This window comes from uncultured Tateyamaria sp. (assembly GCF_947503705.1).
Lineage (GTDB): Bacteria > Pseudomonadota > Alphaproteobacteria > Rhodobacterales > Rhodobacteraceae > Tateyamaria.
In genome coordinates, this window is record NZ_CANNES010000008.1 from 112,113 (window position 1) to 167,776 (window position 55,664).

Annotated in this window: 55 protein-coding genes, 1 tRNA gene and 1 pseudogene (2 of these 57 cut by a window edge); 37 read left to right on the forward strand and 20 right to left on the reverse strand. The window is 61.6% G+C overall.

What is annotated here, in order from left to right:
- From Q1A44_RS16775 to Q1A44_RS16815, 9 genes are all read left to right on the forward strand, one after another.
- Window positions 1–469 carry the 3' portion of a hypothetical protein gene (locus tag Q1A44_RS16775; RefSeq protein ID WP_299627570.1) on the forward strand. 308 nt of this gene lie to the left of the window's left edge, so only the last 469 of its 777 coding nucleotides appear in the window; its start codon lies beyond the left edge, outside the window; the stop codon is at window positions 467–469.
- Window positions 470–657: 188 nt separating this feature from the next.
- Window positions 658–1,368 carry a 50S ribosomal protein L21 gene (locus Q1A44_RS16780; protein WP_299627572.1) on the forward strand — a complete coding sequence of 237 codons (711 nt, stop codon included), beginning with the start codon at window positions 658–660 and terminating at the stop codon, window positions 1,366–1,368.
- Between the two features lie 12 nt (window positions 1,369–1,380).
- Window positions 1,381–1,650, forward strand: coding sequence for a 50S ribosomal protein L27 (rpmA, locus tag Q1A44_RS16785; RefSeq protein ID WP_025046312.1), 270 nt, complete (start codon window positions 1,381–1,383; stop codon window positions 1,648–1,650).
- Window positions 1,651–1,733: 83 nt separating this feature from the next.
- On the forward strand, window positions 1,734–2,285 hold the full coding sequence (locus tag Q1A44_RS16790; RefSeq protein ID WP_299627574.1) for a GNAT family protein: 552 nt from the start codon (window positions 1,734–1,736) through the stop codon (window positions 2,283–2,285).
- Window positions 2,282–2,884: a LysE family translocator gene (locus Q1A44_RS16795; RefSeq protein ID WP_299627576.1), complete on the forward strand. Its 603-nt coding sequence runs from the start codon at window positions 2,282–2,284 to the stop codon at window positions 2,882–2,884. Before Q1A44_RS16790 ends, Q1A44_RS16795 begins: the two co-directional genes overlap by 4 nt.
- A 2-nt stretch (window positions 2,885–2,886) precedes the next feature.
- Window positions 2,887–3,435, forward strand: a complete 549-nt coding sequence (locus Q1A44_RS16800; protein ID WP_299627578.1) for a GNAT family N-acetyltransferase — start codon at window positions 2,887–2,889, stop codon at window positions 3,433–3,435.
- A gap of 99 nt (window positions 3,436–3,534) precedes the next feature.
- Complete coding sequence (gene obgE, locus Q1A44_RS16805) at window positions 3,535–4,569, forward strand: GTPase ObgE (protein ID WP_299627580.1); 1,035 nt, start codon at window positions 3,535–3,537, stop codon at window positions 4,567–4,569.
- Entirely contained in the window at window positions 4,557–5,684 is a 1,128-nt protein-coding gene (gene proB / locus Q1A44_RS16810; RefSeq protein WP_299627582.1) for a glutamate 5-kinase, read from the forward strand. Before obgE ends, proB begins: the two co-directional genes overlap by 13 nt.
- A 76-nt stretch (window positions 5,685–5,760) precedes the next feature.
- Complete coding sequence (locus Q1A44_RS16815) at window positions 5,761–7,026, forward strand: glutamate-5-semialdehyde dehydrogenase (protein WP_299627584.1); 1,266 nt, start codon at window positions 5,761–5,763, stop codon at window positions 7,024–7,026.
- Here the strand turns inward: Q1A44_RS16815 and Q1A44_RS16820 are convergent.
- Window positions 7,023–7,895 carry a hypothetical protein gene (locus Q1A44_RS16820; protein WP_299627586.1) on the reverse strand — a complete coding sequence of 291 codons (873 nt, stop codon included), beginning with the start codon at window positions 7,893–7,895 and terminating at the stop codon, window positions 7,023–7,025. The genes Q1A44_RS16815 and Q1A44_RS16820 overlap by 4 nt on opposite strands.
- A 253-nt stretch (window positions 7,896–8,148) precedes the next feature.
- On the opposite strand from Q1A44_RS16820, the gene Q1A44_RS16825 reads away from it, so the two are divergent.
- The 11 genes from Q1A44_RS16825 (at window position 8,149) to Q1A44_RS16875 (ending at window position 20,291) form a co-directional block, all read left to right on the forward strand.
- On the forward strand, window positions 8,149–9,843 hold the full coding sequence (locus Q1A44_RS16825; protein ID WP_299627588.1) for a BCCT family transporter: 1,695 nt from the start codon (window positions 8,149–8,151) through the stop codon (window positions 9,841–9,843).
- A gap of 104 nt (window positions 9,844–9,947) precedes the next feature.
- Window positions 9,948–10,334: a nuclear transport factor 2 family protein gene (locus Q1A44_RS16830; RefSeq protein WP_299627590.1), complete on the forward strand. Its 387-nt coding sequence runs from the start codon at window positions 9,948–9,950 to the stop codon at window positions 10,332–10,334.
- Window positions 10,335–10,403: 69 nt separating this feature from the next.
- On the forward strand, window positions 10,404–11,627 hold the full coding sequence (locus Q1A44_RS16835) for an aminotransferase class V-fold PLP-dependent enzyme (RefSeq protein WP_299627758.1): 1,224 nt from the start codon (window positions 10,404–10,406) through the stop codon (window positions 11,625–11,627).
- Window positions 11,628–11,704: 77 nt separating this feature from the next.
- The gene (locus Q1A44_RS16840; protein ID WP_299627592.1) at window positions 11,705–13,120 is read left to right on the forward strand and encodes a deoxyribodipyrimidine photo-lyase; all 1,416 of its coding nucleotides are present in this window, start codon (window positions 11,705–11,707) and stop codon (window positions 13,118–13,120) included.
- A 78-nt stretch (window positions 13,121–13,198) separates the two neighbouring features.
- Complete coding sequence (locus Q1A44_RS16845) at window positions 13,199–14,407, forward strand: cyclopropane-fatty-acyl-phospholipid synthase family protein (RefSeq protein WP_299627594.1); 1,209 nt, start codon at window positions 13,199–13,201, stop codon at window positions 14,405–14,407.
- 30 nt (window positions 14,408–14,437) lie between these two features.
- Window positions 14,438–14,878 carry a TrgA family protein gene (locus Q1A44_RS16850; protein ID WP_299627596.1) on the forward strand — a complete coding sequence of 147 codons (441 nt, stop codon included), beginning with the start codon at window positions 14,438–14,440 and terminating at the stop codon, window positions 14,876–14,878.
- A 4-nt stretch (window positions 14,879–14,882) separates the two neighbouring features.
- The gene (locus Q1A44_RS16855) at window positions 14,883–15,998 is read left to right on the forward strand and encodes an NUDIX domain-containing protein (protein ID WP_299627598.1); all 1,116 of its coding nucleotides are present in this window, start codon (window positions 14,883–14,885) and stop codon (window positions 15,996–15,998) included.
- A gap of 55 nt (window positions 15,999–16,053) precedes the next feature.
- The gene (locus tag Q1A44_RS16860; RefSeq protein WP_299627600.1) at window positions 16,054–17,088 is read left to right on the forward strand and encodes a cysteine synthase A; all 1,035 of its coding nucleotides are present in this window, start codon (window positions 16,054–16,056) and stop codon (window positions 17,086–17,088) included.
- Entirely contained in the window at window positions 17,088–19,403 is a 2,316-nt protein-coding gene (locus tag Q1A44_RS16865) for a DUF3772 domain-containing protein (RefSeq protein ID WP_299627602.1), read from the forward strand. The genes Q1A44_RS16860 and Q1A44_RS16865 overlap by 1 nt, the downstream gene beginning before the upstream one ends.
- Window positions 19,400–20,119: an alanyl-tRNA editing protein gene (locus tag Q1A44_RS16870; protein WP_299627604.1), complete on the forward strand. Its 720-nt coding sequence runs from the start codon at window positions 19,400–19,402 to the stop codon at window positions 20,117–20,119. The genes Q1A44_RS16865 and Q1A44_RS16870 overlap by 4 nt, the downstream gene beginning before the upstream one ends.
- A gap of 82 nt (window positions 20,120–20,201) precedes the next feature.
- Window positions 20,202–20,291 (forward strand) — tRNA-Ser (locus Q1A44_RS16875).
- A gap of 300 nt (window positions 20,292–20,591) precedes the next feature.
- On the opposite strand, the gene Q1A44_RS16880 is transcribed toward Q1A44_RS16875, so the two are convergent.
- The 16 genes from Q1A44_RS16880 to Q1A44_RS16955 form a co-directional block, all read right to left on the reverse strand.
- A complete protein-coding gene (locus tag Q1A44_RS16880) occupies window positions 20,592–21,524 on the reverse strand; it encodes a hypothetical protein (RefSeq protein ID WP_299627606.1) in 933 nt (310 codons plus the stop codon).
- Window positions 21,524–23,323 (reverse strand): AAA family ATPase, encoded by a 1,800-nt coding sequence (locus tag Q1A44_RS16885; protein WP_299627608.1) that lies wholly within the window; start codon window positions 23,321–23,323, stop codon window positions 21,524–21,526. The genes Q1A44_RS16880 and Q1A44_RS16885 overlap by 1 nt, the downstream gene beginning before the upstream one ends.
- A 9-nt stretch (window positions 23,324–23,332) precedes the next feature.
- Complete coding sequence (locus Q1A44_RS16890) at window positions 23,333–24,517, reverse strand: restriction endonuclease subunit S (RefSeq protein WP_299627610.1); 1,185 nt, start codon at window positions 24,515–24,517, stop codon at window positions 23,333–23,335.
- Complete coding sequence (locus Q1A44_RS16895; protein ID WP_299627612.1) at window positions 24,514–26,040, reverse strand: class I SAM-dependent DNA methyltransferase; 1,527 nt, start codon at window positions 26,038–26,040, stop codon at window positions 24,514–24,516. Before Q1A44_RS16895 ends, Q1A44_RS16890 begins: the two co-directional genes overlap by 4 nt.
- The gene (locus Q1A44_RS16900) at window positions 26,037–29,435 is read right to left on the reverse strand and encodes a DEAD/DEAH box helicase family protein (protein WP_299627614.1); all 3,399 of its coding nucleotides are present in this window, start codon (window positions 29,433–29,435) and stop codon (window positions 26,037–26,039) included. The genes Q1A44_RS16895 and Q1A44_RS16900 overlap by 4 nt, the downstream gene beginning before the upstream one ends.
- Window positions 29,432–30,289 carry a WYL domain-containing protein gene (locus Q1A44_RS16905; RefSeq protein WP_299627616.1) on the reverse strand — a complete coding sequence of 286 codons (858 nt, stop codon included), beginning with the start codon at window positions 30,287–30,289 and terminating at the stop codon, window positions 29,432–29,434. Before Q1A44_RS16905 ends, Q1A44_RS16900 begins: the two co-directional genes overlap by 4 nt.
- A 117-nt stretch (window positions 30,290–30,406) precedes the next feature.
- Window positions 30,407–30,805, reverse strand: a complete 399-nt coding sequence (locus Q1A44_RS16910) for a hypothetical protein (protein ID WP_299627618.1) — start codon at window positions 30,803–30,805, stop codon at window positions 30,407–30,409.
- Window positions 30,802–32,112 (reverse strand): recombinase family protein, encoded by a 1,311-nt coding sequence (locus tag Q1A44_RS16915; RefSeq protein WP_299627620.1) that lies wholly within the window; start codon window positions 32,110–32,112, stop codon window positions 30,802–30,804. Before Q1A44_RS16915 ends, Q1A44_RS16910 begins: the two co-directional genes overlap by 4 nt.
- Window positions 32,109–32,561, reverse strand: a complete 453-nt coding sequence (locus Q1A44_RS16920) for a DUF2924 domain-containing protein (protein ID WP_299627622.1) — start codon at window positions 32,559–32,561, stop codon at window positions 32,109–32,111. Before Q1A44_RS16920 ends, Q1A44_RS16915 begins: the two co-directional genes overlap by 4 nt.
- A gap of 196 nt (window positions 32,562–32,757) precedes the next feature.
- Window positions 32,758–34,440, reverse strand: a complete 1,683-nt coding sequence (locus Q1A44_RS16925) for a DEAD/DEAH box helicase (RefSeq protein ID WP_299627624.1) — start codon at window positions 34,438–34,440, stop codon at window positions 32,758–32,760.
- 11 nt (window positions 34,441–34,451) lie between these two features.
- The gene (locus tag Q1A44_RS16930) at window positions 34,452–35,078 is read right to left on the reverse strand and encodes a hypothetical protein (RefSeq protein ID WP_299627626.1); all 627 of its coding nucleotides are present in this window, start codon (window positions 35,076–35,078) and stop codon (window positions 34,452–34,454) included.
- 4 nt (window positions 35,079–35,082) lie between these two features.
- Complete coding sequence (locus Q1A44_RS16935) at window positions 35,083–35,979, reverse strand: ATP-binding protein (protein WP_299627628.1); 897 nt, start codon at window positions 35,977–35,979, stop codon at window positions 35,083–35,085.
- A complete protein-coding gene (locus Q1A44_RS16940) occupies window positions 35,976–36,266 on the reverse strand; it encodes a hypothetical protein (RefSeq protein ID WP_299627630.1) in 291 nt (96 codons plus the stop codon). Before Q1A44_RS16940 ends, Q1A44_RS16935 begins: the two co-directional genes overlap by 4 nt.
- Before the next feature lie 153 nt (window positions 36,267–36,419).
- A complete protein-coding gene (locus Q1A44_RS16945; RefSeq protein WP_299627632.1) occupies window positions 36,420–37,025 on the reverse strand; it encodes a sigma-70 family RNA polymerase sigma factor in 606 nt (201 codons plus the stop codon).
- A 160-nt stretch (window positions 37,026–37,185) separates the two neighbouring features.
- Window positions 37,186–38,289 (reverse strand): hypothetical protein, encoded by a 1,104-nt coding sequence (locus Q1A44_RS16950; RefSeq protein ID WP_299627634.1) that lies wholly within the window; start codon window positions 38,287–38,289, stop codon window positions 37,186–37,188.
- On the reverse strand, window positions 38,255–39,457 hold the full coding sequence (locus Q1A44_RS16955; protein WP_299627635.1) for a hypothetical protein: 1,203 nt from the start codon (window positions 39,455–39,457) through the stop codon (window positions 38,255–38,257). Before Q1A44_RS16955 ends, Q1A44_RS16950 begins: the two co-directional genes overlap by 35 nt.
- A 229-nt stretch (window positions 39,458–39,686) precedes the next feature.
- Between Q1A44_RS16955 and Q1A44_RS16960 the strand changes: the two genes are divergently transcribed.
- The 9 genes and pseudogenes from Q1A44_RS16960 to Q1A44_RS17000 all read left to right on the forward strand — a co-directional run bounded on the left by Q1A44_RS16960 (window position 39,687) and on the right by Q1A44_RS17000 (window position 47,090).
- Window positions 39,687–39,896, forward strand: a complete 210-nt coding sequence (locus Q1A44_RS16960) for a DUF6511 domain-containing protein (RefSeq protein ID WP_299627636.1) — start codon at window positions 39,687–39,689, stop codon at window positions 39,894–39,896.
- On the forward strand, window positions 39,896–40,642 hold the full coding sequence (locus tag Q1A44_RS16965; protein ID WP_299627638.1) for a PD-(D/E)XK nuclease family protein: 747 nt from the start codon (window positions 39,896–39,898) through the stop codon (window positions 40,640–40,642). The genes Q1A44_RS16960 and Q1A44_RS16965 overlap by 1 nt, the downstream gene beginning before the upstream one ends.
- A complete protein-coding gene (locus tag Q1A44_RS16970; protein WP_299627640.1) occupies window positions 40,639–42,996 on the forward strand; it encodes a phage/plasmid primase, P4 family in 2,358 nt (785 codons plus the stop codon). Before Q1A44_RS16965 ends, Q1A44_RS16970 begins: the two co-directional genes overlap by 4 nt.
- Window positions 42,997–43,152: 156 nt before the next feature.
- Window positions 43,153–43,623, forward strand: a complete 471-nt coding sequence (locus Q1A44_RS16975; RefSeq protein ID WP_299627761.1) for a hypothetical protein — start codon at window positions 43,153–43,155, stop codon at window positions 43,621–43,623.
- Complete coding sequence (locus Q1A44_RS16980) at window positions 43,620–44,084, forward strand: DUF6362 family protein (RefSeq protein ID WP_299627642.1); 465 nt, start codon at window positions 43,620–43,622, stop codon at window positions 44,082–44,084. The genes Q1A44_RS16975 and Q1A44_RS16980 overlap by 4 nt, the downstream gene beginning before the upstream one ends.
- A 335-nt stretch (window positions 44,085–44,419) precedes the next feature.
- Window positions 44,420–45,673, forward strand: coding sequence for a site-specific DNA-methyltransferase (locus Q1A44_RS16985; RefSeq protein ID WP_299627644.1), 1,254 nt, complete (start codon window positions 44,420–44,422; stop codon window positions 45,671–45,673).
- A gap of 4 nt (window positions 45,674–45,677) precedes the next feature.
- Window positions 45,678–46,181, forward strand: a pseudogene (locus Q1A44_RS16990) (DNA cytosine methyltransferase); the annotation flags it as partial.
- 202 nt (window positions 46,182–46,383) lie between these two features.
- Window positions 46,384–46,869 carry a hypothetical protein gene (locus tag Q1A44_RS16995; protein ID WP_299627765.1) on the forward strand — a complete coding sequence of 162 codons (486 nt, stop codon included), beginning with the start codon at window positions 46,384–46,386 and terminating at the stop codon, window positions 46,867–46,869.
- Entirely contained in the window at window positions 46,866–47,090 is a 225-nt protein-coding gene (locus tag Q1A44_RS17000; protein ID WP_299627646.1) for a hypothetical protein, read from the forward strand. Before Q1A44_RS16995 ends, Q1A44_RS17000 begins: the two co-directional genes overlap by 4 nt.
- A 52-nt stretch (window positions 47,091–47,142) precedes the next feature.
- Here Q1A44_RS17000 and Q1A44_RS17005 read toward each other — a convergent pair whose 3' ends face one another.
- The 3 genes from Q1A44_RS17005 to Q1A44_RS17015 all read right to left on the reverse strand — a co-directional run bounded on the left by Q1A44_RS17005 (window position 47,143) and on the right by Q1A44_RS17015 (window position 48,215).
- A complete protein-coding gene (locus tag Q1A44_RS17005) occupies window positions 47,143–47,661 on the reverse strand; it encodes a DUF3489 domain-containing protein (RefSeq protein WP_299627648.1) in 519 nt (172 codons plus the stop codon).
- Window positions 47,662–47,751: 90 nt separating this feature from the next.
- Complete coding sequence (locus Q1A44_RS17010; protein ID WP_299627650.1) at window positions 47,752–47,940, reverse strand: hypothetical protein; 189 nt, start codon at window positions 47,938–47,940, stop codon at window positions 47,752–47,754.
- A 5-nt stretch (window positions 47,941–47,945) separates the two neighbouring features.
- On the reverse strand, window positions 47,946–48,215 hold the full coding sequence (locus tag Q1A44_RS17015) for a hypothetical protein (protein WP_299627652.1): 270 nt from the start codon (window positions 48,213–48,215) through the stop codon (window positions 47,946–47,948).
- A 111-nt stretch (window positions 48,216–48,326) separates the two neighbouring features.
- On the opposite strand from Q1A44_RS17015, the gene Q1A44_RS17020 reads away from it, so the two are divergent.
- The 8 genes from Q1A44_RS17020 to Q1A44_RS17055 all read left to right on the forward strand — a co-directional run.
- A complete protein-coding gene (locus Q1A44_RS17020) occupies window positions 48,327–48,887 on the forward strand; it encodes a hypothetical protein (RefSeq protein WP_299627654.1) in 561 nt (186 codons plus the stop codon).
- Window positions 48,835–50,832, forward strand: a complete 1,998-nt coding sequence (locus tag Q1A44_RS17025; protein WP_299627655.1) for a phage terminase large subunit family protein — start codon at window positions 48,835–48,837, stop codon at window positions 50,830–50,832. The genes Q1A44_RS17020 and Q1A44_RS17025 overlap by 53 nt, the downstream gene beginning before the upstream one ends.
- 2 nt (window positions 50,833–50,834) lie before the next feature.
- Window positions 50,835–51,044, forward strand: coding sequence for a hypothetical protein (locus Q1A44_RS17030; RefSeq protein WP_299627657.1), 210 nt, complete (start codon window positions 50,835–50,837; stop codon window positions 51,042–51,044).
- On the forward strand, window positions 51,044–52,600 hold the full coding sequence (locus tag Q1A44_RS17035; protein ID WP_299627659.1) for a phage portal protein: 1,557 nt from the start codon (window positions 51,044–51,046) through the stop codon (window positions 52,598–52,600). Before Q1A44_RS17030 ends, Q1A44_RS17035 begins: the two co-directional genes overlap by 1 nt.
- A gap of 5 nt (window positions 52,601–52,605) precedes the next feature.
- Window positions 52,606–54,669 carry a prohead protease/major capsid protein fusion protein gene (locus tag Q1A44_RS17040; protein ID WP_299627661.1) on the forward strand — a complete coding sequence of 688 codons (2,064 nt, stop codon included), beginning with the start codon at window positions 52,606–52,608 and terminating at the stop codon, window positions 54,667–54,669.
- A 77-nt stretch (window positions 54,670–54,746) separates the two neighbouring features.
- Window positions 54,747–55,082 carry a DUF2190 family protein gene (locus Q1A44_RS17045; protein WP_299627663.1) on the forward strand — a complete coding sequence of 112 codons (336 nt, stop codon included), beginning with the start codon at window positions 54,747–54,749 and terminating at the stop codon, window positions 55,080–55,082.
- Window positions 55,082–55,393 (forward strand): hypothetical protein, encoded by a 312-nt coding sequence (locus Q1A44_RS17050; RefSeq protein ID WP_299627665.1) that lies wholly within the window; start codon window positions 55,082–55,084, stop codon window positions 55,391–55,393. The genes Q1A44_RS17045 and Q1A44_RS17050 overlap by 1 nt, the downstream gene beginning before the upstream one ends.
- A gap of 5 nt (window positions 55,394–55,398) precedes the next feature.
- Window positions 55,399–55,664: the start of a DUF6441 family protein gene (locus tag Q1A44_RS17055; RefSeq protein WP_299627667.1), read on the forward strand. It continues 364 nt past the right edge of the window; the window shows 266 of its 630 coding nt (coding positions 1–266); its start codon is at window positions 55,399–55,401; its stop codon lies beyond the right edge, outside the window.

A 55,664-nucleotide genomic window follows, 5' to 3' on the forward strand; every position in this document is an offset into this window, starting at 1 on the left:
TCTGGGTCAGCGCATCGTCACCCTAGAGGTGCAGGGCCGACAGGCGATGTTGGATGCGGATGTGCAGGATATGGTCAAGGCCGCAGGCGATAATGCGGGGGCGGCTGTGACCGATTTTCTGGCGGCCCGCAATCTGGTTGAGCGCAATACCGAAGCGGCAGTCGTATCGCAGGTCGCCTTTTTCGACGGGCTGGCCGAGACGATCACCCAATCCTTCCCGCCGCCTGACATCGAAGGGCAGCGTGCGATGATCGCCGCCGACACCGAGCGCTGGTTGAAAGGCTATTACGCGCTGGTCCAATCCGCCCTGAATGCCGACGAGATCGAAACCTATACCGCCTTTTGGGCGACAGAGGTGGGCACGACGCTGGATGACGCGGTGTTCGAGGTGTTTGGTCAAAGCTATGAGGCGATTTCATATGGGCTGGGCCAAGCGGTGGGCCGCCTGGTGCCACCCAATGAACTCTAGCCCGCATTGACGCTTGACTTGGGCGGCTGATCTGCACATAAGCCCGCATCTGGCCAGCGCATGCTGGCTTGTTTTGTTTAAACTTACGTCCCCGAGAGGGGCGCGCAGTTCGAGGCGGGGCCTGATCGCAGTCCCCGAAACGCCGGAGGATCCGGGGCCACAGGACGCGGCAAATAAAGGAACGACATATGTTCGCGGTTATGAAAACCGGCGGCAAACAGTACAAAGTTCAATCGGGCGATATGCTCCGCGTTGAAAAACTGGCCGCAAATGCAGGTGACACTGTCCAATTCAACGAAATTCTGATGATCGGTGGCGACGCCCCCGTTGTCGGCTCTCCCGTGGTTGCCGATGCAGGCGTGCAGGCCGAAGTGGTCGAGCAGCTCAAGGGCCCCAAGACCATCAACTTTGTCAAACGCCGCCGGAAGCATTCGTCCAAGCGGACCAAAGGCCACCGTCAGCAACTGACCCTGGTGCGCGTGACCGACATTCTTGCATCTGGTGCCTCCGCCTCTGGCATCATGGCGGCTGAAAACGGTGCGGGCTTTGCCTTTGCCGCTGCGGCCACCGAGGCCGCCAAGCCAAAAGCCAAGAAAGCCAAAGCGCCAAAGGCCGAAGCCGCAGCTGAAACGCCTGCCGCCGAGGAAGCGCCCAAGCCCAAGGCCAAGAAGGCCGCGCCCAAGAAAGCTGAAGCCACTGGTGCTGACGATTTGAAAGAATTGTCCGGTGTTGGCCCCGCGCTTGAGAAGAAATTGCACGAAAACGGTGTGACCACCTTTGCGCAAATCGCAGCATGGACCCCCGAAGACGTTGCTGATATGGACGAGAAACTGTCTTTCAAAGGCCGGATCGAGCGTGAAGGCTGGATCGCTCAGGCCCAGGAAAAGACAAAAGGCTAAGGAGAGAGACGCATGGCACATAAAAAAGCAGGCGGTTCATCCCGTAACGGTCGCGACTCTGCGGGTCGCCGCCTTGGCGTGAAGAAATATGGCGGCGAAGCTGTCATTCCCGGCAACATCATCGTGCGTCAGCGCGGCACCAAGTTTTGGCCTGCCGAAGGCGTTGGCATGGGCAAGGATCACACGATCTTTGCAACTGTCGATGGCTCGGTCACCTTCCACAAGGGCCTCAAAAACCGCACGTTCATTTCGGTTCTCCCGGTTGCGGAGGCAGCCGAGTAAGCCGCCAAACGGGTTTTATGAAAAATTCGGGGGATCGGCGGAAACGCCGGTCCCTTTTTCTTTTCCAAACGCGAGGCCTTGCTATGGCCGACCATCAAAAACCAAGACTTGAAGGGGGCAACATCGTCTTGCGCGATGCCGGTCCTTTGGATGTGCAAGCCCGCTTTGCCCTGGGCAATACGCCTGAAATTCAGGCCATGTTCGGGGCCGACCCCAAAGCGGTGCGCGATATCACGCCCGAGGCGGCGGAGGCGTGGGTGCAGGCCCATAGCGACGACCCCCATGCGTGGATCATCGAGGCGGATGGCAAACTGGTTGGCGGCGTGCGCCTGCATACCCTCAACTATTCCGACAAGCGGGCGCAGATCGCGATTGGCATCGTGGATGCCGATGCGTTGGGCAAGGGCCTGGGCACCCGGGCGATGCGTCTGTTGGCCGCCCATGCCTTTGACACTTTGGGCCTGCACCGACTGGGCTGTCGCGTCTTGGCATTCAACACCCGGGCCATCGCAGCCTATGAAAAGGTGGGCTTTGTCGTTGAGGGCCGCGAGCGCGAGGCGGCGTTGATCGGCGGCGCATGGCATGATGATCTGATCCTTGGTCTGCTGGATCACGACTTGCGGCGGATGCCATGAGTGTTGCCATCGCCTCTTTCGCCGTCTTTGCGGCAAGTCAGGTGGGCACACCGGGGCCTGCGAACATGGCGCTTTTGTCGACGGGGGCCCGTTATGGATTTCGCGCCGCGCTGCCATTTGTGGCCGGCGTTGCCTTGGGCAAACAGCTGGTGATCTGGCCCGTGGGCTTTGGCCTGATGGAGCTGGCAGAGCGGGCACCCTGGGTGTTCGAAGCCCTCAAATATATCTCGGCGGCCTATATCATCTGGCTGGCGTGGAAAGTGGCGAACCTGCGATTGGGTGCGGCTGATCCAGCCTCATCGGCCCCCGGCTTTGCTGCCGGGTTGATCGTGCACCCGCTCAACCCCAAGGCCTGGGCGATGATCGTGGCGGGTTTCACCGGCTTTGTGAGCCCCGGCACCGACCCGTTGACGGCAACCGCGATCATCGCCGCTGTCTTGCTGGCCACGCAGGTTGTTTTGCACCCGCTCTGGACCCTTGCCGGGGACCGGATCGCGCGCACCCTCGCAGGAACGCGCGGCGAACCCTATCTGATGTATACCCTTGCGGCCCTCACCGTTGCATCGGTTCTGTTTGTTTTGTTCGGAGGAGGAACGTGACGATGGAAATGGAGAAAATTGTGACCCAGCCCGTGATCGAGACCGAACGTTTCACTCTGCGCCCTGTGCGCAAGTCCGACATGGGGCTGATCGAGCTTTATGCCAGCGACGAACGCGTCGCCCGCATGACCACGTCGATCCCGCATCCCGTGCCCCCCGGCCTGACCGAGGCGTTTATCACCCGCGCGATGCAGGACGACCGCGAAGAAGACGTGTGGGTCATGGATGGCCTGTGCGCAGGCGGGGCCGAAGTGATGGGTGTCATCTCGCTTGAGCGGATGGACCGGAACCAGTCCGAAGTGGGCTATTGGGTTGGCCCGCCTTACTGGAACACCGGCCTTGCCTCGGATGCCGTCCAGGCACTGGTCGAGGCAAATCCCATGGGCAACGCAAATATGTTTGCCTCGGTTTTTCAGGACAACCCGGCCTCGGCCCGGGTGCTGACCCATTGCGGTTTCGAATATCTGGGCGATGCGGAATCCTTTTCCGTCGCCCGTGACGCATCGGTGCCCACCTGGACCTATAGCCGCAAACTGACACCCGCCCCGTAAACTTCTTTGTTCGGAAGAATCCCGGGGGAGGGCGCATGGCCCGAGGGGCAGACCCGCAAACCCTTTCCCCTCGCGCCGCATATGTACTAGGACGCCACCATGAAGTTTCTTGATCTTGCCAAAGTCTACATCCGTTCCGGTTCGGGCGGGGGTGGCTGTATCTCGTTCCGGCGCGAAAAGTACATCGAATATGGTGGCCCTGATGGGGGCGACGGCGGCAAGGGCGGCTCGGTCTGGGCCGAGACGGTGGATGGGCTCAACACCCTGATCGATTTCCGTTACCAGCAGCATTTTTTCGCCAAGAATGGCATACCGGGCATGGGCCGTCAGCGGACCGGGGCCGATGGCGATGACATCGTATTGCGCGTGCCGGTCGGCACCGAAATTCTCGACGAAGACCAGGAAACCGTGATCGCTGACATGACCGAGGTCGGCCAGCGGGTTGAGCTGGCGCGCGGCGGCAATGGCGGTTGGGGGAACCTGCATTTCAAATCGGCCACCAATCAGGCCCCGCGCCGCTCGAACCCGGGGCAAGAGGGCGTCGAACGCACCCTGTGGCTGCGCCTGAAACTGATTGCTGATGTGGGCCTCTTGGGCCTGCCCAATGCGGGAAAATCGACATTCCTCGCTGCCACCTCGAATGCGCGTCCCAAGATCGCCGATTACCCCTTTACCACGCTGCACCCAAATCTGGGCGTTGTGGGCGTGGACAATACCGAATTTGTCGTCGCTGACATTCCGGGCCTGATCGAAGGGGCGTCGGAAGGTCGCGGACTGGGTGACCTGTTTCTGGGCCATGTGGAGCGCTGTGCCGTTCTGCTGCACCTGATTGACGGCACATCCGATGACGTGGCGCAGGATCACGACACAATTATTGGCGAGCTTGAAGCCTATGGCGGCGATCTGGCGGACAAACCCCGCGTGACGGTCCTGAACAAGGTCGACGCGTTGGACGATGAGGAACGCGCCGAAAAGCGCGCCGCACTTGAGGCGGCGGCTGGCGGCCCCGTGATGCTCATGTCGGGCGTGGCCCGTGAGGGTGTGACCGAGGTGCTGCGCACCTTGCGCGGGCAGATTGACGATGACCGGTTGCGCCACAAACCCGTCCAAGAGGCCGAGCCATGGCATCCCTGACGACCGGCCATCGGTCGCTGAGCGCCGCGCGTCGTCTGGTTGTCAAGATCGGGTCGGCCTTGCTGGTGGACCGGACAACAGGTGCGCTACGCTCGGATTGGCTGGATGGCCTGGCGCAGGATGTGGCCTGGCTCAAGGGGGCGGGGGTGCAGGTGGTGCTGGTCTCGTCCGGTTCGATCGCGCTGGGGCGCGAGGTGCTGCATCTGCCGGCCACCGATCTGGCGTTGGAACAGTCCCAAGCCGCCGCCGCGGTGGGTCAGATCCGTCTTGCCCGCGCCTATGAGGAGGCGATGGCGCCGCATGGCATCACCACGGCGCAAGTGCTCGTGACGCTGGAGGACAGCCGCGACCGCCGCCGCTACCTCAATTCGCGCGCCACGCTTGAGCAGTTGATTACCCTTGGCGCGCTGCCCATCGTGAACGAAAACGACACCGTGGCCACGGACGAGATCCGTTTTGGCGACAATGACCGGCTGGCGGCGCAAATTGCGGCCACGATCGGGGCGGATATGCTGGTGCTGTTGTCCGACGTGGATGGGTTCTATTCGGCCAATCCCGGCGATGATCCGGGTGCCACGCGCTACGACATTATCGAGACGATCACGCCCGAGATCGAGGCACAGGCGGGCGACGCGGGCTCTGGCCTGTCCAAAGGCGGGATGAAGACCAAGTTGATGGCTGCCAAGACCGCTACGGCGGCGGGCTGTGCCATGGCCATCTGTCATGGTGCTGCGCTGCGCCCGCTGAGCGCGTTGCAGGACGGGGCCAACGCCACATGGTTCACCGCGACCCTTGACCCGCAAGCGGCGCGCAAACGCTGGATTGCCGCGATGAAGCCGCGCGGCACGGTCACGCTGGACGCGGGCGCCGTGCGTGCCTTGACCCGGGGCAACAGCCTGTTGCCTGCGGGCATTCATGCGGTCAGCGGCACCTTTGGGCGCGGCGATCCGGTGGCGATCACCGGGCCGGACGGGCATCAACTGGGCCTCGGCCTCAGCCGCTATACCGCCGACGAAGCGCAAAAGATCAAAGGCCATCAGAGCGCCGAGATCGAAGCACTGCTGGGCTATCCGGGCCGGGCCGCCTTGATCCACCGCGATGACATGGCCCTTTAACCCGTCTTTTGGCTGTAAATATCCCCGCCGGAGGCATAGAATCCAAAGACGCTCCGCCGATCACAGGACCTGACCGATGAAAGATTTTGCTGATATTCCCGCCCTCATGGCCGACATCGGCCAGCGTGCCAAAGCGGCGGCTGCGACGCTTGCCTTTGCCAGCGCCGAGCGCAAGTACGCCGCCCTCATCAGCGCTGCCGAGCATGTCTGGGCCACCCGTGCCGAGATCATCGCCGCCAACGCCAAGGACATGGACTATGGCCGCGAAAAAGGCCTGTCGGACGCGATGATGGATCGCCTGCTGCTGACCGAGGACCGCATCCAGAGCATCGTGGACGGGTTGCGCGCGGTGGCCGAACAGGCCGATCCCGTGGGCGAGGTTCTGGCCGATTGGACCCAGCCCACCGGCCTGAACATCCAGCGGGTGCGCACGCCCTTGGGCGTGGTTGGCGTGATCTATGAGAGCCGCCCCAATGTGACGGCGGATGCGGGCGCGCTGTGCCTCAAGGCCGGCAATGCGGTGATTTTGCGTGGCGGCTCTGAAGGGTTCAACTCGTCCCGCGCGATCCATGCCGCCCTGCAACAGGGGTTGCGCGATGCCAGCCTGCCTGAGGATGCGGTGCAACTGGTGCCCACGCGCGACCGGGCGGCGGTCAGCGAAATGCTGACCATGACGGATACGATTGATGTGATTGTGCCCCGGGGCGGCAAGGGCCTTGTGGGTCTGGTTCAGCGTGAGGCCCGCGTGCCCGTTTTTGCCCATCTTGAGGGGATCGTGCACATCTATATCGATAAGGATGCGGACCCTGAAAAAGTGCTGAAGGTCGTGCTGAACGCCAAAACGCGGCGCACCGGGATTTGTGGCGCTGCCGAGTGTCTGCTGATCCATGAGGACGTGGCAGGCATTATCGGTCAGGGCGTTGTTCGCGCGCTGATGGATGCGGGGGTGCATGTGCATGCGGATGTGGGATTGCAGACCATCGACGGTGTGCTGGCCGCCACGGATCAGGACTGGGGCAAGGAATATCTGGATATGGAGATTGCGGCGCGCATCGTGCCCGATCTGGATGCCGCGATGGCGCATATTCGCACCTATGGCTCGAACCACACTGATTGCATCCTGACCGAGGATGCGGCGACGGCCACTCGCTTCCTCACCGAACTGGACAGTGCGATCCTGATGCACAACGCTTCGACCCAGTTTGCGGATGGGGGCGAGTTCGGCATGGGCGCCGAGATCGGGATTGCCACCGGCAAGATGCATGCGCGTGGACCGGTGGGGGCGGCACAATTGACCAGCTTCAAATATCTGGTGCGCGGTAACGGGACAGTGCGGGCCTAGTGCCCGTTGGCCAGATTGGAATCGATCAGTTGCTCCAGCACGTCCAGACGGGGCACGTAGACCGCACTGCCGACGTCCTTGTCAGATACGAAACGGATCGCGAAGCCCTGAAAGAACGCGTCGAATTGGTCCAAGAGCGCTAGCGAAACCTTGAACGATCCGTCGGCGCCGGTCACAGTTCCACCATTGGCAGGCGGGCATGTCGCGTCGGTGTCATAGTTGCCACCACGTGCGACCGTGTTGTCGGTGTAGCAATGGGTTTTTTGCCGGGCCAAATATTGTGAGGCCGTCCAGGAGTCTTTGAAGAATGGTGTGTAGGGGGTTTGCCGGTTCAACCCGTAGGCATAGTAGTTTTCGTTGTCCTCGATGTTGTGAATGACCGTGTCGGCCCGCACCCAACGCCCCGAGCTGAGAGGGTTGGGGCGCAGACGCAAATCAACATATAGATAGGATTGTTCGCGACCCAACTGGTACAGACACGCGCCATAGTCGGCGCGCGTTTCGCCCCGGTCGTCGGCACTGCAATACCTGTTCAACAGGTCATTGATGTTGTCGGCAAAGCGGACCTCCTGATCAAAGGCGTCTGCGTAGCGTTCAAAAAAGAAGGTGCGCGCGGTGGCGGCCGTCGGCGGTGTTTCCATGAGCATGGTCGGCTGCACAGCCAGCATCAGCAAAGAGGCAGAGGCCCGTTCGCCCGGCAACCACTTGTCGCTCCGGTATTCGGCTTTCGAGAAATAGATATTTGTGTCGCCGACCCGTTTTATCGACACCTCCCATTCGCCCGCGGCGACGCTGTGCGGCACGAGCAATAGGGGCAGGCAGGCGATCAGCAGGGCAGCGGCGAGGCGGGACAGGATGAGGTGCTTCATGGCCTGATGGTGCCTGCTTGGGCTGCCTGTGTGCAAGGTGAAACGTAGGTGCGCGAAGCCGGTAGAGCAAGTTTCCCTTCAAATCCCAAAGTTTCCCCAATTCTGAAGAATCGCCTTTGGTTTTCACGACATGCCCCAAAACGACCGTCTGACCACCAATTTCGCCGTGAAAATGGGCAGTTTTCTGTTCGCAAAACCGCCCACTCGTGTTTTGGTGAGGCCCATAAAAACGAAAACAGGGAACAAAAACAAAATGTCCATTCAACCTCCTTTGACGGAGCTTCCGATCAAGACCGCAAATGCCGGTTTTTATCGGGGGTTCAGCGTCGACGTGACGGTGGTGAGTAAGATCATCATCAGCATTCTTGTCGTCTGGTGCATCTTTTGGCCGACACAATCGGGCCGCGTGCTGGGTGACCTCAACAGCATCATTCTGGCCAACTTTGCGGCCTGGTACATCTGGGTCGTGGCGTTCTTTATCATCGTTTGCCTCGGGCTCGCGTTGTGGCCCGCCGCCGGCAGGTTGAACCTGGGCCAGCCGGGCGAAGGGCCGGAGTTCTCGAACTTCTCCTGGTTCTCGATGATGTTTGGTGCCGGGATCGGTGTGGGTATGCTGACCTGGGCCGTGGCCGAGCCGGTTGCACATTTCGGGTCCAACCCCGAAACCATTCAGGGTCTGACCAATGGTGGCACCGCCGACAATGTGCGCATGGCCTATAAATGGTCCTTCCTGCATTGGGGTCTGGGTGCCTGGGCGTGCTATGCCGTTGCCGGTCTTGCCTTGGCCTTCTTCAGCTATCGTCGCGGTCTGCCGCTGACCATTCGGTCGTCCCTGACGCCGCTCTTTGGGGCGTCACTGTCGGGCAAACTGGGGCACCTGATCGACATCGTGGCCGTTGTTGCCACCATCCTGGGTGTGGCGCAGACGCTTGGCTTTGGTGTGGAGCAATTCGTGGCTGGTCTGACCCGGATCGGGATTGGCGGTCTAATGGACGCCGATGGCGGAGCCACATTCGTGGGCATCGTCGTTGCACTTTTGGCGATCATGGGGGCCTCGACGCTGTCGGCGCTGTCTGGCGTGGGCAAGGGCATCAAGTGGTTGTCGAACATCAACATGGTGCTTTCGATCTTCCTCTTGGGCTTTTTCATCCTGTTTGGGGCCACCTGGTTCGGCGCTACGGCCTTCTTTGTCGGCATCTGGGACTATCTGGTCGCATTGCCTTCGATGAGCTTGAACGTCTGGTCCTCGGACGGCGTCGAAGGGTCTGAGTCCTTTCTGCTGACGCAGTGGCAAGGCTGGTGGCCGGTGTTCTACTGGGCCTGGTGGATCGCATTCGCCCCCTTCGTGGGTCTGTTCCTGGCGCGCATTTCGCGCGGTCGGACCATCCGCGAGTTCGTGCTGGGTGCAATGATCGTGCCGTCGCTGATGTGCTTTGTCTGGTTCGCCTGGGCCGGTGGCACCGCCATCGATCTGGAACTGAACGGTGGGGCCGAAGGCGTCATCTTTGACGCGGCCAATGGCGACAAGATCTTTGCCATGACCACGTTCATGCTGGAGCCCATCGCACAGGCGCTGGCCTGGGGCATGGCCTTTCTGATCGTGGTGCTGCTGATGACCTTCCTTGTGACCTCTGCGGACTCTGCCGTTCTGATCGTGAACACGATCAACGCGGCTGGCGATGAAGGCCCCAAGGCGCGTCCTCACATTCTGTTCTGGGGTGCGGCGCTGGCGCTTGTGGTTGGCGGTCTGCTGATCTCGGGCGGGACTTCGGCCATTCAGACGGCCATGGTCATCGGCGCGTTGCCCTTCAGCCTTGTCATGGTGCTGATGTGCATTGCCCTGATCAAGGCGATCTACAACGACAGCAAGCGTGAAGCGGCAGGCGTACCTGCGGTTCACTCCGAAATTCCCGGTGCCACCGGGAACGGGCTGTCTGCAGCCGAGTAACGGCGCGGATCACTGCGACAAAGCAAAGCCCCGGTGCGCACGCGCCGGGGCTTTTTCCGTATCAGCGCATGGCCCTTGCCTTGGTTTTGCACCACACTGGGATCATGACGAGCGATCCGAACACTCCCGACCCCTTGTTGGCCGAATTGTGCGCCTGCGAGAGTGCAGTATGGGATGCGCTCGTGCGTGGTGACACGCAAGCGGACGCCGCCGCCTTGGATGACAGTTTTCTCGGGGTCTATGCAGACGGCTTTGCGGGCAAGGCGGAGCATGTGGGGCAGTTGGCATATGGCCCCGCGGTCGCGTCCTTTAACCTGACTGACATGCGGGCACGGCCCTTGGGGGACGGGCATGCCCTGTTGTCCTATCTGGCCGAATTTCAGCGCGTTAGCAGCACGCAGCCAGAGAAGATGTATGTCAGTTCGATCTGGAAACGGACCGGCGCAGGCTGGATCAACGTTTTCAGTCAGGATACCGCCGCGGCGGGCTAGGACGGCAATCGCCTTGCGTATGGGGGCCATTCCAATAGTCTCGGACCACAAAACATGAAGGCTCTTGATATGTCCCTCGACCTCGATTTTGTCCGTGCGCAGTTTCCTGCCTTTTCCGAGCCGTCCCTTCAGGGGCAGGCGTTTTTCGAGAATGCGGGCGGCAGCTATGTCTGCCAGCAGGTCATTGACCGGCTGACCCGGTTTTACACCCAGCGCAAGGTGCAGCCCTATGGGGCCGCTGCCGCGTCGCGTCTGGGGGGCGAAGAGATGGACGAGGCGCGCACCCGCTTGTCCGCCATTCTGGGTGTGGACGAGGACGAATTGAGCTTTGGCCCCTCGACCACCCAGAACACCTATGTTCTGGCGCAGGCCTTTGGCCAGATGTTGCAGCCCGGCGAGGCCATCATCGTCACCAATCAGGATCACGAGGCAAACACCGGTCCTTGGCGGCGTCTGTCCGATCGCGGCATTGACGTGCGCGAGTGGCAGATTGATCCGGGCACTGGTCATCTGGACCCCGCCGCCCTTGAGGATTTGTTGGATGAGAGCGTGCGTCTGGTTTGTTTTCCTCATTGTTCCAACGTCGTGGGCGAGATCAATCCGGTGACCGAGATCACGGCGCTGGCCCATGCCGCCGGTGCCTTTGTCTGCGTGGACGGTGTCAGCTATGCGCCGCACGGATTTCCCGATGTGGGCACACTTGGCCCCGACATTTACCTGTTTTCCGCCTACAAGACCTATGGGCCGCATCAGGGGTTGATGGTGATCCGGCGCGCCTTGGGCACGCTGCTGCCGAACCAGGGGCATTATTTCAACGCAGACAGCCTGTATAAGCGGTTTACGCCTGCCGGACCCGATCATGCGCAGATCGCGGCCTGTGCGGGCATGGCGGATTATGTGGATGCGCTTTATGCCCATGCGGTCGGGGGCGAAGCGGACGCGACAGGACGGGGCGCGGCAGTGCACGATCTGATGCGCGCCCGCGAGGAAGAGGCGCTGGACACGGTGCTGGCCTATGTCCGGGATCGCAATGATCTGCGTGTCTTGGGGCCGGTTGATGCGGCGCGCCGTGCGCCCACGGTCGCGCTGGATTTGGGTCGCGCGGCCGGGCCTGTGGCTGCAAGCCTCGCTGATCACGGGGTGATGGCAGGGGGTGGTGACTTCTATGCGGTGCGCGCCTTGCAGGCCATGGGCGTGGACCCTGCGCAAGGCGTATTGCGCCTCAGCTTTACCCACTACACCACTGACGCCGAGATCACCCAGTTGCTTGGCGCGCTGGATGCTGTGCTTTGACCTTTGGTCAACCATGTCTTTGGTGATCCGAAGGCAGGTTTGCCCCGTATGAGTAAACAAAAGCGTAAGGGCAGGGCGTGAGCAGCACACCGATCATTCTATGGTATCGTCGCGATTTGCGGCTGAGCGATCATGCGGCCCTGTCAGCGGCCTGCGAGACGGGCCGCCCCGTAATTCCCGTTGTGATCCGAGACAAGAGTATCGATGCCCTGGGTGCGGCCCCGAAATGGCGTTGGGGCCTGGGGGTCGAACATCTGGCCGAAACGCTGGCCGGTAAGGGCAGTCGGTTGATCCACCGGTCGGGCGATGCGCTGGACGTGTTGCAAGCGCTGATCCAGGAGACGGGGGCGGGGGCCGTGTATTGGTCGCGCCTTTACGATCCGGCGGCTGTTTCGCGTGACACGGAGGTGAAATCGGCCCTCAAGGCGCAGGATATCGACGCGCGCAGCTTTGGCGGCCATCTGATGTTCGAGCCCTGGACAGTCGAGACCAAGACCGGCGGTTACTACAAGGTCTACACCCCATTCTGGAACATGGTGAAGGGGCGGGATGTGGATGCGCCCCTTGGTACGCCGAGCGATCTACCTGCACCTGAGGCTTGGCCCGAGAGCGAGCACATTGCCGACTGGGCGCTTGATGCGGCGATGAATCGCGGGGCGGATGTGGTGCGCCCGTTTGTGCAATTGGGCGAACAGGCGGCGCAATCGCGCCTTGGCGCCTTCATGGCCCACAAAGTCGCCAGCTATGTGGCGGGCCGAGACATCCCGGGGCAGGACCGGACGTCGAACCTGTCGGAAAACCTCGCCCTTGGCGAGATCAGCCCCCACCAATGCTGGCATGCTGGCATGCGGGCGCTGAACGAGGGCAAACATGATGCCGAGGTCTTCCTCAAGGAGCTGGTCTGGCGCGAGTTTGCCTATCACCTGATACATCATACCCCTCGGATTTTGGACCAGAACTGGAAAGAGGGCTGGGACGCCTTTCCCTGGAACACCGAAGACACCGCCGAGGTCACCGCCTGGAAACAGGGGCGCACTGGCATTCAGTTTGTCGATGCCGCCATGCGTGAGATGTATGTGACGGGTCGGATGCACAACCGGGGCCGGATGATCGTGGCCAGCTATCTGACCAAGCACCTGATGAGCCATTGGAAGATCGGGCAGGCCTGGTTTGATCACTGCCTGATCGATTGGGACCCGGCGAGCAACGCGATGGGCTGGCAGTGGTCTGCTGGCTCCGGCCCTGATGCGACGCCTTACTTTCGCGTGTTCAACCCGGTCACGCAGCTCGATAAATTCGACAAGAACCGCGATTATGTCAGTCGTTGGATCGCCGAAGGACGGCGCAACCCGCATGATGACGCGCTCAAGTTCTTTGATGCCATCCCGCGGCACTGGAACCTGTCACCCGATGACACATATCCCGCACCGGTTGTGCCCGCAGACGAGGGCCGCAAACGGGCGCTAAGTGCTTATGAAAACCGAGAATTCTGAGACCCAAACACATCTGCGCAGTTGCACATGTGGATGTGTAAAGTTAGCTTTACACAAAATGCGAAACGGGGAGACCGCATGATCCTGACGACCACCGACGGCCAGACCGATCTGCCGCGCTATTTCACCCGTGTCTTTGGCATGGCGCAGGGGATGAACACGGGCCGTGTCGATTTTGTGCTGGAAGATGGGCGCACCTTTCGCGCCGAGGGGCCGAACCCGGGCCCTGTGGCCGAAGTGCACATCCACAACCCCGACCTCTTTGCCCGCCTGGTCCGCGAGGGTGACCTCGGCTTTTGCGACGCCTATCTGGATGAATGGTGGACGACGCCTGACCTGCAATCCTTTATGGATTGGGTCCATGCGGACAATGACAGCATTTATGACGGGTTTCCGGGTATGGGGCTGGTGCGCAATTTCGAAAAGTTCCGGTTCTGGCTGCAACGCAATCACCGTGAACAGGCGCGCAAGAATATCAGCTATCACTATGATCTGGGCAACGAATTCTACAAGCTCTGGCTCGACGATACGATGACCTATTCCAGTGCCCTGTTCGAGACAGGTCAGGAAAGCCACGAGGCCGCGCAGATTGCGAAATATGCCAGCATGGTGGACCAGATGGGCGCGCAGGAAGGTGACCATATCCTTGAGATCGGCTGTGGCTGGGGCGGTTTTGCAGAATATGCAGCGAAAGAGCGGGGCCTGAAGGTCACCGGCCTCACCATCAGTGAAGAGCAGTTTAAGTACGCCCAGGAACGCATTGAGAATGCGGGGCTTTCCGATATGGTGACTTTCAAGCTCCAGGACTACCGGGACGAACAGGGCGTCTATGACGGCATCGCAAGTATCGAGATGTTCGAGGCTGTGGGCCAAAAATACTGGCCGGTCTATTTCGACACCGTGCGCGAACGCCTCAAGCCCGGCAAGACTGCGACGCTTCAGATCATTACCGTTACGGACCGCCGTTGGAAGGTCTATCAACGCGGCGTCGATTTCATCCAGAAATACATCTTTCCGGGCGGGATGCTGCCCAGCCCCTCGGCCTTGCGGGCGCAGGTTACCAAGGCGGGACTGGCCGTGGAACGTTCCATCGAATTTGGCCAAAGTTACAATATCTCGCTGCGCCGCTGGCATGACACGTTCAACGAGAAATGGGATCAGATTGCCGAAATGGGCTTTGATGATCGGTTTCGCCGGATGTGGAATTTTTACCTCACCTCTTGCGCGGCGACCTTTGAAAGTGCCAACTGTGACGTAACCCAGATCACGATCAAACGCCCCGGATAGAGCCGGACCGACCAAAGAAGGACACCGCCGATGCCCAATGCAGCCAAACTTGTCGCGGCTGTTGGCATGGCAATCCTGGCCTTTTTCGTGTCAGGTCTGGTCATGGCCTTGTTTGAGGAAGACACCAATTTCGGCTGGTTCGTCCATGTGAATGTGGTGTTGGCCTTTTTCGTCGGCTGGCTGGTCATTGGCTCGCGTGCAGGTCGCGGCATGGTCTCGGCGGTGAATGTAGGGCTGACGGCGCCGGTCGTTTTGCTTTTCTGGGGCATTTTTGTGCAATCGTGTAACGAGATGGTCCGCATCGCGATGAAGAACCGCTATGACGGGGCCTTTGAAGCGCTTGTGGCCGTGTTCGAGATTGGGGCGAAATGGGCGCTGTTGTCGCTGACCCTGCCTGTTTGGGGCACGTTGTTGATCGGCGGCGTGATAATCGGCTTTGTAACAGAGCTGGCCTGGCGTCGCTGGCGGTAAACAAATGAAAAACTTGTTCTTTTATGGCACGCTGCGCCATATACCCTTGCTTGAGGTTGTGCTGGGCAAGACAGCGGCCACCTTGAACATCACCACCGCGACCTTGCCGGATCACGCCGTTATGGCGGTGGCCGAGGGGCCGTTTCCGATGATTGTGGAGGCCCCCGGTGTGGCGGCGCAGGGTATCTTGCTGTGCCAGTTGACCGAGGACGATATTGCGCGGCTGACTTACTATGAGGGCGGGTTTGATTATGATCTGCGTGCGGTGACTTTGGCCTCTGGCGAAGAGGCGGAGGTGTTTTTCCCGACGCACGGGGCCTGGACGGAAGACGGCCTGTGGGACTTGGAGGCGTGGATTGCCGCCTGGGGCGCGCCGAACCTTTATGCCGCGCGCGAGATCATGGACGGGTATGGTCGGATACCGGTGGCCGAAGTCACCCGTTGGCATGACCGCATCCGGGCGCGTGCCTGGTCGGCGCATCTGGCCCAAACGACTGGCCGCCATGGGGCGGGCACCCTGAATGGCCGGGTTGAAATTCTGGAACGTCTGAGGACCTATTCCAAGTTCTTTGCCCTGGACGACATTGTTTTGCGACACGAAACCTTTGACGGCGATATGACCGAAGCTTTGGAACGGGCGGTCTTTGTCTCGTCGGATGCGGCCATCGTGTTGCCTTATGATCCCGCGCGCGACCTTGTCTTGTTGGTGGAACAGGTGCGCCTGGGCCCACTGGCGCGCAACGACCCACACCTGTGGCAGTTTGAGCCTGTGGCGGGCTTGATTGACCCTGGCGAGACTTCGCAAGACGCGGCGCATCGCGAGGCATGGGAAGAGGCCCGCTTGCGCTTTGACGCGTTGGAAGCTGTGGGCCAGTGCTATGCCTCACCAGGAGCAGCGACGGATTTCTTTCACCTTTTTGTGGGGCTGTGCGATTTACCCGACGGGACAGCGGGCATCGGGGGCGAGGCCTGCGAGGGCGAAAACATCCGTAGCCACGTGATGCCCTTTGATCAGCTTATGGCGATGGCCGAGGCGCGCGAGACAGCGAATGCGCCACTGACCCTGTTGACCTACTGGCTGGCGCATCACCGGACACGGCTTAGACGCCTCGGCGCTTGAGGTCGGCGGGGCAGGCGGCTACACCGGATGTAACACTGCCAAAAGGACTGCCCTCATGCGCTATGCATCTGACCTGGCTGCGGCCATCGGAAACACCCCCCTGATAAAATTGCGCGCCGCCAGCGAGGCGACGGGCTGCACCATTCTGGGCAAGGCGGAGTTCATGAACCCCGGCCAGTCGGTCAAGGACCGCGCCGCCCTGTCGATCATTCAGGATGCGGTGGCCACAGGCGCGCTACGCCCGGGGGGAACGATTGTCGAGGGCACGGCCGGCAATACCGGCATTGGCCTGGCGTTGGTCGGGGCCTCTATGGGGTTCAAGACCGTTATCGTGATCCCCGAGACCCAGAGCCAGGAAAAGAAGGATATGCTGCGCCTGGCCGGTGCGGAATTGATCCAGGTGCCTGCCGCCCCCTATCGCAACATCAACAATTTTATCCGCTATTCCGGGCGTTTGGCGGCCAAACTTGCAGAAACCGAACCAAATGGCGCGATCTGGGCCAATCAGTTCGATAACACCGCCAATCGCCGTGCCCATATCGAAAACACTGCCCCCGAAATCTGGGAACAGACGGATGGAAAGGTGGACGGATTTATCTGTGCCGTGGGTTCTGGCGGAACATTGGCCGGCGTGGCCGAGGTCTTGCAGCCCAAGGGCGTGAAGATCGGTCTGGCCGATCCGGACGGTGCGGGCCTTTACAGCTATTTCACCACTGGCGAGATGGCCATGCAGGGCGGGTCGATTGCGGAAGGCATAGGCCAGGTACGCATCACCAAGAACCTCGAAGGGCTCAGGCCCGACTTCAGCTATAACGTGCCCGATACCGAGGCGCTGCCCATCGTCTTTGACCTGTTGCAGCACGAAGGGTTGTGCCTGGGCGCATCCTCGGGCGTGAACGTGGCGGGTGCCATTCGGCTGGCCCGTGATCTGGGCCCGGGCCACACCATCGTCACGATCCTGTGCGATTTTGGCACCCGCTATCAATCCAAGCTCTTTAACCCCGAGTTCCTGCGTGAAAAGGGGCTGCCCGTGCCGGAATGGCTGACCCAGGGGCCATCGAGCATTCCCGGCGTGTTCGAGGACGAATAATGCGCCACATCCTTTTATGCATCGCGCTGCTCTTTTGGGCAGGCGTGGCCTGGGCGCAAGCGACGGCACCGGACTATTCCCGCTGGGAAACGGTTGCCAATAGGGCCGAGGATGCGGTGGAAACCGCGCGTGCATCGGACAGTGCGTTTTCAGCCCTGCGGGCAGAAATCGTCGATTGGCGGACGCAGTTTCAGGCACAGTTGAGCGCCAATGACAACCGATTGCAGACGTTGCGCGATCAGATCAACGCGCTGGGACCAGCCCCCGAGGAAGGCGCAAGCGAAGCGGAAGAAATCGCGGCACGGCGCGCCGAGTTGAACATACAGCTCGAACGGCTCAGCACGCCGCGTCGCACCGCCGAAGAAGCGTTCAGTCGCGCCAATGGGATCATCGCCGAGATTGACGAGATCTTGCGTGCCCGACAGGCCGAACAGCTGTTGCGCATGGGGCCATGGCCGGTCAATCCGATCCATTGGGTGCCCGCCCTGCGCGAGTTCCATGTGACGCTGATTTCGATGGGCGCGGGCGTGCGTCAGGCCTGGGCCAATCCTGTCCGGCAGGCCAATTTGCAGGACAATCTGCCCTTGATCTTGGTGCTGACCGTTGTGGGCATCGTGCTGGTCATGCGGTCGCGTCACTGGTCTGAGATGTTGGCGCTGCGCATCCAGAACGGCAATGCCGGGTCCAGCGCGGGTGTTGCAGGCTTTGTCGTGTCGCTGGGTCAGATCATTCTGCCCATGCTCGGGTTGCTTGCAATTGTGCGTGCGATGGGCGCGACGGAACTTTTTGGCACCCATGGCGGGGTATTCCTGCGGTCGCTGGAACCGATGGGTTTTACCATTTTCGTGTCCCGCTGGTTGGGCAGCCGCATCTTTCCCAAGGGGGAGGGGCTGCATGCCACGCTGGTGGTCCCGCCCGCGCGCCGGGCCGAGGGACGTATCTATGCGATGATCCTCGGCATCGTTCTGGCGCTGTCGATCCTGCTGGAACAGTTTGCGATCACCGACCGCTATAGCGCTGAAACCGAGGCGGTGCTGAGCTTTCCGCTGATCGTGCTGGCCGGTGTGATCCTGATCCGAATGGGTTGGCTTGTGCGTCGGAAGAAGCGCGAGAAGGAAGAGGCAGAGGGTGAGGAAAGCGAGCGCGCCTATGGTGACAGGCTGATCGGGCTAGTTGGCCAAGCTGTCATCGCGATTGGCGTTGTGGGCCCTGTTCTTGCCGCCTTGGGCTATACCACTGCTGCGCAGGCGTTGGTCTATCCGACGATCCTGACGCTCGCGCTTTTTGGCACCATCGGTTTGTTGCAGCGGCTGATCCGCGATCTGTATTCCCTGCTGCGCCCGGGTGAAGGATCGGGCGACAGCCTGATCCCCACGCTGCTCAGCTTTGCGCTGGCCTTGTGTGCGACCCCGGTTCTGGCCCTGATCTGGGGCGTGCGTATAACGGAGCTGACCGAGCTGTGGACGCGGGTGCGCGGCGGGTTGAGCATTGGCGGCGTAACCATATCACCGGGCAGCTTTCTAACCCTCGTGGTTGTCTTTGTGCTGGGCTATTTACTGACGCGCGCGGTGCAGGGCGCTCTCAAAACCTCTGTTCTGCCCAAGACGCGGATTGATCCAGGCGGTCAGGTCGCGATCGTGTCGGGCACCGGCTATGTCGGGATATTCCTGGCGGCCCTGCTGTCGATCACCGCGGCGGGCCTTGACCTGTCCAGCCTTGCGATTGTTGCCGGGGCCTTGTCGGTGGGTATCGGTTTTGGTCTGCAAACCATCGTGTCGAATTTTGTCTCTGGCATCATCCTGCTGATCGAGCGGCCTATCTCCGAGGGCGACTGGATCGAGGTTGGCGGCCAGATGGGTTATGTCCGGGCCATCTCTGTTCGTTCCACCCGGATCGAGACCTTTGACCGCACCGACGTTATTGTGCCCAATGCTGATCTGATCAGCGGCACCGTCACAAACTATACCCGGGGCAATACCGTGGGTCGTGTGATTGTGCGCGTGGGCGTGGCCTATGGCACCGACACACGGAGGGTGGAGCGGATTTTGCAGGAGATTGCAAATGAGCATCCCATGGCCCTGGCCAACCCGCCCCCTTCGATTGTCTTCGCCGGGTTTGGCGCGGATTCGCTGGATTTCGAAATCCGCATGATCCTGCGCGACGTGAACTGGATGCTGAGCGTAAAGAGCGACATCAACCACTCCATCGCGGCCCGCTTTATCGAGGAAGGCATTGAAATTCCCTTTGCCCAACGCGACTTGTGGCTGCGCAATCCCGAGGCCCTGCGCGGCGATACCGGAGAAGAACCCGCATGACCGAAATGCTGTTTCGCAAGGACGCTTACTTGCGCGATGTGACCGCCGATGTGGTGGCCCACACGGCCGAAGGGGGCATCGTGCTTGATCGATCGATCTTTTATCCCACGGGCGGTGGCCAGCCCGGCGACAGCGGCACCATCGCCTGGGCGGGCGGCGAGATGTCGATTGCCACGACAGTCAAGGGCGAGGGCGACCAGATCGTTCTGGTTCCGGCCGAGCCGCGCGCCTTGCCGCCCCTTGGGGCGACAGTCGATGTGTCGCTGGATTGGGAGCGCCGCTATGCGCATATGCGCATCCACACAGCATTGCATTTGCTGTCGGTCGTTTTGCCTTTTGGCGTAACGGGTGGGTCCATCGGTGCCGGGCGGGGCCGTCTGGATTTTGATATGGAAGACGCCCCCGAAGACAGAGACGCGATTGAGGAGATATTGAACGACCATGTCTCGGCCGATATGCGCGTGTCAGAGGAATGGATCACCCAGGCCGATCTGGATGCCAATCCGGGCATGGTCAAAACCCTGTCGGTGCAACCGCCGCGGGGCGCGGGCCGCATTCGCCTTGTCCGCATAGGCGAGGGCGGCCATACCGTTGATCTGCAACCCTGCGGCGGCACCCATGTGGCCCGCACCGGCGAGATCGGCGCACTGCGCCTGGGCAAGATCGAAAAGAAGGGCCGGATGAACCGCCGGGTCTATCTTCATTTCGACAGCTGACGGACGGGCCCTTTGAAAACTGTTGCTTTGCGGGTCACTGCCCCTTGCGGTTGCCTGCGTCCAGTGTATAGAACGCCGCAACGGAGCGGTGGCCGAGTGGTCGAAGGCGCACGCCTGGAAAGTGTGTAGGCGGGAGACCGTCTCCAGGGTTCGAATCCCTGTCGCTCCGCCACTTGCCCCCGCGAAAGCGTTCTCCCGATCCGGCTGCGGCCGGATTTTTCCGTTGTTTTCGAGGGTTATGCGGGAGAGGCTGAACACTAACCCCTGCGGTAGGTGGCCCGGAAGCGGTCTCTCCGGGCCTATATTCTCCGGACCTCATGACTGCGCTTGTTTGGTGTTCAGGTTGTAAGTGCCTGATCTCAATGCGGTTTTCCAAAGTGCGGCTCAGCACTTCAACGTTGGTGGCGTTTTCCCAAAAGGGACCGAAATCGAACGCCTGTCCTATATCTAGAATGCCGCTCGGGCTCCCGGGTCAGAAGAGCTCGACGTTACCGTTGGCATCAACCCGAACCGCAGACCCCACACGGGTGTAAACAGTTGAATTTGCAGAAAACCGGCTCCGAAGTTGCTGCGCATGAGTATTATCCAAAAGTGTAAATGTAGCGGTCTCCCCAGGCCCCGCAGCAGCAAGACCCGCACCGACCATTAGACCGCCGACATCTGTTAGGAAGAAGCGATCGTGAAGGTCCTCTCCTCCTGGCACCTCTGTCCACTCATAAAGTTCCAGAGAATATCCTTGCGGTAGAATCCCATTGATAAGAGCAGGAGCATTCTGCGCGAGAATATTCGGCGGAGGACGAGAGTCGTGTGACCGGAAGTGTACCTTTATCACTTTCGGTGTCGGCGTAGCAGCCGCGAGCTTGCCAAGCAGTGATGTCAATGGACCAGTATAGTTACCTTTCGCTGGACGCAGGTCAAAATAGGGGTCGACGATGTCAATTTCGCCAGCCACCAGCGCGATCAGCAATAGGGCATCGGCGATATCATCCGAGGTCCTTGCTACGTCGCGGCTGATCGGTGCGTTGAAGAACGCGTTCTCGTCAAAACAATCATCAGGCGCGAGTGCTTCTGCGCAGGTCACGGCTCCCTCACCGCAGACGATTGCGCGAAATGGTCTATGTCCATGCTCGCGGATGGCGTTATCAACCCAACTCGTCTCGTGATCATAGGTTCGGTTGAAGCTCACCACTTTGTGCTTCGCACCATGCAAACGCTCGACAACGCTAGCCAATTTCACTTCTGAGAGACCAGCGTCCTTCGCCGCTTGAATGACCTTCTTTTCCCATTTGTTGGGAAATCGGGATATCAGCCTGCCTTTGTCGGCCCCGAATTTCTCGATCAGATATCGAAATGTGTTCCAATCTGTCCCGATCGCTGCAGGCTCTACTGCGTATTCCGACAGCATCAGAACAGTTCCTCGGCCCGTTCCGCGAAGAAGCCGTGTGGCCATCGATCTACGAAATCGCCATCTGGGCTCACGCGGAGTGGCCGGAAACGGACCCCCTCAGCAGAGTTCTCCACATAGACGACGGACAAATCGTCGGCGGTCAGGCCGACAACTCCTGGCGGAAGTTCGTTCTCTGTCTGCTCCCTCACGCGACGCAGCAAACGAAGCATGATGTGTTCGCTATGCGTTTCAACCAGAAGGCTGCGCTCGGGACCAACTGCCGGCTGTGGTCCCTGCGTCGCTTCGATGAAGAGATCACCAAGTCCGACCTGGATGGCCGGGTGAATATGAAGTTCGGGCTGCTCTATGGCGATGAGGCCGTCAGGATTCATCAGGCAGGCGACAACCACAGGCACCATCTGAGAAATGCCTACACCGACGTCGCTGGGCGCAACTAGAACGCCCTTGTTCAGATCGAGCAGCCTGAACTCCTTCACCGTTTTCAATGATGCGTAAAGCTCCTGCAGATCACCCAGGTCGTCTTCATCGATGCCGCGCTGGAACAGTTGGTGGAACCGGCTGGTGTTTGGGACTTGCTTGAAAACAGTCTGTTGCAGCTGGTAGCCAGTCCTCAGTTTTAGATCGGATGAGAGCCAGTCATTCACGCTCTCAAGCAGGTGCTCCGTGGTCTGGTTGTGAAGGACGTCCCAGGCAGCAAGGCCCTGCGCCCAACGGGACTCGTCAGGCGAAAGGCGTGGACGGTAGCCACGGCTGGGTATGTCGCGGAGTGGCCCGATGTAGGTCAGTGACTTGAGGTAGTCGCGCAGGAGCCGGACAGGGCCGAGAACCATCTCGTCCAGAAGCGCGCTCAACCCGGCACGGCGATAAGTCTCCAGGTCGAGTTCGTCGGCGGCACGCAGTTCGTCGCTGTCCGATAGGCGCGGAACGGATGCACCGCGCGCATAGCGCATTCGGATCAGGTTCTTGTCGAGCTCAACCAAATCGAGCGCAAGTGGACGGTCGAGATCGGGCAACGCCCCGAATTCGGTATCGACCTTTACCCGAAACCGAACGCGGTCGTTGACCTGGGCATCCGCCACGATCTGGCGGGAAAGTTCATAGAGCTCGTTTCCGAGCGGGGACTTGAATGGGTCGCCCTTTTCGGCCTCCGGATCATATCCGAGCGCGGTCGGCAAATCCTCATCCCAGTCTTCCGGCTCGTCGTCTGGATCGACCAGCTTTTCCAGCATCGGGTGCTGCCAGTTGATATCGATCAGCTCGGCTTGGCCCTCCTGTGGGGGGGAGCGCAGCGCAGCAAATTCGTCTCCATTCAGGTCGACCGTCAGCTTGGCGACATAGGGGCCTTGGATCAAGTCGCTCCAGGCCACCTCGATGCCGATGCCCACCTCCTGCACGACGGCGTAGGTTTTCAGCTCGGTGTTTTCACCGGCGATGTATTGCACCGGCAGGTTTGTGAACTGCGGGTCTGACAAGTTGCCGCCAGAGTTAAGTGGCAGGCGATCGCTGCCCTGATCATCCCCGATATCGAGGTAGACTTTGATGAGGATGGACCGGCCCGTCTCGTGTCCATGGACGAGGTTGGCAAAGCCGCCGAGGTCGGTGAGGCCCCCGGCGATCGTCTGGTCCGGGTCGGGGTTGTTGCGCTCGATTACTTCGCGCAGGTAATGCAGCGCCTGCAGGATCGTGCTTTTGCCCGCGCTGTTCGGGCCAAAGAGCAGCGTGATAGGCTTCAGGTCAATACTCTGGAGCGTACCAATGCCCTTGAAGTTCTCTATTTCAATCCGGGTCAAACGCATGTCGGCACCTCAGAGTTCGCCGCGGAAGGCACGTTGTGACAAGCACTGGAAAAGGTCTTCCCCTGAGCCATCCGGCGTCTGAGATTTGCCTTCGATTACCCTCGCTTTTTGAAGCATGGAGACGAATCTGAGTTGCTCGGCCATTGGGGGCAAATTGATCTCCAGTTTTCGGATTATTCCGAGATTTAGTCCGTCCATGATCGCGCCCTTGTTGAAGGATTTGATCTGACGAATGATCAGTGGATCGGAATGGATCGCGAAGGAGAGCACTTCCGGATGGATCAGTTCCTTGTTGCAGGTGATCGTGGCGAGGTGCTTGGTCGTGATGGCTTCCGGGATGTCGTCGGGTACCACCGCGGAGCGACCGGTTGTGCCCATGATGGTGACGATCACATCGCCCGGGAAAACCGTGTAGCGGCGCAGTTCCGCATACTTGGACGGCGTGATGAAGCGTCGTTCGGACCACGCGAATTTGTTCTGAACCGCGTTGTCGATACCGAGGACCGCAATGCCCTTATCAACGAACTCGCCGTGGCGAAGCGCACTGCCAAACGGTCCCGACCGGATCGCGCCCTTCCGATTTTCAGCGAGCGCCTCAATCGTGAGCGGCTCCCAGTCGCCATGGCTGGGATTGAGATGTCCAACTGTGTGTAGATATGCAGAGCTGGCGAAGCCTCTGGTCTCTTCGATTAAGCGCTGTCGTTTGCTCCGGAGACTACTGGCCTTGTCTAGAATGGAAGCAATGCGCCTCTGCTCATCAATTCTCAATTGGGGAAACTCAAGCGAACGCAGCAGGTCCAGCTTAATGCCTTTAACTGTGGCTCCTTGTGCACGCCCCTCAAGAAACTTAGCCTTCGAGAGCATGAAGTGGAGAAGGAACTGTCTATCGACAGCACCCTTTGGCAGAATGGCTTTCAGGTCTTGATTTATGGCCAGATCAATCGAGTTGATTGCGGCCTTTCCGACGGCCATCCGCGTAGGCACGATAACTGATCCCGCCGGCACGACGTTTGTTGCGGAATTGGCAACTCCTTCTGGTGTTATTCTCTCCTCTGTGTTCTCAAGAATGGTGGATTTAAAATCTTTGACAGTGGCCCAAGGGATAGATCCACCCCAATAGTTTGAAACCGATCGGCTAGGCGTACCACCCCCTCGGATTTCGACGAGTTCTCCTAGTGGGACAGTGGTGGTCATCCGACCATCTCCTCTAGCGCGGCAAGATCATCTGCGATTTCATCATTGAGCGATCTCATCCGGCCGAGGATTTTATGGGGCGGGTCATAGTCCTCCTCCTCGTAGACGTGCTCCTTGTACCGGCTGAGAGAGAGGTCATATCCAGCATCTTTGATCTCGGCGGCTGAAACGAAGAATGCCTTGGATAGACGGTCTGTGTCCTCTGCTGGATCTCGAGAACGCCAGCGGGAAAGGCAATCGGGCAGATCGTTCTCATCCACTGGATCCCGCTTGTCGTCGAGCGAGAGACCATCGGCCTCAACGTCGTAAAAGAAGACGTTGTCGGTGCGCCCGCCTTTGGTGAAGACTAGGATCCCGGTGGACACGCCCGCATAGGGCCTGAACACACCGCTGGGCAGCGAGATCACTGCTTCCAGCTGGTTGTTGTCGACCAAAAGCTGACGCAGCTGACGATGCGCGCCGGAGGAGCCGAATAGAACGCCATCGGGCACGATGGTCGCCGACCGTCCGCCGGTGTTCAGCATGCGCAGGATTAGCGCGAGGAAGAGCAGCTCGGTCTTCTTCGTCTTGACCTGGCGCAGGAGGCCCGAATGCACGTCCTCGAAATCGAGGCTGCCCTTAAAGGGGGGATTTGCAAGGATCACGTCGAAACCCTCGGTCGCCTGGCTCGGATACTTGTCCGTGAAGCCGGTACTGAGCGTGTCTTGGTAGTGGATATCTGGATCATCCACCCCGTGCAGCATCAGGTTCATCGCCGCGATTCGCAGCATGGTCGCGTCGAAGTCGAAGCCATGGAACATGTTGCTGCGGATATGCGCGCGGTCCTCGTCGCTGAGCTTGTCGCCGATATAGATCTTCTCGACATTCCCGTTGTCCGGATCAGTCTCCTCAATCACCGCCTCAGGCGAGGTATAGGTTTCGAGCAGGTATTCCATGACGCTGACAAGGAAGCCGCCTGTGCCGCAGGACGGGTCGCCGACAACATCTGTCGGCTTCGGTTCAAGCAGATCGACCATCAGCCGGATGATATGGCGTGGCGTTCGGAACTGGCCGTTGATGCCAGCTGTCGTGAGCTTGCTGAGCAAATACTCGTAGAGGTCGCCCTTGGTGTCACCCTCGGTCAGCGGCAATTCGTGGATCATGTTGACTGCCTTCACCAGAAGCCCCGGCTTCTGGATCATCAACTGCGCGTCCTTCATGAACTCGGCAAAGGCCGTGCCGCTGGCGACCGTGCTGCGGAAATGCGGGAAGACCTGGTCGCGCACGAGTGGCAGCATCTGGTCGGAGCCCAGGTGCCGGAACTGCGACCAGCGCAGGTGCTGTTCGTCTTCCTTGAAGCGGCGCGTGAACGGCTTGCCGCTCCGCTTCTGGCGGTTCTCGTCCCGCGCCTCATTGATGTCGAGGAGGCGCGCGTACATAAGGAACGTGATCTGCTCGATCACCGTCAGCGGGTTCGTGATCCCGCCCTGCCAGAATTCCGTCCAAAGCGCGTCGACGCGCCGTTTGAGGTCACCCGTGATCATTGTTGTTTCCTCTCATTCGGGTTTTCGTCTTGGCGCTCTTCGACGTCGGGGCCAAAAGAGCGCACAATGTTGATAAGATCGGCAATGTCTGCCTCGTCATGGAACACGCCGTCCGGACCGTCGGCATCGACCACAGTGAAAGGGTCGTCGTAGAGTCGCTCGACCTCAATCGTGCCGTACCGCGCGATGTGGTTCTGCAGCAGTGCGAGGAAGCGTGTCTGCTTCGCGCTGAGCTTAGGATGCTTCTGGACGAAGGCGGTGAATTTTTCCCGCACCGCATCGGAGTCCATCCCAACGATCATGCGGATGGCGAGATATAGCGGACCGGCGGTCTCGCTAAAGAACTCCTCAAGGTGCTCTCGGCGCACATCCGGATGCTGGGTGAGTATGAGGGACACAAGCGAGTCGATTTCTCGGTCGGACACGGCTTCACCGGCACGGACCTTCTTCAAGACCGGATTGGTCTCGAAGTGCTTCTTGAGCTCCGCCTCAACGATCTGCTGATAGGCCTTCATGTCGACGGATTTCAGGGTCGCAGACCGACGTGCCAGATGCATCTGACTGGCATCCTCGGTGATATCGACCACTTTTGGAGGAACGCCCTGCGAGCCACCCTTCGCCCGGTGATGCATGATCTCTCGAAGCTGGAGACGCGCGTCCTCGAGGTCAGCGACAGTTACATCCTTCCAGAACGCATCCGACTTCACGCGCTTGATGATTTCCGCCTTCTCGCGGACCGGGTTCAGGTGCATCTGGAGGGATGAAAGTCGGTCAAGAAGCTCGATTTTCAGGTCGGCAATCTCACCTGAACTACGCAGCACCGCGATCTGCATGCGAGCAATGAGAAGATCGAGCGAAAGAGCGTCGCCGAAGCCACGGATGTTCCGCCACTGCATCAGCGGTGCGATTTCCTGGCGTAGTCTGGCGACGGTCGCCGGGGCGAATGCCTTCAAGACCTCGGGGCGTGATAGCGCGCGCTTCTCCTTCCATTTCTCTCGAACCGCGATCGACTCCTCAGGAAGGGCGTTAATGTCTTGCCCGACAAGTCCGATGGCGGTGTCGAACGCCGCGATCTCGCTCTTCTGAAGGGCGACATCGGCAACGTTCAGCCGCTCCTCGAAGACCAGCTGGGCAAGCGGCTTGCTCTGCGTGGGTTCGGCGGGTCGATAGCCCATCTCGAAGCGGGCAAAGTTGCCCCAATGGTCGAAGATGCGAAACACGCTCTTGTTTTGGCCTGGTCCGAAGAGGTCTGGACAGAGACGCGTACCGCGGCCGATCATTTGCCAGAACTTTACAGGCGATTTGACTGGCCTAGCGAAAACAAGGTTCACGATTTCGGGTATGTCGATCCCGGTGTCGAGCATGTCGACCGAGATCGCGATGGTCAGATCGTTGTTGGTGCCTTCGCCCTTGAAGTCGTCGATCAGTTGCTCGGCTCGGGGGTCATAGTTGTCGATCACCTGGCAAAACTTGCCGGCGTACTGCGGATACATTTCGTCGAAAATCTGGCGCATCAGCATCGCATGTTGGTGGTTGCGCGCGAATACGATGGTCTTTCCGAGAATCTGTCCCGTTGCATCCTTGATCCCGTTTTCCATAAGGTTTCTCAGGATCTTGCGGTTTGTATCCTTATTGTAGATGACCTTGTCGATCTGCTCCGAAGAGAAGTCATACTGCGCCGGGTCCTCTCCCTGGTCTTCCAGTTCCTGAATCTGCTGAGGAGAAAGGCCGTCGAGGGTGATGCCGTCGCGGAGAAACTGGGTCGTGTGCTCATAGACCTCGAAGGGGGTCAGGTAGCCTGCCTGAACCGCCTGTTCGAGGTCATAATTCGACGTCGGAAGCTGTCCCTCGCATCCAAAGAGACGGAAGGTGTTGCGAGTGACGAAGTCGACCGGGGTCGCGGTCAGCCCGACTTGATGACAATCGAAATAGTGAAAGATGTCTCCGTAGACGTTGTAGATGCTCCGATGGGACTCATCAGCGATGATGAGGTCGAAGAAGCCGGGGTCGAACGACTGAAAGACCTTTTGCATCGCGGGATAGGTCGCGAGGAAGACGCGCTCATTGGCATTCGTCTTGACGCGCGAAGTGATGATCCGGGTGGGCTCGGAAAGGAAATCGTTGAAGGCGTTCTTAGCCTGCTTTCGAAGTTCCTTCCTGTCACAGAGGAACAAGACCCGCTTGACCCAACCAGCCCTTATCAGAAGGTCAGTTAGAGCGATCGCCACGCGTGTTTTGCCTGTACCCGTAGCTTGCACCACCAGTGCCCGACGGTGCTTCTGGGAGAACCGCTCCGAAACCCGCTTGATCGCTTCGAGCTGATACAGGCGATCAACGATCTGTTCGCTGATCTCGACTGTGTCGAGGGGCTTCTTTTGATGGCGTTGATAGTTGGCCAGATGCTGAAGGCTGTCTTTCGAGTAGAAGCCGTAGAGCTTCCGTGGTGGGAAGTCCTGGGCATCGTCCCAAATCCAGATGTCGAAGCCATTTGTGTAGAAGATGACCGGGCGGTGACCAAACCTCTTGTGGAGGCTATCTGCATAAAGCTTCGCCTGGTGACGACCGAGTTCCGCATCGACAGAGGTCTTTTTCGCCTCGATAACGGCAAGCGGGTTCCCATTGTCATCCCAAAGCACGTAGTCGGCGTAACCAGTGCCTGTGGTCGTGGGTTGGCCGTCAACCTCAACTTCCTTGCCGACCTGTATCGTGTTCTTGACGCCCTCAGCGACATCCCAGCCGACGCTCGCCAACATGCTGTCGATAAGGCGCACTCGGGTCTCTGCTTCGCTGAACTGAAGCTCATCGGCCGCTGCCTGTGCCGAGTTCGCCAGCTGTTTGAGTTCAGACGCTTCTTTCTGGGCCGCAGTTGCTTTCGAGCGCTCTTCTTCGAGCTCCGAAAGCAACGCATCCATCTGCGCTTCCTGAGCCGCGAGTTTTTCGAGGACTTGTCGCCGTTCCCGTTCCTCTACCTGGCCCGGAATAGCCGGTTGCTGGAAGGCCGGAAGCTGGTCTGCTTTCGCTTGCCCGTATCTGACACACATCCAGCGGGCCAGATCGTGTGCCTCTTTGAGCAGCCATAGCGCGTGTTGGCTCCTTACGGGCTCGCCATGCGCGGCTTTATTGCCGTGCATCCGCAACGCATGAAGTTTGTCGAGTACAACCTTTGGCGTGATCGCGATAAAGGCGTCGTTCTTCAAGAGATCAACAAACGTGGGCAGGTCCGGCTTTGGCAGTCGGAGCTCGCGATAGATATCCTTTGTCAGGTTCTCCGCGAAAAGGCGAAGCTTGACGAGTGCGCTTGCTGGGTCAGCGTGAGCATACGACTCTGCAAACGCGCCAAGACCAGCAAGTTCAGGCCAGCCCTGACGTAGTAATTCGAAGTTGAGCGATTTCATGCCATCGCCTCCGCAAGAGCGGCGTCAAAGGCAGCTCGGTTGGCGACCACGACCGGGACCTCGTGGGGGTTGTCCAGCTTGTCTGCGACATCCAGACGGAGACGCTTCAAGAAGTAGTAGAGCAGCGCCTTCCGTACCATGACTTCGGAGCGCCCGTTCGTCATTTCATAGTCTTGCTCGATTATCGACCGCTGGCTCTCGCTCAGGGCTGGATTCGGTGCGAGCGCCACCGCGAAGCGATCATGCCAAAGCTTGTCGTCATTCGCAGACGCGCCAGATAGCGCATGCTTTCGGGTCTTCACGCATCGCGAGAGGATGAAGTCTTTGAACTTGTGGTCGATGTGACAGAAGGCACGAACATGCCACCGCAGTCCGTCATTGCCGAGGGCGTGGGGAGAAATCCGCCTCCACTCAGGGGTGGGCTTCTTGGCGCTCATGGACTGGTAGAAGACCTCGATGGAATGCCCTTCTCTTGCGGTTTTGAGTACATCGCGAAGGACTTCGGGCTCCACGCGCCGGTTCGGAATAGGCAGGGCATCATGCTCCGGCGCCGATGCAAGCCAGGCGTCGGTCACACCAGACGCTCCTCCGTTAGTCTCGCGCAGATGAGCGAGGTACGCGGATGCATTGGGCTGCATGAATACTGGCTTGAAATCGTCTGCCGCTTTGTAACGCTTGGCGCTCTTGTCGTAGATCAGGTTTCCCGGCGCCTTATCCTCGTAGAGTGTCAGGTCCTTGGAGGCTTGGGGCACGGATACGCCGAACTGGTCTACGATATCGGCACGATTGATGCCGCCCTCCCAAAAGAGGCGGAATTCAATGAACTCCAATCGTTTTTCGACACCCCAGCGCATATCACGTCCTCGTTGAGCAGGTGGAGCGAGATCGTCCACCAGAATCGTTTGATGATGGGTATATAAACTATACGCATATAGCCAATCAACCCCTCGCGCGGACTTTTTGGATGGAGTTCAATGGTCAGTAACTGTCTGGAAGTGCTGGCGCTGCTCCTCCCACGCCATAGGAAACGGCTCGAGCGCGCGCGCCAGTGTCACCTCCAGCCCCTGCTTCCCGTCCAAGATCGCCTCTACGATGTCGGGCGGGAGCAGCGTAAGTCGCAGGACGCGCGTCATGTAGGAGGGAGCGATCCCCTCGCGCTCGGATAGTTCGGCGATGGTTGCGAACTCGCCCGACTCCAGCAACCTCTTCCAACGGAACGCACGGGCAAGCGCCTTGACCAGCGTGTTGTCTGTCCGCCGCGGTTGCGCGGTGCCCTCAGGCAGCTGCATCTCCTTCCGCCCACCACGCTTAACTATGCGGAATGGCACGTGCAGCGTCATTATGTCGGGGATCAGCGTCCTGCTGGTCATGCCGCCGCCTCAATGCCGCCGGCAAGCATCTCGCGCGCAAGGCCACGGAGGCCGTCGACGCGGAGACGGACATTGAGCCCGTCCGTGCCAATGTCGACGCGCTCGATCAGCAGCGCCGCGATGCGGGCCTGCTCTGCGGGGAAGAGTTCATCCCACAGCGGGTCGAGCTGCTGCAGAGCCGCGCGGGCATCGGCCTCGGTGATGTCGTCGGCGTGGGTGCGCGCCGCCTTCCACGTCCCCGCAATGATCTCGGGCTGGCGGAACACTGCGCGAAGCTGATCAATAACGGCGGTTTCGATCTCACCAGCCGAGACACGGCCCACGGGACACGATCCGGCACCATGCTTCAAAACCGTCTGGCTGACATAGTAGCGGTAAAGCCTGTCGCCTTTCCGGGTATGTGTCGGTGAGAACGCCGCGCCGTCCGGCCCGAACAGTACACCCTTCAGGAGCGCGGGTGTGTCGGCACGTGTGCGGGCGGCACGCTTGCGGGGACTTTCCTTCAGGATGGCGTGGACGCGATCCCACGTCTCGCGGTCGATGATCGCGTCATGTTCGCCGGGATAGCTGTCGCCCTTGTGGACGGCTTCGCCGATGTAGGCGCGGTTGTTCAGCATCCGGTAGAGGTACTTCTTGTCGATACGGTTGCCACGCGGAGTGCGGATGCCGCGTTTGGCGACCTCTCGGGCCAGTTCCGTTCCCGAGCCGATCTCGAGGAAGCGGGCGAAGATCCAGCGGACATGGGCCGCGCGCTCCTCGTCGATGAGCAGTTTCCTGTTTTCAACGCGATACCCGTAGGGCGGGACGCCACCCATCCACATGCCCTTCTTACGGCTGGCGGCAACCTTGTCGCGGATGCGCTCGGCGGTCACCTCGCGTTCGAATTGGGCGAAGCTGAGCAGGATGTTCAGCGTCAGCCGCCCCATCGAAGTCGTGGTGTTGAACGACTGCGTGACGGAAACGAAGGTCACGCCGTTCCGGTCGAACACCTCGACCAGCTTGGCAAAATCGGCCAACGAGCGGCTGAGACGGTCGATCTTGTAGACAACGACAACGTCGACGAGACCGTCCTCGATGTCCGCCATCAGCTGTTGCAACCCGGGTCGTTCCAGCGTGCCGCCGGAGATACCGCCGTCGTCATACTGATCGCGGATCAGCACCCAGCCCTCGGAGCGCTGGCTGGCGATATAGGCCTCGCAGGCCTCGCGTTGCGCATGCAGGCTGTTGAATTCCTGCTCCAGCCCTTCCTCGGAGGATTTGCGCGTGTAGATCGCGCAGCGCAGTTTCCGGACAATCGGTTTGGTCATGCGCCCCTCCGATGGTTTTTCAGACCAAAGAACACCCAGCCGTTCCAACGCGTTCCGGTGATGGCGCGGGCAATGGCCGACAGCGATTTGTAAGGGCGACCCTGCCAGTCGAAACCATCAACGGTGACGGTGACGGCGTGTTCGACGCCTTGCCATTCCCGGATCAGGCGCGTGCCGACGATGGGCGTCAAGTCAGCGCGGATGCGGCTCTTCATGCGGTCACCGCCATCGAGTTGCTCGCCGAGGGCTTCCAGCCGTTTCACCGTCTCCGGCTTCAGGCCGCCATAGGCCAGTTCCTGAATACGGTACGCCAGTCGGCTCTCGAGGTAGCGACGATTGAACGGCGGCGGCTCGCTGTCGAATAGGTCCCGCCATTGTTGCTTCAGGTCTGGCGTCGACGTGGTCTTGAGCGCGGCCAGGCGGGCGGGAATGGGATCTTGTTTGGTCATGCATTTCTCCGGTGAGTTGGAGTTGCATGACGCCATTCGTCGGCCGGATAGTGTAGGCTACTTTCTCCAATTTTGTCAGATGCTTCCGCCCGATCACGCATCCGTAATCGAACCAGCCCGACAGCCAGCAACGCGCACATTTCGGCGCGGCGTTCTGCGGGCGTCAAATAGTCGGGTGGCAAGGGGTTGGGTCGTTTCATGCGGCGCTTCGCTTCAGATCGCGCAGGACGGCGGCTCGGATGGCGGACCGGTTCCAACGGAAGTTGAGCTGGCAGTTGGCCGCATATTTCGAGAGCCCGAAATCCATACCGCTGGCTTCGAAACCCGCGCGTTGCAGCAGTTCGATCTGCCGCATACTGGCCGGGTCATTGAGCCAACGCTTGCTCTTGGCTGAGGCGCTGGACGTTTCCGTGGCCCGCAGGAAGTCGTCGGCCGCAGCAAGCGCTTGCACACGCGTCCCTACAGCCAGCGTGCGGATCGGGTTGCTCTTGGGGTGACCGAGCGCGTGCCACAGCGTCCCGTCATGGAAAACACCGGCCCACCCCTGAAAACCGCTGGCCATGAGCGCCTGGCCGTCGCCATGGAGATCGCACCAGGAAAATGGCGAGCGATCCAGAAGATCGACTTCGGTCATCTCGAACGTGGTCAGCAGTCGCTTTTCGCCAATGTCGCGCGTGAAGACATGCCCACAGAAATCACAAACGGAGGCGCCAAGCGGGAGTTCCGCGTCACAGGATGGACAGGTCTTCCAGGGTTGCTCGCAAGGCGGCGTTTCATCCTCATCGAGGGCGATGTCCTGCTCAAGCGAGCCGTGGCGGAGCGCGGCACCCGCGAAGTCCAGTACCACGCAATCCGTTTTAACGATGCCGGGGAAACGCTCGGGGTCGACCCGGCGCAGTCCGCGGCCGACGGCCTGGATGAACGTTCCCTTGTGAAGCATGGGGCGCAGGATGCCGATGCAGCCCACAGGCTGACTGTCGAAACCCTCGGTCAGGACCATGCAATTCGTGAGCACCTGGACCTCGCCGCGGTCGAACCGGGCGATGAGATCGGCGCGGGCCTTGGCTGGCATGTCGCCGGTTATCGGCTCGGCAATGACCCCTTCCGCACGAAATGCGTCCGCCACCGCTTCGGCGTGATCGACCGTCGAGCAGAAGAAGATGCTGCGCCGATCGGCTGCCTTGTCCTTCCAATGCTCAACCACGGTCTCGTTGAGCACCGAGCGATTGAGGACCTTGTCGGCCTGTCGCATGTCAAAATCACCGGCGGTGCTGTTGATGCCGGAGAGCTCGTCGTCGATCCCGAGATCGATGGTGAAGGTCCGGGGCGGGACAAGCAGGCCGCGCGCAATGAGCGTGCCGATGCGCAGATGGTATCCGACATTGCTGAAGGTCTTGCGCAAGGACCGGCCATCACCGCGCCCCGGGGTGGCCGAAAGCCCGAGCAACTTCACGCCAGGGCTGATGGCCCGCGCGTGATCGAGGATTGCCTGGTAGCTTCCGGCGGCTGCACGGTGGCACTCGTCGATCACGATGTGGCTCAGTTTCGGCATGGGCTTGCGCCGGTTTTCTCGGGCAAGCGTCTGCACACTGCCGAAGACGACACGGCCATCCCAGCAATCCTGCTCTGCCTTCACAACCGAGGTGCCCAGCCCGGAGATGCCGCCGATGGCGGAGCGGTTTTGCTCGATGAGCTCATCCGTGTGCTGAAGCACCAGCATCTTGGCGTCGCGGTCCCTTTCGGCCTGTTCACCGACAAAGAACCCGGCGATGGCCGTCTTCCCGGCTCCGGTCGGCAGCACGAGCATGGTATTGCCGTGCGCGGCCGTGCGGTCATGGGCAGCGTCGACGGCTGCCCGCTGATAGTCACGAGGGATCATGATGGTCTCCCTCAGCGTGCCCAGAAAGGTGCGCCGCCCGAGGCAGGCACGGGCGAGCCAGGCTGTTCCGCGACAGCGCCAGAGTTGGCTGGCGGCACAGACGCTGCGGTTGTCTGCATCGGCGCGGAGCCCATCACGGTCAGGTATTGCCCATTGTCTGGGCAAATGGCGGCCTTGATCACGTTGCGCCCTGCGTCTTCGGGATTGTCGCGGTCCTTTTCGACCCCGATCTTGGCGACGAAGTCGATGCCGCTCAGGTCTCCGAGGCTGCGGATCATACGCGCGGCCCGCGCAGCTTCCGATTGATCGCTGGCCTTGATGCCACGAGCGGATTCCAGAATGCCTCGGATCAGGGCGCGGCCACGGTTGGCGTAGGTATCCTCACCGCGTTCGTTGACGCTTTTTCCCTTGAAACCGATACGGGTGTAGATCCGGCGGCGCGCATATTGGCCATCGAGGACGACAGCTTCGGTGTTGAGATAAAGCGCCGCGCTCGAGCGGCTTTGGGTGAGCCAGCCCTCTGGGCCGGCACCCCCTGGGCGGATCGTCAGGCCGACCTTGACCAAGGTGTTTGCGGGGATGAGGTCGAATGCGGCGTCCTGGCTGTCGGCACCGTTGAAATCCATGTTGTCTGCCATTGGTTTATGCTCCTTTCGTCGGGGAATTCGGCTGGGTCGCCGCTTGCGGCAGATCGAAGTCGAGGCCGGAATTGGCGGTCGTCCCCGCGCCATCACGGATCTTCGCCATGAGGCGTCCGAGATGCGCTTGCTCGATCATTGAGAGCCGGCCGCTGCGGTCTTTCGCGGGAAAGCCGAAATCGTTGATGGTGGTGCAGACGAACGCCCGGTAAGGCTCACCCTCTTGGGGGCGGATCTCGGCGAGCGTAATGACCTCGTCGACAATGCCGGGCAGTTCGAGGCCCGTCTTCGAGCCTTCGATCTGCATCGCGAAAAACGGTTTGCCGAAGTCGTCGATCTTCCGGTCGAGGAGGCCGACCAGCCAGATGTTCTTGCGCGGCGTGTGCTGCAGGTGCGTGAGCCAGCCGATCATTTCCTGACCGAGCAAACCGTATGCACCACGCAAATCGAGCTTGCCGCTGCGATCCGACTGCGCCTGAGGCTGACCCTTGCACCACTGCATGCAGATGCGGGAGGCGACCGAAATGCTGTCGACGAACACCGTGTCGTACTTGTCCAGTACGGCGGGATCACCGAAGGCGGCGCTGACGCGGTCATAATCGCCCTGGCTATAGGGCTGGTCCTCGCGCATCGCGGGATTGGGACCGCCAATCCAGCAGGCGAGATCGCGCGCGCGCTCCCAGTCCCGGATACGGATTTCGTCTCCGGGCCAGCCCTGTACCGCCAGTTCGCCTGCCTCAAGATTCAGAAACAGTGTCCGTTCAGGATCCAACGTCCAAAGCTGGCTGGTCTTTCCGATCCCGGAAATGCCGGTGAGGACGCCCTTGATGCCGCGTGCCTCTTTCAGGCGTTCGTCGGCGGTGATGATCTTCAGCGGGGCGGGTTGGAAAGGCGCACTCATTTGCGCGCCTCCAGTTCACGTGCTGCGGCCGAGACGGCAATGTCCGTGCCAGTCGCGCCCTGCTTGCGCGCCATCGACGCGATCTCTTCGAGCGCAACGATCGTCTGGGTGAGCGCAGAACGCTCCCTGTTCAACGGCAGCAGCGCGAAGGCGATATCGTCGATCGTGGCACGCTCAACGGCGACCGTGCGCGCCGGGCGGTCGCCGATAGCGGGCACCGCGACCGTGTCGGGGATGGCGCTCAGCCAGGTAGACTGGCGCAGTTTTTTCAGGGGGTTGGCGAACATATCAATGCTCCTTTCCGTCTTGCCCAAGGATCGTCGCGAGGTGACAACTGCCGGGCCCGACGCCGCCTTGGAGCTCGCGGTCGGGGTGTTTCCCTGAGGGTTTTGCATTCGCCCGAAGGCCCGGCATGAATTTGATTGGATGCTTGCCGTTACTTACCGGCGGGCCGCCGCAACTGTCGGGACGGCTTCGAAATACCCGTCGAGTCCCAGTTCCATGGCGGTCTTGCGGATCACGCCAATACGCTCGTAAACCGTGCTTCGGTGCAGCCCGAGTGCGCGCGCCGTTTCGGAGATGCTGAGGTGGCTGACCGCGATTGCGACCTGCCGTGTTGTCGGACACAGTGCGGCGAGCAGCTTGCCCACATCCCCTTTCAAGCCCGGGCCGTGTTTCAGCGAAAACTCATCGACAGGGTCCAACGCCGCGGCTTCCGGCAAAATGTCGGAAAGGTCCAACCCTCCATCATCGTCACCGGCGGGCGCATGGATCGATTGCATCGCACGCTCGGCGCGCATGGCCTTCGTGCTGCTTGCCAGCGTCGCGATCCGGTTCGTGATGATCCGGTCAGCGAAGGTATCGAAGGAAGACTTCGCAGGATCAAAGCGGCGTGCCCGCCTGATCAGATCGAGACGCAGTTCCTGCTCTATGTCGTCTGCGTCGAGTCCCGGCACCGCGCCCGAGCGCGCCAGACGGGCAGCGCGGAAGCGGATATTGCGGGAAATACGAGTGTTGGGGTTGGTAAGCTGTTGAAGCTGCTCCATGGTTTTCGCCTTCGTCCAGGTGGACGGGCACGCGGCCCGAGTACCCGGCTCCGGCGAAATTTCGCTGGGACGGCGGTGGGAGTGGCTTTGACACAAAGAAAAACCGCCGAAGACCCAGAGCCTTCTGCGGTTTTGCGATGCGATTTTTTTCAGATTTTTTTCAGCGCGGCTCGACGAAATTTCGTTGGTGCTGCCCCTGTTTGCCTTGCTGGAGATCCTCAGCGCTTATTACAAAAACCGAGACGTATGCTTCTCCGTCACTTTGGATGGGATCATCGGAGATCCCAAAGGCGTCGCGCAGCGACTTCGACAAGGATTGCTTCTGTTTCTGATGCTTGGATGTCTCACGCGGATCGTCACGATGGAGCGGAAGTCGGCCTCCAGCCAGCGCGAATGCCTTTAGATAGGTCCACACAGCCTTTGGTTTGCCGTTCTTCGCGCTTTTCATGCCAAGCTGATCGGGCTCGAAGCGCCGGGTCTCACCCCGGAATGTGATGTTAACAACTTCGTCTGCGATGAAGCGAAAAGTCATCTCAGACCAGCTTGCGTCCGCCGGAAGGACCCAAGCGAGGTTGGAGGTCGCTATATCAGACGGCTTTTGAAGCTCTGCTCGGACAACCTCGAATATTGTCTCAATCGGCTGAACTGGTTCGAAATTTCGTCCGGACAAAGACACACAGTCCTCCAGGGCCAAAGTGGTGACGTGAGCTCGATCTAGCTGACCCGCGATCAATTCAGGAACTGATCGCGCCGTTGGGACAAACAGCACCTTCGGGCCCGGCAACGCCATTATTCTCATGAACGGCTGGATGTCTTCGCAAGGCCTTGGACCTGGCACCCAAAGGAAAACTGGCACGCTGCGTCCTGCGAACAAATCGTGTGTGCCGATGTTTGTGACATCTGCCTGTTCAAGGCGTCGGGGGACATTCGCAAGTTCGAAAGCTCGGGCAACAACCGACGCCAGCTTTCCACGATCAAGCCGCATTACGCGGACGTCATCTCTTGACAGGTTCAAATCCCGGCATGCTTTGGGGCGGTCGCCACAGATGGCGCGAATGCTGCCGTCATCGTGCCGGACGACGCGGCGCGGACAGCCATCACCGGCGGGTGAAGGGCAAGCAATACTGGTCGCAAGTAACCCAGAGGACGTCAGCAGCGATGAAAGCTGATCCCATTCATCACCAAGCCGCGACTGCCATTCACGGCGGTCAGTTGCGGCTTCGACAAGCTCATCCAGCGTCTTCCAGAACATCGTAGTCGTCATCGTCATCCGCCTCGCCACCTACCGCCCAGAATCCACGCGCTTGCAGCCAGGCTTCGATAATCTGTTCGTCCTCCTCGCGCTCATATCTCGCGATGTTCGCGGGCCGGATCGTCACGGATCGCTCGCGCTTTGTCCCATCGAAGGCAAATTTGAATGTCGCGTGCGTTAGCTGTCCCCCGTCGAGGCGCTTCTTCCAGTTTTCGCCAAACCCTTTAAAGAGGTTTTCCGACTTGCGGATTTCAAGCTCCGAGACCTTGCCCGGCCACCTGCGCCCAAATTCCACAAGTCTGACACCAGCGAGACCGTCGATGTCTTCGTGGACGAGCGCTTCGGGACCAAATTCTCGCAGCGGATCGAGCGTGTAGCGGTCGGAAAGGTCGAAATAGTCTTCATTCCCAAACAGCGCATCTCCGAAGGTGCTCAAATACAATTCGCGCTCGCCTTTGGTGCTCGCGTTTACACCCATTTCGTCATTCTTGCTGTCGTAGATCAGCACGTCATGCTGTTGGGGTCGGTAAAAGGCGATACCGGTCTCCCCGTCGTCTTGGTGCTTTCCTTCTCGCCGCATGGGCATGCCATGCCGCACCAGAAGCCAGACCTTGTCGCCCCGAGGAAAGGCAAAGACCTTGCAGTTCCGCCCTCGACGTTTTGCCTCGAACCAGTTGTCCATCCGGTCTTGCATGGCCTTGGCAACGTCATCCGAAATAGTTGGGAGTTCCGCCTTCTGCTTCTTCGGCCGCGAGCCAGCGAAGTACATGAAGTTCGACCGCTTGAATGCGACGGTCTCGGCGTGCTGGCGCTGCAGGAGCATCGGTTGGGACAGCCAGATCTGAACTGACACATCGGCCGTCGTCACCTCATGGTCTGAGTCGATCGCGATACCAGCGGCATCTGCCCGCTCCAGCAGTTCTTCCATGTCTTCGTTGGTCGCCGTCTCGTGCACATAATAGAGGGCGTTGACCATGTCCTCAGGAACCGATGCGTCCGGGTTCAGCAGAATGCTTGCGATTTCGTCCAGCGGCATCTCGTCGATTGATGCTGCGGCGAGGTTGAGGCCGCGTTTCAGAAAATAAGCCTGCCATGGACTGAGGAATTCGTGCAGCCGTGCCGGTGAAATGTGCTTAAGGCGGTCGGGGTTCGTGAAAATCCTGGGGTTAAATGCTGGCATCGGCCTCTTTTCTCCAAATCTCGTCAACCAGATAAAGTAGGTAGCGTCTTAAAGACGCACAAGATCGTGATGTGTGGATTCTTGCGATGGCCCGCATCCGACAGCCAGAGCGGCGCGCCGGTATGTGACAGTGGCAGCTGGAGCTTTCCCCCATGATCGACATCTCTGATCGCGCTCGGCGCGGTACCGTGCGCTTTTCGCCGGTCACAGGCACCCCTCTTGGAGGTGCATGGTGATTGATCCCGATGAGCGCGAACAGGAAGCCTTGAAGGTCGCCATGCGGTTCATGGGCGAACTGATGGCCGAGATCGGCTGGGCGACCCCCTTCAACGAACTTTCTGCCGATCAGGCAGCAAAGCTCGCCGAAGCCGCGGTTGACGGTTTTCAGGAGGGGATGTTGGCGAATGCCCCTCGGCCGGACCCCGAGGTGCCCTTCTGATGACAGCGCTCCTCGACTTCAATCACCGGGAAAAGAAGCCCACTTTTGCCGATGGCGTTAACGTACTGATCGATCATGCCCTTGTTGCAGAGCAGGCCACGCGGCCGACTCGGGACTATCTGGGCGGCAGCCGACTCGGCGATGCCTGTCAGCGTCGGCTGCAATACGAGTACCTAAAGGTGCCGAAGGACGAGGGCTCCGGGTTCTCGGGTCAGACCCTGCGGATTTTTGCGCTTGGGCATGTTCTCGAAGACTTGGCAATCGACTGGCTTCGCAAGGCGGGGTTTGATCTCAGGACCCGCAATCGCCATGGCGAGCAGTTCGGTTTCGAAGTCGCGGGCGGACGCCTTCAGGGGCATGCCGATGGCGTCATTGTCGCGGCGCCGAACGGCATGGCGGTGCCGGCCTTGTGGGAGTGCAAGTCCGCAAACGCAAAGAACTGGCGCGAGATTGCGAAACGGGGCGTTGTCAAAGCCAAGCCCATCTATGCGGCCCAGATCGCGCTCTACCAGGCCTATTTGGGGCTGACGGAAGCGTCCGCGTTGTTCACCGCGATCAACAAGGACACCTGCGAGATCTGGCACGAACTGGTCCCCTTCGACGCCGAGCGCGCCCAGGCCGCAAGCGACAAGGCCGTTCGCATTCTGCGCGCCTGTGATGCTGGCGAACAACTGCCTCGGCACACGGAAGATCCCGAGCATTTCCAATGCCATTTCTGCGACTGGAAGGCGAGGTGCTGGGAATGAGCGATAGCAGCGTGGACCCCGCGGCCGCGGTTGCGCCTGACCCGGCCATGATCGCGACCTACACCGATGTCGTCTTCGGCTATTGCGATCATCTCGCTCCGGTCCGCGCGCTTGCGGAGAAAGGCAGCGCTGACGCTCCGCCGCATACGCCGTTCTTGCCTACGGAAGATGATCTCGCAGGGCGTCTAGCGCAGCAGGCGGATTGGGCGGCCTCGGCTGGCATGGCTCTCTTTGTGGTGCCGGGCACCGTTGCCACACCGGTCGATGCGCGGGCCGAGCACATTGTTCAGACACAGGTTGTGCTCGTCGATCTCGATCATGGTGACATCGACGCCAAGCGTACGCACCTTGAACGCCACCTCGGCAAGGCCACGCTGGTGGTGGCATCAGGTGGGGTGACGGCCGACGGTATCCGCAAGTTGCACCTCTATTGGCGACTCACCGAACCAGCGGAAGGCGAGGACATTGCCCGGGTGTGCCGTGCCCGGCAAATGATTGCCGCCAAGGTCGGCGGTGATCCGGCCTTTCGCTCCGCCCATCAGCCAATCCGGGTCGCCGGTTCCGTACATGCCAAAGCCGGGCAGCGTCGCCTTGTCGAAATCCTCGCCCATGCCGCCGTTGACCACGACCTCGCCGATCTGATCGAGGCGGTCATCGCCATGCCTCCGATGGAGGGGGCGCAGCCCGATCCACTCGACTTCAATGGCGCGACGCCCTTGCGGGGAACGGTGCCAGAGCTCTTCGGCAAGCCTGTCCGCGAGGGAGGCGTTGACGGGACAACCCGTTTCGATGCGCTTTCACGGGTCATCGGGTACTGGATCCGGCGCTGCCGCGAAGGCCATGTCACGCCGGCAGAGTCGTGGGACGAGATCAAGGCGTACAACCTCGCGCGCATCGATCCGCCATGGACGGAGGATCGCCTGCGGGCCGAATCCGAACGCCTGTGGAAGCGCGACCAGAGCCGCAATGGCGACATCGACGATGCCGACATGGATGCGGACCAAGCGGGTGGCGGAGACGATGGCGACGGACCCATACCGGTCCGTTTCACTGAAGACGCGTTGGCGGCGCAGTTCGCATCAACTCATTCAGAGCAATGGCGATATGTCGCCGGCTGGGGCCAATGGCTCACTTGGACCGGCACTGTCTGGCGACGCGAAGAGACGTTGCAGGCCTTCGATCTCGCAAGGCAGGTGTGTCGGAACGCGGCGGTTCGAGCACCTTCAGCGCGCGTGCGCACCAAGCTGTCGACCGCATCGACCGTCTCTGCGGTGGAACGCCTTGCCCGCAGCGACCGCCGTCATGCCTGTACCACCGAGATTTGGGACCGTGATCCCTGGCTGTTGAATACCCCCAATGGCGTGATCGATCTCCGGACGGGCGCTTGCGCCCTGCACGATCCGGAACTCTTCATGACGAAGATCGCGGAGGCATCGACAAAAGATGCGTGCCCGACCTGGGAGGCATTCCTCGACACCGTGACCGGCGGAGACAAGGAGTTGCAGGCTTATCTACGCCGAATGGCCGGATACTGTCTGACCGGCGTGACGACCGAGCATGCGCTCTTCTTCCTCTATGGCACTGGCGCGAACGGCAAGTCGGTCTTCGCCAACACCCTGACGGAAATCATGGGCGACTACGCCACCGTCGCCGCGATGGACATGTTCATGGCAACTCACGGCGACCGCCATCCCACCGACATGGCGGGTCTGCGCGGCGCGCGGATCGTGACGTCGATCGAGACCGAACAGGGCAGCCGTTGGGCGGAGAGCAAGCTCAAGGCCCTGACGGGCGGCGACAAGATCACCGCCCGCTTCATGCGTCAGGATTTCTTCGAGTTCATTCCGCAATTCAAGCTGTTGATCGTCGGCAACCACAAGCCTTCGATCCGCAATGTCGACGAGGCCATGCGCCGACGGCTTCACATGATTCCCTTCACGGTGACGATCCCGCCCGCCAAGCGTGACCGCCGCCTGCCTGACCGTCTGCTGGCCGAGCGGGACGGCATCCTCGCCTGGGCGCTGCGCGGATGCCTCGAATGGCAGGAGACCGGGTTGCGCCCGCCCGAAGCCGTGATGGCGGCGACCGAAGACTATTTCGAGGCCGAGGACGCGCTCGGACGCTGGATCGAGGAACGATGCCAGACCGGCCCATCGCACTGGACTGGTTCGAGCGCGCTCTTTGCCAGTTGGAAGTCCTGGGCAGAGGCCAACGGCGAATACGCCGGGTCGATGAAGCGCTTCTCTGAGAATCTCGGCGCCCGTGGGTTCGAGAAACGCAACACGCGAAGCGCGCGTGGATTCCAGGGGATCAGGGTTTGCGACAGCGATGATGACCTATTTGATCGGAGTTGAAAAATGTCAATAAAATCAGAGACCGCGACGGATGTGACGGGTCATACCCATATAACCGTCACGCGCGCGCATACGCGCGTCCGTAACGGAGTTACCAAACAAACCGTCACACCCGTCACACCCGCCAGCGACCTGAGATCGCGGGCTGAAGATGCGCTGCCCCATCCCGTGCTCGCCCTCGATCTCGGCACGGCGACCGGCTGGGCATTGCGCGGCGCGGACGGGCTGATCGTCAGCGGAACCGCGTGTTTTCGGCCACGCCGTTTCGACGGCGGCGGCATGCGGTACTTGCGCTTCACCAACTGGATGACTGAACTCGACAGGCTTTCAGGCCCTATTTCCGCAATCTGGTTCGAGGAAGTCCGCCGGCACGCCGGCACCGATGCAAGCCACGTCTATGGCGGGCTCATGGCCACGCTCACCGCATGGGCGGAGTTGCGCGGCATCCCTTACGAGGGCGTGCCCGTGGGCACCATCAAGCGTTTTGCCACCGGCAAAGGCAATGCGAACAAGGCTGCCATGATCGAAGCGATCCGGCAGCGTGGCTTTTCTCCAGAGGATGACAACGAGGCCGACGCCCTTGCGCTCCTTCTCTGGGCTCTCGACACGAAGGGCGGACAACAATGAACGCACATTCGAATTCGCACAACGTGGTCTGGACCGCAGGCCTCGTGGAAGCCCGGTTGTCGGAGGCGGCCTTCGTGCTCAAACGGCTGCCGGAGCCACGTATGCTAGGGTACTTCAGTACCTGGCCAGAGATCGTTCACAGTTTCGCGGACAAGGTCGGGCAAGAGCCCAGGAAGATGCGCGTGCTTCCATCGCCGCAATCCATCAGCAGAATGGAAGAGACGCTGACCTGGACCGCGGGACTCGAGCCGCAAGACGGCAAGATCGTCTGGCTGCGGGCCTATGGATATCGTTGGCGAGAGATCTGCCGAATGGTCGGTCTGCAGCGCGCGTCAGCCCATCACCACTGGGTCTATGGGCTTTGCTTGATCTCCCATCGCCTGAACAACCGCCGGATCAATCCGCGGCTCTCCATGCAGCAGGTCATCGACCTCGCACGCGCTGACGACCCGGCACTTTGATGCTTCGGCGGCGATTGAATTTTCTTCCAGACACTTTTTCCATCCCGCCGGTATGTGACTGGTAAGTTCGCGAGGTGCGCGAGGCGGTCGCCAAGCGCGTTCGCGGGTCCTTCCTGGCCGTAAACGTATACGGGCGGGCGAAGCGCGCAACATCGCTAGCGACAGGGCCGGTTTTTTGGGAAGCCACCCCGGCGAGCATCCACCCGAGATCCGCTGAAAACCACGACAAAACAAACCTTTGAAACCGAACACGTCCGGTGGCCGCTGGAACCCTCGTGGAGTCCAGGCTGGCTGCTGGTGTCCGGAATCCACCCGATTGAGGCGAACCGACCCGCATGACCCTGAGCTTTGCCCCGGACGTGATCGAGATGTGGCCGCTGGCCAGGCTCGAGCCCTATGCGAAGAACGCAAAGATGCATGGCGCGGATCAGGTCGCGAAGATCGCCGCCAGCATGGCCGAGTTCGGCTGGACGGTTCCGTGTCTTGTCGCCGACGACGGCGAGCTGATCGCTGGCCATGGCCGGGTGTTGGCCGCCACGCAACTGGGGCTGTCCGAGGCCCCGGTGATCGTTCTGGGCCATCTGACCGAGGCGCAGCGCCGGGCCTACCGGATTGCTGACAACAAGCTGACGGAACTCGGGACCTGGGATGAGGCGCTGCTGTCGGCCGAGCTGAACGACCTGCTGGCCGAGGACTACGATCTGTCGCTGATTGGTTTCGACGATGCCGAACTCGAAGCGCTGTTGGCCGGTGAGGTCGACCCCGAAACCGCGTCCCGAGAGGGCGAGGACGATGTTCCCGAAGCCCCCGAAACCCCGATCAGCCGTCCCGGCGATCTCTGGGTGCTTGGCAAGCATCGATTGCTCTGCGGGGACGCGACCGTGGCCACGGACGTCGAGCGACTGCTCGGCGATGTGACACCACTGCTGATGGTGACCGACCCGCCTTACGGCGTCGACTACGATCCCGGCTGGCGCAACAAGGCAGGCGCCGCCGCGACCAAGCGCACCGGCAAGGTGCTGAATGACGACCGCGCTGATTGGCGCGAGGCCTGGGCGTTGTTCCCTGGCGATGTGGCCTATGTTTGGCACGGCGCGTTGCATGCGACGACGGTCGCGGAAAGCCTCGAAGCCTCCGGCTTCAACATCCGGTCCCAGATCATCTGGGCCAAGGATCGCCTGGTGCTGAGCCGCGGCGATTATCACTGGCAGCACGAGCCGTGCCTCTATGCCGTCAAGAAATCCGGCAAGGGCCATTGGGCCGGCGACCGCAAACAGACAACGCTTTGGCAAATCGCCAACAAAGATCAGGACGCTGAAACCGTACACGGGACGCAGAAGCCCGTCGAATGCATGCGTCGGCCAATCCTGAACAATTCCAGCCCCGGGCAAGCGGTCTACGAGCCCTTCATGGGCTCCGGAACCACGCTGATCGCGGCCGAAACCACGGGCCGTGTGTGTTTCGGGATCGAATTGAACCCGGCCTATGTCGATGTCGCCGTCCAGCGGTGGCAGCAGTTCACCGGCCAGGAGGCCGTGCTGGACGGGACCGGCGAGACCTTCGCCGATCTGACGGCCAACCCGCGCTGAGGCGATGCATGACCTGGCTTTACATCCCTCCGGACGTGCTTCCGGAGCCGGCGACCTGTTCGGCCTCTCGCTCTGCTCCGGTGCAGGCGGGCTGGACCTCGGGCTCACCATCGCCTTGCCCGGATATCGAACTGTGGGCCATGTCGAACGGGAAACCTACGCCGCGGCCATCCTCGTGGCACGGATGGAAGAGGCGGCCCTGGATTGCGCGCCTGTCTGGGACGACGTTGCCAGCTTCGACGGCCGCCCGTGGCGCGGCACGGTGGACATCGTCACTGCGGGCTATCCGTGCCAGCCTTTCTCCGTCGCGGGCAAACGCCGGGGCGCGGACGATCCGCGCCACCTCTGGCCCCATGTCGCGCGCATCATTGGCGAGGTCGAGCCGCCCTTCGTCTTCCTCGAGAATGTCGCCCATCATCTCCGCCTCGGCTTCCCCGAAGTCGCCGCAGGACTGGTCGGCATGGGCTACCGCCTTGCGGCGGGCCTCTTCACGGCGGCGGAAGTCGGCGCGCCCCACAAGCGCGAGCGGCTCTTCATCCTCGCGCACCGAGAGGACTGCGAACTGGCCGACCCCGCGCGCCTGCTCCGGGACCCGGTCCAGTGGCGGGAACCGGACCGAGATGCTCCGGCTCTGGCCGACGCCCCGCGCCAGCGCCAACGAGAACCGGCAGACGAAACCGACGCCCTCACAGGAAGCGGGCAAGCACGGGATGAACCTGGCGACCTCGGCCGCGATGTGGCCGACGCCGCAAACCGACAGTTTTCGCAGCCGGGGCGGCGCCCGGAGACACGAGAAGGGTCTCGATGGCATGGCGCGGGACTGGCCAACGCCGATGGCAACCGACGGCAACAAGCCGAGCGCGGGCAATCGCAAGTCCGCCGACCTGACCCGTGCCAGCCAGATGTGGATGACGCCGACGGCCCGGGATCACAAGGACGGCGCGACCACATTGGCGAACACCCCGGTGAACGGCTTGCTTGGCCGCCAGGTCCTGGTGACGCCGACGGCTGGGAGCGATACCTCCGAGCCGCGCCGGACGCTGAACCCAGCATTCGTCGAGGCTCTGATGGGCTGGCCCACCGGGTGGACCGCCTTCGGCTCTGTGGCAACGGCGTGGTCCCATTGGTTGCCGCGCATGCGCTGCGAACTCTTGCAGCTCAATTGCTGGCTGATGGCTGAAGGGGGGCCAGTATGAAACAGTCGCGCCTCATGTCGCTGATCGAGGCCGTCGCCAACGTGGCGGTTGGCTACGGCGTGGCGGTCATCACGCAGATCCTGATCTTCCCGATCTTCGGGCTGCACACGACTCTGGCGCAGAACCTGAAAATGGGCGCGATCTTCACGGTGGTATCGATAGCGCGGTCCTTCGCGCTGCGCCGCTTGTTCGAGGTGATCCGGATGCGACACGCCAAATGAGAAAACGCCGCCCCTAGGGGACGGCGGTCATCTGTGTGTTGGACCGTGTGCGTCAGTCGCGGATAGCGTAGACGCGGCCTCGTCCGTCAACCTTTTCCGAGGTGATCGTCAGGCCGAGCTTCTTTTTCAGCGCGCCGGACATTGCCCCTCTCGCAGTGTGAGCTTTCCAATCGAGTGCCGCTACGATCTCCTCGATGGTCGCGCCACTCTCGGCGCGCAGCATGGCGATCAGCTTGGCCTGCTTCGTACCCTCGCGTGGTGTGCGCATCTTGGGTGCGGAGTCCTCGGCCGGAGTGGTCTCCGCGCTGTTAGCCTCAATGCCAATGGCGGCGAGGCCTGTGTCGGTCGCGACCAGCGTGACGCCGTTGCCGTCGCCAGTCTCGCGCCAGACGGGCTCGCCGTTGCGCATATCGGCCTCGACCTCTTCGAGGAAGCCTTTTGCGAGCATCGCGCCGATGACCTTGGCGGCGGCCCCGCCGCGCAGGCTGTCGGGTAGCGGCAAGGCGATCTGACCGTCGCGATTGGCGGCGGTGCTGAGAATGATGGCTTGGGTGTCGGAAAATTTTGTCATCTGTGCCTCCGTGGCTCAGCCCCGCGGGATGCGTGGCTTCTACCGGGGCGAGCCCGCCGCTTGGGCGGGCCGGGACCGACGTGCGATGGTTCAGTCGTCGCGCGCGATCAGGGCAAGGAGGACGGCCGCCATGCCGCCGAGATATTCGCTACGGCGAAACACGATCTCGTCGATCTCCGTCGCGGTGTTGATGGTCGGGTCGACCTGAAGGTCGCTGCCCATGTGTGGCATCAGGCGGGTGGCCTCGCGGTTGTAGCGTTTTGCAAGGGTGCTGGTCATCGGGCTCACTCCGCGTGTTCGCCTTCGCCGAAGGCGCTGTCGGTGATGCGATTCAGGAGGCTGGCGTAGTGCTCGAGGCTGCCCACCGTGGCCCAGCCGATCTCGTCGGGGTGACAGTTGAAATGATCGTCGCTGAGGCTCTGGAGCCGGGCGAGCATCTCGTCGATCTCGGCCTTCTTGCCGATAAAGGCGTTCAAAGCCGCCTCTTTGTTGCGGCGTGCCTTCTCTGCGCGAAGCTCATGGCGGGGCGTTGTCTGAGGGTTCAGGCGGGTCATCGTAGCGGTTCCGTGTTGAGTTGCATCGTTTTCGTAGGACCACGTTCGCTCTGGTGCGGAGGCTTATCAACTACATAAGCACATGATTTTGAATGATAATCGGAGCGTGGCATGGAGGGTCTAAGCGAGCGCCAGTATGCCGCCCGCATCGGCCTCTCACGCGGGGCGGTCCAGAAGGCCAAGACCACGGGACGACTGGTGTTGCATGGCGATGGCAGCATCGACGCGGAGGCCAGCGATGCCTTGCGCGCTGGAGCAACCGATCCATCGAAAACCCGCAAGGCCTCGAAGCCGAATCTCAAACCCGTCTCGGAGGCGGCGGTCTCGGCCGTGGGCGAGACCCTGCGCGAACAGGGAATGGCGACACCGTCGGTGGGCAGCGGCACGACGTTCCTGCAGGCCAAGACGGCGAACGAAGTGCTGAAGGCGCAGGAACGCCGCCTTCGGTTGCAAAAGCTGAAGGGTGAGTTGATCGACCGGGCCCGCGCGTTGTCGCTGGTGTTCCGGCTGGCGCGGCAGGAGCGCGATGTCTGGGTGAACTGGCCAGCGCGCGCGGCAGCGTTGATGGCGGCTGACCTCGGCGTCGAGCCCGCCGCAATGCAGAAGGTTCTGGAGAAACATGTCCGCGCCCAGCTCGACGATCTTGCCGAGGTCAAACCCGATCTCCGGTGATGAAACATTCGAGTTCGACGGCGCGGCAGAGATCCTGCGTGCCTGGGGAGCGGGCCTCACGCCGGATGCGGACCTGACCGTGTCGGAATGGGCGGATCGACACCGAATGCTTTCCGGTCGCGCCTCGGCCGAGCCGGGCCGGTACCGCACAGCCCGCACGCCCTACATGGGCGAGATCATGGACCGGCTGTCGCCGGGCGATCCGACGCAGCGGATCGTGTTCATGAAGGCCGCGCAGGTCGGCGCAACCGAGGCCGGAAATAACTGGATCGGGTTCGCGATCCACCAGGCGCCGGGCCCGATGCTGGCAGTCCAGCCAACGGTGGAACTGGCGAAACGGAACTCCCGCCAACGGGTGGACCCGCTGATCGACGAAAGCCCAGAGTTGCGGGAGCGGGTCAAACCGGCGCGCTCGCGCGATGCGGGCAACACCATGCTGTCGAAGGAATTCGCAGGCGGCATCCTGATCATGACGGGCGCGAACTCGGCCGTCGGGCTGCGCTCGACGCCCGCTCGCTACATCTTCCTCGATGAGGTTGACGCTTATCCGGCTTCGGCTGACGAGGAAGGTGATCCCGTCACGCTGGCCGAAGCGCGGTCATTGACCTTCGCCCATCGGCGCAAGGTGTTCCTGGTCTCGACGCCGACGATCCGGGGGCTGTCGCGCATTGAGCGGGAATTCGAGGCAAGCGACCAGCGGCGATTCTTCGTGCCGTGCCCGCATTGCGATCAGGAACAATGGATGAAGTTCGAGCGGCTTCGCTGGCAGAAAGGCCGCCCGGAGACGGCTGAATATCACTGCGAGGGCTGCGAACAAGCCATCGCCGAACACCACAAGACGGCAATGTTGGAGGCTGGCGAATGGCGCGCGACCGCTGCGGCCGCAGATCCCGGCACCGTCGGCTATCACCTCTCGGCCCTCTATTCGCCGATTGGCTGGCTGAGCTGGGAACGGATCGTGCGGGCATGGGACGCGGCACAGGGGTCGGACGAGGCAATCAAAGCGTTCCGAAATACGATCCTCGGCGAAACATGGGTCGAGACCGGCGAAGCGCCGGACTGGCAGCGGCTCTATGACCGGCGCGAGCGCTGGAAACCGGGCATTGTGCCTGCGGGCGGGCTGTTCCTGACGGCAGGCGGCGATGTGCAGAAGGACCGGATCGAGGTCGATGTCTGGGCCTGGGGCCGTGGCCTCGAAAGCTGGCTGGTCGATCACATCGTGATCGAGGGTGGGCCCGACCGGCATGAGGCTTGGGGCGATCTGACGGCGCTGCTGGACCGGACTTGGCCACACGAGCGTGGTGCGCATCTGAAGATTGCGCGGCTTGCGATCGATACCGGCTACGAGGCTGCAGCGGTCTATGGCTGGTCGCGGGCGCAAGGGTTTGCGCAGGTCGCCCCAGTCAAGGGCGTCGAAGGCTTCAATCGCGCCAGCCCGGTGTCGGGCCCAACATATGTGGACGCGTCCGAGGGCGGTAAACGTCTGCGCCGAGGTGTACGGCTCTGGACCGTGGCAGTCTCGACCTTCAAGGCCGAGACCTACCGCTTCCTGCGGTTGGAACGTCCAACCGACGAGGAACGTACTGACGGCGCGGCTTTCTCACCCGGCACGGTCCACCTGCCGCACTGGGTCGAAAATGAATGGCTGAAGCAGTTCGTCGCCGAGCAGTTGGTCACCGTGCGCACCAAGCGCGGTTTCGCGCGGCTGGAATGGCAAAAGCTGCGCGAACGCAACGAGGCGCTGGATTGTCGGGTCTATGCCCGTGCCGCCGCCTGGATCGCGGGCGCGGATCGCTGGCCCGACGAGAAATGGCGCGACCTCGAGGATCAGCTCGGGGTCGACGACGCCTCTGCGGATCCCGCGGGACAGATCAACAGGCAAGCGCAGGCGCCTCAAGGCAAACGCCGATCCGACTGGCTCGGACGGCGTGGAGGGTGGTTTTGAACATGACGGATTGGACGGAAACCGAGTTGTCGGCGCTGCGCAGGGCCTATGCCAGTGGCACGACCCGCGTCAGCTATGATGGCAAGTCCGTGGACTATGGCTCGGCCGAAGACCTGCTCGCCCGCATCCGGACCATCGAGCGCGCCGTCGCGGGCACCACGCAACCGTTGCCAATCGCCGGTCTCGCGGGCTTCTCGCGCGGAGATCGCTGATGTCGGCAAACTGGTTTGACCATGCGATTGCAACGGTGGCGCCGCGTGCTGCGGCCCGCCGCGTTCTCGCGAGGCAGGCGTTCGAGACCCTGACGCGTGGCTATGATGGCGCGGCCAAAGGACGCCGCACCGAAGGCTGGCGCGCGCCGGGCACCTCGGCCGACACCGAGGTCGGCGTGGCGGGGGCGCTCTTGCGCGACCGGATGCGCGATTTGGTGCGCAACAACCCGCATGCGGCCAAGGCCGTGGCGGTGCTGGTCAACAACATCGTCGGCGCGGGCATCATGCCGCGCGCTGCCAGCGGCAATGACAAGCTGGACCGAAAGGTCGATGCGCTGTTTGCTCAATGGTCGGACACGGCCGATGCGGACGGCCAGCTCGACTTCTATGGCCTGCAGACGCTGATCTGCCGCGAGATGGTCGAGGCGGGCGAGGTTCTGGTCCGTCGAAGGCTGCGTCGCGCCAGCGACGGTCTGCCGGTGCCGCTGCAAGTGCAGGTGCTGGAAGCGGACTTCCTCGACGCCACCAAATCAGGCGCGCTCGGCGCGGGACGGCTGGTGCAGGGGATCGAGTTTGACCCGGTCGGCAAGCGCCGGGCCTATTGGCTACACGCCGAACATCCGGGCGATGCCTTTGGCGCGCTGCAGAACGGGCTGCAAAGCCGCCCGGTCCCCGCGACCGAGATCGCCCATGTCTATGAAAAGCAGCGCACGCAAGCGCGCGGCGTTCCCTGGGGCGCGCCGGTGATCCGCAGTCTGCGCGATCTCGACGACTACGAGGTCGCCGAGCTGGTGCGCAAAAAGACCGAGGCCTGCGTCACCGCCATCGTCTTCGGCGACGACGAGGCGCAGCAGGGCATCGCTCCCTCGGTGGTCGATGCCGACGGCAACCGGGTCGAGCAGTTCGAGCCGGGGCTCATCGCCTATGCCCGCGGCGGGAAGGAAATTCGGTTCAACCAGCCCTCGGCGACGGGGGGCTACGGCGAATACAAGCGGGCGAGCCTGCACACGATCTCGGCCGGGTTCCGGGTGCCCTATGAATTGCTCACCGGCGATCTCAGCCAGGTCAACTATTCCTCGATCCGGGCGGGGCTCGTGGAGTTCCGCCGCCAGATCGACGCAGTGCAATGGCAGCTCTTCATCCCGATGTTCTGCGCGCCGGTGTGGCGGTGGTTCACCGATGCGGCATGGGCAGCAGGCCAGATCCCGACGCCGGATGTGCCGGTGGAATGGTCGCCGCCGAAGTTCGAGGCGGTCGATCCGCAGAAGGACGCGATGGCCAACCTGCTGTCGATCCGCTCCGGCACCATGACGCTGGCTGAGGTGATCGCGCGGCAGGGGCGCAACCCCGACGCCGTGCTGGCCGAGATCGCCGCCACGAACGCGAAGCTCGACGATCTTGGGCTGGTGCTCGACAGCGACCCACGGCGCGTCACCAAGACCGGCAGCGCCCAATCCAATGAAGGGGCAAGCGATCCGGCCGCCGATGATCCGGATGCCGACAACACCACCGCCGATCCGAAAAACGACCCGGCGCAGGCCGACCAACAGGACTGAGCAAAATGGACACGATGATCGAAATCCCGGCCTTGCGTCGGATGGCGGAGCTTGCGCCGAACTCAGCCGATACCAACGCCCGCACCGTCGAGGTAATCTGGTCGGCGGGTGCGCGCGTTCGCCGGTCGACCCTGTTCGGCGAACCCTATGACGAGGAACTGAGCCTCGATCCAACCCATGTGCGGCTGGATCGTCTGAACGCGGGCGCGCCGTTTCTGAAGGTGCACGAGGTCGACACGCTGGATGCCGTGATCGGCTCGGTCGTGCCGGGCTCGGCGCGCATCGAAAACGGCCGCGGCGTTGCGCAGGTCCGGATCAGCGAGCGCGCAGATGTCGAACCAATCTGGCGCGATATCCAGGCGGGCCACATCCGTGCGGTCTCCATCGGTTACCAGGTCCATCGGTTCGAGGTGTCGAAACCCGAGGCTGCCCGCGAGCTTTGGCGCGCGGTGGACTGGACGCCCTTCGAGGTCTCCGCCGTGCCTGTTGGCGCGGATCCGGCCGCGGGCTTCCGCGCCCAATCCTCCCTTCACGACTGCGTCCTTCATCGCCGGGACGTCCCAACCACTCAAACAGGAGCCATCCCGATGACGGACAAATCCAAGACCCCGGCGAACGACGCCGAAACCCAAGCCACCCAGCCGACCGAACCGGTCAAAACCGAGGACACCACCGTGACCGAACCGAAGACACCTATGGGTGAGCCGAAGGATGCTGCCACCCATACCCGCGTGCAGCCGAAGCAGCAGAAGCCCGACGCCCCCGCAGCGCCCGATGCCGAAGCTGTCGCAACCCGCGCACGCGAGGGCGAGCGGGACCGCGTCTCCACGATCTATGATCTGGCGGGCCGTCTGAACCTCGAGCGCGGCTTCGCCGAGGATCTGGTGAAACGCGGGACCGACGTCGATGAGGCCCGCCGTCTGATCCTCGATCAGGTGGCCTCGAAATCCGAGGAAACCCGCACCTTCAGCCAGGTTTCGATCCCACTGGGCGGCCGCGATGAGCAGGTCACCCGCCGCGACGCCGTGGCCAATGCGCTGCTGCACCGATACAGCCCGACGCTCTTCCAACTCGAGGACGCCGCGCGCCAGTATCGCGGCATGACGCTCATGGAACTGGCCCGCGAGAGCCTCGGCAATGCCGGCGTCAACACGCGGGGCCTGTCGCGCGACGAAGTGGCGACACGGGCCCTGCATTCGACCTCAGACTTCCCCGAGATCCTGTCGGCGGTGACCAACAAAACCCTGCGGCAGGCCTACGAGGCCTATCCCCGGACCTTCATGCTGTTCTGCCGCCAGGTGCTGGCGACGGACTTCAAGGCGATGCACCGGGTCCAGCTCGGCGAGGCACCGCAGCTGCTCGAGGTAAGTGAAAGCGGTGAGTTCAAACGCGGCACGCTCGGCGAGAGCAAGGAGAGCTACAAGGTCAAGACCTATGGCCGGGTGGTCGCCATCACCCGCCAGACGCTGATCAACGACGACCTTGATGCCTTCACCCGGATCCCGGCGATGTACGGCAACTCGATCGCGCAGCTGGAGTCGGACGTGGTCTGGGGGATCATCACCGCCAACCCGGCCATGGCCGACGGCAACGCCCTGTTCCACACCAGCCACAAGAACCTCGCAGGAACCGGCGCGGCGCTGGCGGTGGATGCCGTGGGTGCGGCGCGGGCGGCAATGGCGAAACAGACGGGTCTCGACAAGAAAACGGTGCTGAACGTGCGGCCCGCCTTTCTGATCGTGCCCGCTTCTCTGGAACTGAAGGCGGAGCAGATGGTCGCGCAGAACCTCGTGCCCGCCGCGACCTCCAACGTCGTACCGCAATCGATCCGCACGCTGGCGCCGATCAGCGAACCCCGGCTGGATGCCGCCAGCGAAACCGCCTGGTATCTGGCGGCCAGCCCGAACCAGATCGACACAATCGAGTACGCTTATCTTGAGGGTCAGCAAGGCGCGTACATCGAGACCCGCAACGGTTTCGATGTCGACGGCGTCGAGATCAAGTGCCGCCTCGACTTCGGCGCCAAGGCCATCGACTGGCGCGGCCTCTACAAGAACCCGGGCGCGTAACCCGCACCCATGCTGAACCCTGACACACTGGGCGGTCCAATCGGGCCGCCTTTCGCATTTCCACAAGGATCGCCATCATGAAAAACTACGTCCAGCCTGGCAACACCGTCACGCTCACCGCACCCTACGCCGTGACATCCGGCGACGGCCTGCTCGTCGGCTCGATCTTCGGCGTGGCCGCCGGGGATGCCGCCAATGCCGAAACGGTCGAGGCCGCGCTCGTCGGCATTTTCGACCTGAAAAAGGTCGCCTCGCAAGCCTGGTCTGCCGGTGACAAGGTCTATTGGGACAACACCAACAAGGAAGCCACGAAGACCGCCACCGCAAACACGCTGATCGGCGTGGCCGTTGAGGCTGTTGCTGGCGGCGCGGGCGACCTGATCGGCCGGGTGCGCCTGAATGCGAGCTTCTGATGACGGCGTTCGCCGCCATTCTGGATGCGCTGTTCGCGGATCCCAATATCGGGCGAGAGGCACTCTATACCTCCGACGGCGGCGCGCCTGTACTGGTGTGCGTGGTTGCTCGGCAGGCCGATGCGATCACCGACTTCGGCGACGCACGGCTCTGGTCGGAAACGACCCGGATCGATCTGCGCATCACGGAGGTTCCGGCCCCGCGTCCCGGCGACCGCTTGGAAATCGACGGCGAGGCCTTCCTCATCCAAGGCGAGCCCGTCCGCGACCGAGAGCGGCTGATCTGGACCGTTGATCTGAGGCCCGCGTGACGGCCATGAAACTGAAGCTCGACATCGATCCTGACATCGTCGCCATGATGGCAGCGGAGGTCGCGGCGGGCGAGCGCGCAGTGACGGCCGCCATGCGCGAGGCAGGGACCGGGCTCAAGACTGCCTGGCGCACCCAGATCACCGACGCAGGGCTCGGGCGACGGCTCGCCAATTCGATCCGCAACCAGACCTTCCCGCGGTCGGGCGAGAGCCTGGATGCCGCTGCACTGGTCTGGTCCAAGGCACCTGCCATCGTAGGAGCACACGATAC

What these genes read in the sequence shown, in the direction of transcription:
- Q1A44_RS16915 (WP_299627620.1), bottom strand. Translation starts at nt 32,112, where the DNA reads ATGACCAAACCGATTGTCCGGAAACTGCGCTGCGCGATCTACACGCGC.
- Q1A44_RS16825 (WP_299627588.1), top strand. Translation starts at nt 8,149, where the DNA reads ATGTCCATTCAACCTCCTTTGACGGAGCTTCCGATCAAGACCGCAAAT.
- rpmA (WP_025046312.1), top strand. Translation starts at nt 1,381, where the DNA reads ATGGCACATAAAAAAGCAGGCGGTTCATCCCGTAACGGTCGCGACTCT.
- Q1A44_RS16955 (WP_299627635.1), bottom strand. Translation starts at nt 39,457, where the DNA reads ATGCCAGCATTTAACCCCAGGATTTTCACGAACCCCGACCGCCTTAAG.
- Q1A44_RS16950 (WP_299627634.1), bottom strand. Translation starts at nt 38,289, where the DNA reads ATGACGACTACGATGTTCTGGAAGACGCTGGATGAGCTTGTCGAAGCC.
- Q1A44_RS16905 (WP_299627616.1), bottom strand. Translation starts at nt 30,289, where the DNA reads ATGCGCTGGGGTGTCGAAAAACGATTGGAGTTCATTGAATTCCGCCTC.
- Q1A44_RS16860 (WP_299627600.1), top strand. Translation starts at nt 16,054, where the DNA reads ATGCGCTATGCATCTGACCTGGCTGCGGCCATCGGAAACACCCCCCTG.
- Q1A44_RS17050 (WP_299627665.1), top strand. Translation starts at nt 55,082, where the DNA reads ATGACGGCGTTCGCCGCCATTCTGGATGCGCTGTTCGCGGATCCCAAT.
- Q1A44_RS16890 (WP_299627610.1), bottom strand. Translation starts at nt 24,517, where the DNA reads ATGACCACCACTGTCCCACTAGGAGAACTCGTCGAAATCCGAGGGGGT.
- Q1A44_RS16970 (WP_299627640.1), top strand. Translation starts at nt 40,639, where the DNA reads ATGAGCGATAGCAGCGTGGACCCCGCGGCCGCGGTTGCGCCTGACCCG.
- Q1A44_RS16930 (WP_299627626.1), bottom strand. Translation starts at nt 35,078, where the DNA reads ATGGCAGACAACATGGATTTCAACGGTGCCGACAGCCAGGACGCCGCA.
- Q1A44_RS16790 (WP_299627574.1), top strand. Translation starts at nt 1,734, where the DNA reads ATGGCCGACCATCAAAAACCAAGACTTGAAGGGGGCAACATCGTCTTG.
- Q1A44_RS16800 (WP_299627578.1), top strand. Translation starts at nt 2,887, where the DNA reads ATGGAAATGGAGAAAATTGTGACCCAGCCCGTGATCGAGACCGAACGT.
- Q1A44_RS17045 (WP_299627663.1), top strand. Translation starts at nt 54,747, where the DNA reads ATGAAAAACTACGTCCAGCCTGGCAACACCGTCACGCTCACCGCACCC.
- Q1A44_RS16920 (WP_299627622.1), bottom strand. Translation starts at nt 32,561, where the DNA reads ATGACCAAACAAGATCCCATTCCCGCCCGCCTGGCCGCGCTCAAGACC.
- proB (WP_299627582.1), top strand. Translation starts at nt 4,557, where the DNA reads ATGGCATCCCTGACGACCGGCCATCGGTCGCTGAGCGCCGCGCGTCGT.
- Q1A44_RS16850 (WP_299627596.1), top strand. Translation starts at nt 14,438, where the DNA reads ATGCCCAATGCAGCCAAACTTGTCGCGGCTGTTGGCATGGCAATCCTG.
- Q1A44_RS16845 (WP_299627594.1), top strand. Translation starts at nt 13,199, where the DNA reads ATGATCCTGACGACCACCGACGGCCAGACCGATCTGCCGCGCTATTTC.
- Q1A44_RS16880 (WP_299627606.1), bottom strand. Translation starts at nt 21,524, where the DNA reads ATGCTGTCGGAATACGCAGTAGAGCCTGCAGCGATCGGGACAGATTGG.
- Q1A44_RS16960 (WP_299627636.1), top strand. Translation starts at nt 39,687, where the DNA reads ATGGTGATTGATCCCGATGAGCGCGAACAGGAAGCCTTGAAGGTCGCC.
- Q1A44_RS17020 (WP_299627654.1), top strand. Translation starts at nt 48,327, where the DNA reads ATGGAGGGTCTAAGCGAGCGCCAGTATGCCGCCCGCATCGGCCTCTCA.
- Q1A44_RS16925 (WP_299627624.1), bottom strand. Translation starts at nt 34,440, where the DNA reads ATGATCCCTCGTGACTATCAGCGGGCAGCCGTCGACGCTGCCCATGAC.
- Q1A44_RS17005 (WP_299627648.1), bottom strand. Translation starts at nt 47,661, where the DNA reads ATGACAAAATTTTCCGACACCCAAGCCATCATTCTCAGCACCGCCGCC.
- Q1A44_RS16795 (WP_299627576.1), top strand. Translation starts at nt 2,282, where the DNA reads ATGAGTGTTGCCATCGCCTCTTTCGCCGTCTTTGCGGCAAGTCAGGTG.
- Q1A44_RS16965 (WP_299627638.1), top strand. Translation starts at nt 39,896, where the DNA reads ATGACAGCGCTCCTCGACTTCAATCACCGGGAAAAGAAGCCCACTTTT.
- Q1A44_RS16885 (WP_299627608.1), bottom strand. Translation starts at nt 23,323, where the DNA reads ATGCGTTTGACCCGGATTGAAATAGAGAACTTCAAGGGCATTGGTACG.
- Q1A44_RS16780 (WP_299627572.1), top strand. Translation starts at nt 658, where the DNA reads ATGTTCGCGGTTATGAAAACCGGCGGCAAACAGTACAAAGTTCAATCG.
- Q1A44_RS16995 (WP_299627765.1), top strand. Translation starts at nt 46,384, where the DNA reads ATGAACCTGGCGACCTCGGCCGCGATGTGGCCGACGCCGCAAACCGAC.
- Q1A44_RS16855 (WP_299627598.1), top strand. Translation starts at nt 14,883, where the DNA reads ATGAAAAACTTGTTCTTTTATGGCACGCTGCGCCATATACCCTTGCTT.
- Q1A44_RS16895 (WP_299627612.1), bottom strand. Translation starts at nt 26,040, where the DNA reads ATGATCACGGGTGACCTCAAACGGCGCGTCGACGCGCTTTGGACGGAA.
- Q1A44_RS16980 (WP_299627642.1), top strand. Translation starts at nt 43,620, where the DNA reads ATGAACGCACATTCGAATTCGCACAACGTGGTCTGGACCGCAGGCCTC.
- Q1A44_RS17010 (WP_299627650.1), bottom strand. Translation starts at nt 47,940, where the DNA reads ATGACCAGCACCCTTGCAAAACGCTACAACCGCGAGGCCACCCGCCTG.
- Q1A44_RS16940 (WP_299627630.1), bottom strand. Translation starts at nt 36,266, where the DNA reads ATGTTCGCCAACCCCCTGAAAAAACTGCGCCAGTCTACCTGGCTGAGC.
- Q1A44_RS16870 (WP_299627604.1), top strand. Translation starts at nt 19,400, where the DNA reads ATGACCGAAATGCTGTTTCGCAAGGACGCTTACTTGCGCGATGTGACC.
- Q1A44_RS16865 (WP_299627602.1), top strand. Translation starts at nt 17,088, where the DNA reads ATGCGCCACATCCTTTTATGCATCGCGCTGCTCTTTTGGGCAGGCGTG.
- Q1A44_RS16835 (WP_299627758.1), top strand. Translation starts at nt 10,404, where the DNA reads ATGTCCCTCGACCTCGATTTTGTCCGTGCGCAGTTTCCTGCCTTTTCC.
- Q1A44_RS16935 (WP_299627628.1), bottom strand. Translation starts at nt 35,979, where the DNA reads ATGAGTGCGCCTTTCCAACCCGCCCCGCTGAAGATCATCACCGCCGAC.
- Q1A44_RS16815 (WP_299627584.1), top strand. Translation starts at nt 5,761, where the DNA reads ATGAAAGATTTTGCTGATATTCCCGCCCTCATGGCCGACATCGGCCAG.
- obgE (WP_299627580.1), top strand. Translation starts at nt 3,535, where the DNA reads ATGAAGTTTCTTGATCTTGCCAAAGTCTACATCCGTTCCGGTTCGGGC.
- Q1A44_RS16830 (WP_299627590.1), top strand. Translation starts at nt 9,948, where the DNA reads ATGACGAGCGATCCGAACACTCCCGACCCCTTGTTGGCCGAATTGTGC.
- Q1A44_RS16985 (WP_299627644.1), top strand. Translation starts at nt 44,420, where the DNA reads ATGACCCTGAGCTTTGCCCCGGACGTGATCGAGATGTGGCCGCTGGCC.
- Q1A44_RS17030 (WP_299627657.1), top strand. Translation starts at nt 50,835, where the DNA reads ATGACGGATTGGACGGAAACCGAGTTGTCGGCGCTGCGCAGGGCCTAT.
- Q1A44_RS17015 (WP_299627652.1), bottom strand. Translation starts at nt 48,215, where the DNA reads ATGACCCGCCTGAACCCTCAGACAACGCCCCGCCATGAGCTTCGCGCA.
- Q1A44_RS16820 (WP_299627586.1), bottom strand. Translation starts at nt 7,895, where the DNA reads ATGAAGCACCTCATCCTGTCCCGCCTCGCCGCTGCCCTGCTGATCGCC.
- Q1A44_RS16945 (WP_299627632.1), bottom strand. Translation starts at nt 37,025, where the DNA reads ATGGAGCAGCTTCAACAGCTTACCAACCCCAACACTCGTATTTCCCGC.
- Q1A44_RS17025 (WP_299627655.1), top strand. Translation starts at nt 48,835, where the DNA reads ATGTCCGCGCCCAGCTCGACGATCTTGCCGAGGTCAAACCCGATCTCC.
- Q1A44_RS17000 (WP_299627646.1), top strand. Translation starts at nt 46,866, where the DNA reads ATGAAACAGTCGCGCCTCATGTCGCTGATCGAGGCCGTCGCCAACGTG.
- Q1A44_RS17040 (WP_299627661.1), top strand. Translation starts at nt 52,606, where the DNA reads ATGGACACGATGATCGAAATCCCGGCCTTGCGTCGGATGGCGGAGCTT.
- Q1A44_RS16910 (WP_299627618.1), bottom strand. Translation starts at nt 30,805, where the DNA reads ATGACCAGCAGGACGCTGATCCCCGACATAATGACGCTGCACGTGCCA.
- Q1A44_RS16900 (WP_299627614.1), bottom strand. Translation starts at nt 29,435, where the DNA reads ATGAAATCGCTCAACTTCGAATTACTACGTCAGGGCTGGCCTGAACTT.
- Q1A44_RS17035 (WP_299627659.1), top strand. Translation starts at nt 51,044, where the DNA reads ATGTCGGCAAACTGGTTTGACCATGCGATTGCAACGGTGGCGCCGCGT.